Consider the following 57,671-nt stretch of genomic DNA (forward strand, 5'->3'; position numbering starts at 1 on the left):
TCGGCATCGGCACCGGCATCGGCATCGGCATCGGCACCAGCATCCGCGTCCGCATCCGCATCCGCATCCGTATCAGCGTCGGCATCAGCGTCTGCATCTGCATCTGCATCACCATCCGGCGGGGGGGGAGGCGGGGACGGGGGCGGTGGTGGAGGCGGGGGTGGGCCAACGTTGTTGTCATCGTCGTCGTCCGCAATCGCAAACGCGGCCGCCAATCCGAGAGCAACCAGTCCACCTATTGCCCACGGGGAGAGTCCTGCGGCTGCCGTTGCAGCAGGCGCGCCCACTGGAATCACGCCACCGGCGGGACCGCCCACCGTGGAGAAGATGGATCCAGGATCCCCAGACATCGCCATTACCATGGGGCCATCTGGACTATCTAATACCAGTTCGCTGTGGGATCCGTCATCATCAACCTGAAAGAAGTTGGCGATGGTAATTATCTGCCCGGATTCTAGGACGATGACCAAGTCTGCCCCACTCCTCGAGTAGGAAGCTATCTCATCCAGTCCCACAGGAAGACTGACTAATCCCGTCGAAGTCAGATCCAGGCTCTCAAGCGGTAGTTCTCGCACCGAGCCTGTCTGTTTGTCGAAAATTTTTGCGATCATTTTCTACCCACTACTTACAAACAAGTGAAAATAAATCCATCTACACACTTGATGGCAGGTTGATCTCCCATCTGCTAATAGACGATTGGTTCGTGGCGCTAAATCAATCCATGTCGTATATACCCTTCCCTGCATTACAAAAATAACGCACAAATTTTGAGCAGCCTTATTTGGTATGGACTTTTGACTGGAACTTTTCAAGAGAGAAATGACGTCGCCGATGCCAGCTAGTCAATAATATTCATCCAAAGTGGATTTTGACTGGCGCCCAAAAATTGGTTGAAGCGCGGATGTCTATTGCGTGAAAAGTAAGAGTGGTTCGCCCCTGAGCCAGCAAGTAGGGATCCTTTCCAACCAGATTGGTAATCAGTTGCCGGCCGCTATACTGATCGGGTCATCCAGGGAGTGGTATACGAAAGAAAGCAGGACGCCTTCAATGAGCCGTGATGCAAACATCGAAAGCCTTTATAACAGGAAAAGCAGCACCCCATTTGTTGACACTCTAGCGGGACCGATTAGCGGGTCAGTCGACATAGAAACCGGTGTTCATCGATTTCTCGGCATACCCTACGCCCTGCCCCCGATCGGTGAACTGCGCTGGCAACCACCACGACCGGTACCCCCCTGGCAGACTCCCTATTGCGCTGACGACTTCGGCATGCCCGCTGCGCAGAATCCATCCGCATTGATTGAAGTCCGTGGCCCCGACGGCGAAGTGCCGGAAAAGGAAGATTGCCTCTATTTGAACATTTACGCGCCAGCGGGTTCGGTCGGGAAGAAGCTGCCTGTGATGCTCTGGGTGCACGGCGGTTCTTTTTATATGGGCTCCGGCTGCCAGGACATTTACAACGGCCGTTACCTGGCTCAAAGCGGTCGCGCCATCGTTGTGACTTTTAACTATCGCCTCGGTGCCCTGGGATTTCTGCGCCTGCGGGATATCTGTGACATCTCCGCCAGCGGAAATGAGGGTCTTCAGGACCAGATAGCGGCACTGGAATGGGTTCGGAAAAATATCCCGGCATTTGGCGGGAATCCGGACAATATCACCCTGTTCGGCGAATCAGCCGGCGCCATGAGTATCGCCGCGTTGATGGCCGCGCCCAACTGCCGCGGACTCTTTCGGCGCGCCATAGTACAGAGTGGCAGTCCCCTGGCAATACACTCGCGCGATAGGGCCAGCGATCTGGCCCAGGCATATGTTGAACACCTGGATCAGATCAGCGGCGGCGAACCGCTGCGCAATGCCAGTACCCAGTCCCTGCTTCAGGCGCAGAAGGCCGTGCTTTCCGATCCGCGTATGGAAAAACGCTGGGGCCAACTACCCTTCAAGCCGGTACTCGACGGCGAGCTGTTGCAGATTGAACCCATGGCGGCGCTGCGGGGAGGTAATGGCAGCGAAGTTTCGCTACTGCTCGGTAACAACCTGGACGAATGGAACCTGTTCAGCGCCATCAATCCGGAGAGTTTCACCCTGGACAACCAGCAGATTCGCAAACGCCTGGAGTGGTTGCTGCCGCACCAGGTGCTCGATCCGCTTCTGGAACACTACTACCAGCTGGCCAGATCCATGGCCGGCAACCCCTGGCCGGAGTGGAGCCGCACCTGGAACCTGCTGTTGACCGATATGGTATTCACCCTGCCCGGCCTGCGCCTGCTGCAGACCCACAGTGGCCAGCGCTTCCACTACCATTTTGCACAGCCGCTGGCGGCACAACCGCTGCTCGGCGCCTGCCACGCGGTGGAATTGGGCTATGTGTTCGGTACCCACGGAGAGGAATCCCTGCAGTCGCTCTACGGCGGGGAGACAGATGCACACAGGCTGAGCAGTGCCATGCGCGACGCCTGGCTGAGCTTCGCCGAGTGTGGCGACCCGGGAAATGGCTGGCCCGAGTTTGAGAAGGGGCACAGCCGCCGCTTTGGCGATCACCCGGGCGCGCGCCCCTTCGATACGACAGAACTCGCCGCCCTGTGGCAAGATATTCCGGACGATTTGCTGAACGGTTATCTCTAGCAGTGACAAGAATACTATTGGTCCGCCACGGCGAGGCATCCAAGGGTCCGGAAGCGCCTGATCCGGAACTCACGGACCTCGGGCATAGGCAGGCACAGGCGCTGGCACGGCAGTTTGCCAATGTAAAACCCATTTCCCTGATCAGCAGCCCCAAAGCCCGCGCCCGGCAGACGGCGCAACCTCTGGCGGAGCTCTGGCAGCGCTCCGTTACCCTGGAGCAGGCGGTAACTGAAATTCCCCCTCCTGAAGGCGTAGCACTCAGCGAGCGCGGCCAGTGGATTCGCAGGCTGCTGGACAGCGACTGGGACGCGGAAGACAGAGCCCAACAGGAATGGCGCCGGGGTATCCTGGGTTTTCTGCTCAGCCTGCGGGAAGATGCCGCAATCTTTTGTCATTTTATGGTGATCAATTCGGTGGTGGCGCAGGTCCGCGGCGACCGGCGGGTGCAGCAATTCCGGCCGGATTATACGTCGGTGACGGAATTGAATTCAGGGGGAGGCCGCCTGGAGATTGTCCAGTTGGGAGAGGAACGGCAGAGTCGTATTCTCTGACCGTATTCGGTGCGCCGGCGCACATCGACGTAGGGTGCGCCGTGCGCACCGATCTATGTGGGAGCGCGCGCCGCGATAGATCCGGCCAACCGGAATCGCGGCCATGGGCGAGTGGCCGCCCCGCCGCTCCTACAGTCTCGATCAAACCAGGCTCTTGCTGACCACCTCGTAGAGGTCCGCAGACAGTTTGCCGGAATCCATCACCGACTGAAGCGCGGTTTTCATCTTCTCGCCCAGGTCACCACCGTATTTCTTCCAGCGGGTGATGGGCAATACCAGGCGCGCGGCAATTTGCGGGTTGAGTTTATCAAGGGCGATCGTCTGTTCGGCGACAAATTTAAAGCCGCTGCCGTCGACGCGGTGGAACTGGGTAAAGTTGCGATTGGCAAAGCCGCCGATCACTGCGCGCACCTTGTTGGGGTTTTTCAGTTCGAAAGCCGGGTGCTGCATCAGCGCGCGCACATTTTCCAGGGTGCCGCGTTTGGCGCTACTGCTCTGCAATCCGAACCACAGCTCCACTACCTGGGTATCCTGCTGCCAGCGCTGGTAAAAACTCTCCAACGCCGCATCTGCGCTGGCGGTGTCGCCATGATTGACCAGAGCACTCAGTGCGGCGGCGCTATCGGTCATATTGGCGGCGCTGTCGAACTGGACCTGCGCCAGTGCCAGGGCATCATCCTCTTCAGTCACACACAGATAAGCCAGGCAGGCGTTTTTCAGGCTGCGCTCGGCAATGTCGGCGGCCTCGGGGCTGTAGGGTTTGTCGGTGTGCAGGCGCTGGTAACAGGCCAGCAGGTCACCCTTCAGCGCCTCGGCCAGCGCCGCGCGGGCGAATCTGCGCGCGGCGATAATGGCCTCGGCATCTATCTTTTCCGCTTCTTCCGCCAGAGTCTGCTCGCTCGGCAGTGCCAGCATCTTCGCCACCAGGGCCGGATCCAGGTCGCGGTTCTGTAACACGCTGCGGTAGGCCTCCACCAGCTGCGGCTGCAATTTCAGCGTCTCTTCACGGCGGTATGCCTGTTGCAACTGCTCCAGCGCCATAAATGCCAGGCGCTGGCCGGCATCCCAGCGATTGAACTCATCGGCATCGTTGCGCATCAGGAACAGCAGCTGCTCGGTGCTGTAGCCGTAGCGCACCTTGACCGGCGCCGAGAAGCCGCGCAGCAGCGACGGCAGCGGCTTTTCCAGCAGGCCGGAAAAATTGAAGGTCTGCTCCGCCTCGGTTACCTGCAGAACCACCTGCCTGGTACCGGAGGTATCCAGCGGCAGGTCGCCGCCGTCGGCGCCCAGCAGGCCGATGGCCAGCGGGATATGGAACGGCAGTTTCTCCTCCTGGCCAGGTGTCGGGGGGCAGGACTGCTTGACCGTCAGCGCGTAGTTGCCATTGACCTCGTCGTAGGCATCGGTCACCTCCAGCACCGGGGTGCCCGCCTGGCTGTACCAGCGGCGGAACTGGGTCAGGTCGACGCCGTTGGCGTCCTCCATCGCCACCACGAAATCCTCGCAGGTCACTGCCTGGCCGTCGTGGCGCTCGAAGTAGAGATCGCTGCCCTTGCGGAACCCCTCGGTGCCGAGCAACGTGTGAATCATGCGCACCACTTCCGCGCCCTTCTCGTAGACAGTCAGGGTGTAGAAGTTGGAGATCTCCATATAGGAATCCGGGCGCACCGGGTGGGACATGGGGCCGGCGTCCTCGGCGAACTGGGCCGTGCGCAGCATGGAGACATCCTCGATGCGCTTGACCGCGCGGGAGTTCATGTCCGCGGAGAACTCGGCGTCGCGGAAAACGGTAAAGCCCTCTTTCAGGCTCAGTTGGAACCAGTCGCGGCAGGTGACCCGGTTGCCAGACCAGTTGTGGAAGTACTCGTGGCCAACGATGGATTCGATACGCTGGAAACTGCTGTCGGTGGCCGTCTCCGGGCTCGCCAATACACAGGCTGAGTTGAAGATATTCAGGCCCTTGTTTTCCATCGCGCCCATATTGAAGTGATCCACCGCCACGACCATAAAGATATCCAGGTCGTACTCGCGGCCGTAGACGGCTTCGTCCCAGCGCATGGCCTTTTTCAGCGAGCGCATGGCGTGGTCGCATTTCCCGATATTTTTTGCCTCGGTGAAAATCTGCAGTTTCACCTTGCGCCCGCTGCTGGTGGTGTAGCTGTCCTCCACATGCTGCAGGTCACCGCCCACCAGGGCGAACAGGTAGGCGGGCTTGGCGAAGGGATCCTCCCAGGTAACAAACTGGCGCCCGTCCTCGGTAGCGCCGCGCTCTATCTCATTGCCGTTGGACAGCAGCACCGGATACTGCCTGGGCGCCACTATGGTGGTGGTGAACTTCGACATCACGTCCGGTCGATCCGGGTAGTAGGTGATCTTGCGGAAGCCCTCCGCCTCGCACTGGGTGCAGTACATGCCGTTGGACAGGTAGAGCCCCTCCAGGGAGGTGTTGTCCTCGGGGTTGATGCGGTTGTGGATTTCCAGCACAAACGCCGGCTTATCCACCGGGATCGACAACCCCTCCGGCAACTCCCTGTAGCGGCTGGCCGGTACCAGCTGCCCGTCAATGGAGACGGACAGCAGCTCCAGCTCCACGCCATCCAGCAATAGTGGCGGCAACCCTTCCCCTGCATCCGGATTGCGTCGGATCTTCAGCTGCGACTTGACCAGGGTGGCCTTGGGCTGCAGCTCGAAGTGCAGATGGGTGCTGTCGACCAGATAGTCCGGTACCCGGTAGTCCTTGAGGTAAACGGTGCTGGGCTGGGCGTCTTTCATATTCCTTAACATCCTCTACTGGGGAAATCGCGCCTTATTCCTTCGGGAAATGAGACACGGCGCACAACTTATCACTCCCGGCGAAATTCACAAGTCAATGTCATCGAATCGCACTACACCTGTCATTTGACAACGTCAAACTGGTATAGACCAGACCGTGATTTCCCCCTCCTATTCAACCAGATAAAAAGGGAGTTTCCATGAAGAACCTAATGATTCCCAGCCTGCTGGCCGCTGCACTGCTGGCGTCGCCGGCGCAGGCCTTCCAGCAGATCACCCACAAGCGCATCGCCATGGATGCCGTGGCCTATATGCGCAACAACCCGGAAACCACCGAGTACGCGAGGCTCAAGGCCTGGGTCAACGCCGCCGGCTATACCCTGGACCAGTTCGCCGAGGTGCTCGGTCAGGGCGCCTACGACGTGGACGATTTCCAGGACACTTACCTGTGCGGCGCCGTGACCGGCGACTGTGTTTACGCGCCGGTATTCAATGCCGGCGCCTCCCTGGTCAACTACACCAGTTACTGGCATTTCCAGAATCACACCCGCGGGTCCGATGTACACGGCAATGACCTGGGCGGCTACAACTACGACCTGCTCACCGTCTGGGGCGATATCGACAATCTGGCGGCCACCTGGCTGGTAGGCGATTACCTGGATGACGGCAACGGCGGCATGACAGGCTGGTTCTGGTCTGACGATTCCGAATACAACAGCTACGGCATCACCGAGGCCAACTACCGCCAGGGCAGCCATTCCTCCAAGTCCATGTACGACGATTTCGAGGAGATCCCCTTCCAGCCCCTCGATAACCTGGGCCAGTACTGGTACAGCCAGTTTCTCGCCCAACCCACCGCCCAGACCCTGGGCTTCGTGATGCACACCACTGACCTGCTGCAACCCCACCATGTGTGGACCACCTCGGCGCTGAATCACAGCGGCTGGGAGGGCTGGGTTGCCGACTACTACGACGGCGAAAACCTGAACGACAGCGGCCTGGTGACCCAGGCCATGGATAACTTCAACCCCGTTGCCAGCGGCAGCAGCGATATCCGCCCGCTGCTGACCGAGGGCGGCGCCCTCGCCTACGGTAACGGCGGTATAGTGCTGTCCAGCACCGATCACAACGACCGGGTACAGGTGGCCAGGGTGGTGGTTCCCCACGCGATTGCCATGGTGGTGCATATCCTGAACCACGCAGCGCAGCAGGTGAGCCACTAGGGCCTGTTGACACTAACTACGCCGCCGGCACCCGGTGCCGGCGGATCGGGAAATAGACAATGCGCAGGAAATGGCCGTGGGTGCTGGCGTTGATAGTAGTCGCCGGCACCCTTGTTGCAATACAACACGTCTGGCCACTGCCGGATCATGTGGCCGCGCGCGTCGATAGCGAGGAGATCACTGTCGAGGCGCTGGATGTGTTTGTGGCTGCGGCGCGCCGGCGGCAGGAGGACGCAGACAGGGAGTCCGTACTGAAAGGCCTGCTGGAAAACCGGCTGTTGGCCGACGCCGACATGCCAAAGGCCGAGCAAGAAACACCGTCGCGGGTCGGTTACGACCGCAATACACGACTGGAGCAGCAGCTGTTCCGCCTGATTCGCAGCGCCTACACTGAGCCTCTCAACCGGGCAATGCGCGACAGCGGCGCCATCGACAGCCTGGCGTTCCTGACCGCGCCGATGGCCCTGGACAGAAATCTTCTGGCGCCGATGCTGCTGCTCGACCAGAAGCTGTACAGCACCATGACGCAGCAGCAAAAGGATGCCGCGCAGCAATTTGTGCTGGCGCGCTACCGCTTCCGCGGAAGCCAGGAGGAACAGGCATTGACCCTATGGGATCTCTACCGGCGGCAGAATATGCAGCTGAAGGTACAGATGCACAGCCTGAACCTGGACTTTATCCGCGAGGCGGTAAAGCAGCAGTTGACCACCGCCTTTGTACTCGACTGGTTTGAACACAGTTCGGGATTGAGCGACGAGTCCCGCCAAATTGTCAGGCGCTGTGTCGAGGACGCACTGCTGCGGGAAGCGCGCCTGCAGGAGATGGGGCTGTTGCAGGATATCCACGACGACAACCCGCAGCTGCGCGCGCTGGCGGATCGGGTCACCGCCGACGAAGTGGCAGCCTACTATCTCGCCCACAGGGAGGAATTCACCCGTGTGGAAAAGGTGCATGCCTACCACATCCGCCTGGATAGCCAGAAGGAGGCCGACAAGGTCTACGCCGAGATAGCCGCGGGCCTGCCCTTTGCGGATGCTGTAGAGCGCTATTCCCGGGCCGGGGACAGAAACCATGGCGGCGCCCTGGGCTGGATCGACCGCCACGGGCGCCAGGATCACTGGAGCCGCGCGCTGGCTTTTGTGCAGCCGCCAAATAGGGTATCGCGCCCCTTCCGCAGCCCCCAAACCAGCGATATTGTGTACTGGGAAATACTGCTGGTGGACGCGCGGGAAACCGGTTACCAGCCGGTGGAAAGTGAATCCGTGCGCTACCGCGCGTCCAATGCCATAGCGCGGCAGAAACTCCAGGAGCGATTCCACAAACTTCTGGAGGGAAGGCGTAAAGTGGCGGCAATCCGTATTAACCGGAGACAGATTCAATGCGAGTCCTGTTAATTTTCGCGCCCCTCACCATTGCGGCGCTGGTTGCCGTGGTGACGGCCGGCGAGACTGCAGAACCCGAACAACCTGAGGCTGTAGCCGAGCCACAGGCAATTTCAGCCAAGGCAGAGCCATCTGCCGTCGGTGCCGTGACGGAAAAGAAAAGTGAAGATGAAACTGCAGCGGTTGCCGTACAGACGGAAACGCCCCCGACCCCGCGATCATCCGCGGTGGCAGCACTGAGACAGGGCATGGAGGCCGGCGACCCGCGCATGCCGCCGCTGGCACCCAGGGCGGAAGAGAGGGAAATGCCCAGCGCAGAGGAGCTGGCGGACCCGGATTTGTACCGGGCCTACGAGGCGCGTCAGAAGCAGGAGATCTACGCCTCCTTCGCCGCGGCCGCGTCGAAGAAAATTTCCGCCCTGGAAGAAATGATCGCCCTTGGCGGTCGCGGCGGGGTCACCGCCGAGCAGCTGCAGGAGGCAAAGAACAAGGTGGAAAAACTACGCGAGCAGCGGGAGCTGTTGCTGCAACAGCACCCGGAGCTGCAAGAGCATCAATAGCCTGCGGCGTGGCCGTCCTTGCGGCTTTCCGAGGCACCCCAGTAGACGCCCGTGTTATCGCGCATGATGCCCTGGTAGCCACCGTAAGGGCCGCTCTCAAAGCGCAGCTGGTGTCCCATCTGCACCAGCGCGCGGCGGGTCTCCATTGGAAAGCCATCCTCCAGGCTGATATGGCCGCCATCGACCATTACCTCGTCCGTGGGCTGGCTGGAGCCGCTGTGCAGTATGCGCGGCGCATCGCCGGCCTCCTGCACATTGAGGCCGAAATCCACCATATTGATCACTATCTGCGCGTGCATCTGCGGCTGGGTCGCACCGCCCATCACGCCGAAGCTCATATAGGCATTGCCATCCTTGGTAATGAATGCGGGAATGATCGTGTGGAATGGGCGCTTGCCCGGCTGGTACTGGTTGTAGTGCCCCTCCCTGAGGCTGAACATCTCGCCGCGATCCTGCAGGATAAAACCCAGGTCGCCGGGTGTCATACCGGAGCCCATACCGCGGTAGTTGCTCTGGATCAGTGACACCATATTGCCGTCTTTGTCTGCCACCGTCAGGTAGATGGTATCGCCGTGACGCAGGGCCGCATTGCCGGCGTCGTAACGCTTGGCCGCCTTTTCCCGATCGATCAGCTTACGCCGCTCGGCGGCGTACTTTTTCGAAATCAGTTCTGCAACCGGAATCCTGTTGAATGCGGGATCCGCGTAATACCTGGCCCTGTCCTCGAAGGCGAGCTTCTTCGCCTCGGCAAACAGGTGCACATACTCGGGGCTGGTTCGGCCGAGCTTGGCCAGGTCGTAACCCTCGAGAATATTCAGTATCTGCAGCGCCGCAATACCCTGGCCGTTGGGCGGCAATTCCCAGACGTCGTAACCGCGGTAGTTGGTGGAGACAGGTTCCACCCATTCGGACTTGTGCGATACCAGATCCTCGTAGGAGAGGAAACCGCCATTGTCTTTCATATAGGCGGCAATCTTCTTCGCGATTTCGCCCTTGTAAAAGGCATCCCGCCCTCCCTCCGCTATCCGGCGGTAGGTCTCCGCCAGGCGTGGATTGCGGAACAACTCTCCCTCCCGGGGCGCCCTGCCGCCGGGCATATAGGTCTCGCGAAAGCCCGGATATTTCTGCAATAGCGGTACCGAGCGGTTCCAGTAGTAGGCCACCAGCTGGGTCACGGGGAAACCCTTCTCCGCATAGTCGATCGCCGGTGCCAATACTTCTTCCATTGGCAGGCGGCCGAATTTGCCGTGCAACTCGAACCAGCCATCCACGGCGCCGGGTACGGACACCGGCAGGGGGCCGTGGGATGGAATCTTTTTCAGGTCGTTCTGGGCAAAGTATGCAAACGGCAGGGATTTGGGCGAGCGGCCACTGGCGTTGAGGCCGTAGAGCCTGCCCTCCTCACCTCCCTTGCCTGCGCTCCACACAATCGCAAACAGGTCGCCGCCGATACCGTTGCCGGTAGGCTCCATCAGCCCCTGGGCCGCGTTGGCCGCTATAGCGGCATCGACGGCGCTGCCGCCGCGTTTGAGGATATCCAGCGCTATCTGTGTGGCCAGTGGTTGGCTGGTGGCTGCCATACCCTGTGTCGCCAGTACAGGCGAACGGCTGGCAAGGCCCTCACCGGTGACTCGATCGTAAGCCAAAGCTGCTCCCGCGCCCATCAGGGCAATGAACACTAGTGCGACAAAGCGTAGAATGTGGATGGCCGGTTTCACGAAAGGTGCCTCTCTTATTATTGTTCCTGGACGGTTACACTGAAAGCGAGAAAGACAGTTTCCATATAAAATCCACCACCGCAAGTAAGTTCCGAGAGTGTTGAGAGGTCCAGAGTGCAAAAAACCCGCCTGATCACAGTCACGGCAGCCCTGCTGGCCGTCGCAGCCGGCTGTTGGGCCTGGTGGGAAAGGGACAGGGTAGCGCCAAAATTGATCAACGCCCTGCTGCAGGGCAGCCGCATCGAGGAACTTCGCGGCCTGGAACTGGGCCCGGGCGTTATCGCCGCCAAGCGTCTGGTACTGGCTATCGAAAGTGGGGCACACCTGCAACTGGACAATGTGCAACTGCTCAGGCCCTTCAGTCTGCTTTTCGCGTCGCAACAGAATCGCGCTGAACTTGCGGTTGCAAAGTTGAGTTACGCTTCTGGTGTTGCCCGGAACCGGGAACCTCAAGCGCCGAATGAAACCCAGGGTCTCGATACAGCGGGTGTCGAGCTCAGCGAGTCGATAAAATTGCTGAAGTACCTGCCGGAAACAATTCAGATCGGCAATTTAGCCTGGCAGGGTCAAACGGCACAGCTGAATCTACGCAGGGATTACGGCGAAGATACCATTCACGCCGAGTTGTCGAGCGGCGGGAAGCTACTTTCACTGCAATTGCGTCCTCAGGTAAATCAACTCCAATTCACTGTACAGTTGGCAGAAGGCAAGCAGAGCCCGGCCCTTTCAGTACATGGAAACCTGGTGCAGAAGGAAACCGGGCAGTGGCAGGCCACCGCACAATTGGAGTCCGAACTACAGCGGGTCACCGGCCTGCCCCTGTCCGTGGAACTCAATAAAATTGCCGCTAGCGCCTCGGGGAAACTCACCGCCAACATTGAAGTTCAATTGCCGGACCAGTTTCTGCAATTGCAGGATTACACCGGTATCACCGCAAAAATACAGAGCGAGTCGGTCCTGCTTGTCCTGCCCGAGGCGCTGTTGGGGGCAGCAGCGGAACTTTCCCTGTCGACCCGGAGCCCGCTTGTCATCAAACTCGATTCCATGCAGCCGCTGCGACCCGAACAGATTTCTGGCAGCGGCTCTTTTGCGCTGACGCCTGGGAAACAGCAGCAGCCTCTCATTCAAGCTGAATTCGACACAGGCACCACCGAGGGGCGACCATCGTTCACCATCGCCGGCCATTTCAACCTGGAGTCGGCCAGTCCACTTCTTGAGTCCCCGCATTGGCAGCAAAAGTTGAAGTCCCTGTCAATGGATTCCGCGGCCGGGAGAATCGAGTTTCACGGTGAGGCAAGACTGAAACAATTCGGGGAAATAGGAAGCAGCGATCTGGGTGGATTGAGCGATATAAAACTATCCCTGCTTGCGGGCAGCAAGGCCAGTGTCAATATCGCCGCAGCAAAAGAAAAGGACAGCTTGGCCACACAGATTGGCTGGCGCAGGGGAAAGGTTTCCGTACAACTGCCAAAAGCGTTGACCATCGGGGCCGATCAATGGCCCGGCAATATCCGGATTACTGGCGAGACAGTGGCATTGCGGGCAGAGGAGAAAAGCGACGGCCTGTCACTGGATTCGCAACTGCGCAGTATCGAATGCAATTTTGCACAGGAAGTCGATTGCTCACTGACACTCAATGCAAGCGCTCCGCAGCTATCGATGGAGGCTCACAACCTGATCGTCGAAAAACCCACTATCAGTACACAGCTCAAGTTGCTGCGCGACGGTGATCACCAGCGTCTGCAACTCCGACAGCTGGCATTCTCGGCCGAGGAAATTGGCGGGGGTGCGGTGGAATTTGAACTGCTGTCACTGAACTCGCCTCAGCTCGAGTGCACGATCATGAGGGGCACGACAGAATGCACCAGCACCGTGCTGACGAACAGCTTCTCTACCATGGGAGCCGCGGAACTGGAGGCCTCCGGCTCGATAAGAATGAGCGCGTTCCGATTCAAGCAGGAAAATGGACAGCTTCTGCTCAGCACGAGCTATCGTTCAGATGACCTCCGCCTGCAGGCGCAGGGTGGCTACAGGTTGGACGCTGAATTGAAGGGCCAACTGGGACTGGATGGCGACACACTGAGCGGTGAGAGCGAAGTCCGGGCTGGCGCCATGCAACTGCAGAGCCGCTGGAAGCACAACCTGGGTACCAGTCAGGGGCAAGCGGATATTACCCTGGCCGAAACGACGTTCAGCCAACAGAAACCACTCAGCCAATCGGTAAAAGGGCTGCCGCTGGATATAGTCGCGGGCACCCTTTCCGCCAGTGGGCAGCTTTCCTGGCCGCCGACACAACAGGATAGGGTCGACTTGCGCTTCGATGAGGTTGCAGCAGTTTTCGGAGAATCTTTCGCCGCGGGCGCCAGGGGCCAGCTGTCCCTGCGCAGACAGGGAGAACACTGGGTGAGCGGCGAGCCGCAGGCGATCCGACTGGACACCCTGGACCCGGGGCTGCCGATACGGAACATCCGCTTCTCACTGGCGCTGGATCAGAATCGGGATCTGACGTTGGGGAATATCAGCGCAGAACTGCTCGGCGGCAGGCTGCAGTCGCAGAGCCTGGTCTGGAACCTGGCCGGTGAAGAGCGCAATAGCCAGGTAAGTATCAGCGAAGTTTCCCTCAGGGAACTGGCCAGGGAAATGGAGGCCGAAAATTTTGCCGCCACCGGTATCCTCGACTTGCAGATCCCCCTGGTGACCGGCCCCAAAGGGGTAACCGTGAAGAGAGGCGGGGTAAAGGCGCGGCCACCTGGAGGGCGCTTGCGCTACTATGGCGCCTTCTCTGCAGCCATGCTGGCTGGAAATCCGCAGCTGAAACTGCTCGCCGGCGCCCTGGAGGACTACAACTACCGTGAGTTGAGCGGTACCCTGGAATATCCACCCAGCGGCGATATGCAGTTGCAGCTGAAGCTGGTCGGACGCAGCGCGTCAGTGGCCGCGGACCGGGATCTGATCATCAACCTGAACCTGGAGAACAATATTCCCGATATGCTGCGCTCTCTGCAGGCCACCCGGGACCTGACAGAAGCCCTGGAAAAGCAGGTTCAGTGACATGAATTCAAACAAGTTGATTCAGATTGGGTTAAGCTAGCGCGATTACAATATCCTTGCTTTGACTTGAGGAGCATCCGATGAGCACCACCCGATTGCGTCCGCTACTGCTGGCTGCCGCCCTGGTCGCTGCGGGCTGTACGCCGACAGTAGCGGTACAGGCACCCAGCGAGCCTATTACCGTGAACCTGAATGTGAAAATCGAACACGAGATTCGTGTCAGGGTCGACCGTGAGCTGGACGACCTGTTCGAGGACAAAGAAGGTATTTTCTAAGGAGGCGAATCATGAAGATTGTAAAGACTGCCCTGCTCTTCCTGAGCCTGGTTATCGCACTGCCGGCCATGGCAATCACCCTGAATGAAGCCAAGGGCCAGGGGCTCGTCGGAGAAGCCAATAGCGGCTATATCGCCGTGGTGAGCCAGAGTTCAGCGGAACTCGAAAAACTGGTGGCGAATGTCAACGCAAAGCGCAAGGCGGAGTATGCCCGGATCGCCAAGCGCAACAATATCGATATTGCCCAGGTCGCCGCGCGCGCAGCGGAAAAACTGGAAGCCCGCCTGGCTCCCGGGGAGTACTACCAGGACAATCGCGGCCGCTGGGCCCAGAAATAGCGCGCCATATGGCAACAGCGGGGAGTCCGAACAAGCCGCTCCCTGCTTATGGCAATAAAAAGCCCGCGGAGAGGCTCCTCTTCGCCGGCTTTTGTTTTTTTTTTTAGTTCTACAGGGTGCCAAACAGCGATTGGCCATCGAGCCCCTGTTTTTCCATCACTTCGCGCAGGCGTTTGAGTGCATCTACCTGAATCTGGCGGACGCGCTCGCGAGTCAGACCAATCTCGCGCCCCACTTCCTCCAGGGTGCTGGCCTCAAATCCGCGCAGGCCGAAACGTCTGGAAACCACTTCACACTGTTTGTCCGGCAACTCGCCGAGCCAGCGGTTGATGCTGTCGAACAGGTCACTGTCCTGCAGCAATTCCGCGGGATCCGACTCGTGCTGATCCGGGATCGTATCGACCAGGGTTTTTTCCGATGAAGGGCCGATGGGCGTATCCACCGAAGTGACCCGCTCGTTCAACCCCAGCATACGCTCGACATCTTCAACCGGCTTTTCCAGCAGATTGGCGATTTCTTCCGCCGAGGGTTCGTGGTCGAGCTTCTGTGCCAGCTCCCGAGATGCACGCAGGTAGACATTCAACTCCTTGACCACGTGAATCGGCAGGCGAATGGTGCGGGTCTGGTTCATGATGGCCCGCTCGATCGTCTGGCGTATCCACCAGGTCGCATAGGTCGAAAACCGGAAACCGCGCTCGGGATCGAATTTTTCCACCGCGCGGATAAGGCCCAGGTTGCCTTCCTCAATCAGGTCAAGCAGGGCCAGGCCCCGGCTGACATAGCGGCGGGCAATCTTTACCACCAGACGCAGGTTACTTTCGATCATGCGCTTTCTCGATGCCGCATCACCACGCAGTGCCTTGCGTGCGTAGTAGACCTCTTCTTCTGCGGTCAACAGCGGAGAAAAGCCGATCTCATTGAGATATAACTGGGTAGCATCGAGGTTTTTCTGCAAATGGCTATCGGTGTCCAGTTTGCGCGCTCGAGCCTTCAGGGGGGTGGGTTCGGAGTTTTTCTTTGCCGCGGGTCTCCGGGTGCGGCCGTTGGTTTTGCCCTCGTTCTGCTTTATTTGCTGCTCGCTCTGATCTACTGCCAACTCAGGAGGAAGATCATCTGCGTTGCCAGTCGTTAACTGGGCTTGCCGTTGTGCTTCCATTTCCCCTACTCCTTGTACTTTGCCAAAATCAGCCGCACTGCAACCCGCTTGAGCCATGACTGGCTAAAACCAGCTGCTACCTTCTGTGCGACAGCCACCGGACCGGCAGACCTTGCGATCGTCACGAATCCAGTGACTACCTCAAGTGGTACAAATTAAAAATCCATTTTTATGCGCAGCGCTTCCGGCCCTCACCCGAGTTATGGCCTTGGTTAAGGCAAGTGCGCCATTGGGTCCACTGGCTGACCGTTCCGGCGAATTTCAAAGTGGAGCTTGTTGCGGTCGGTACCACTCGAACCCAATTCCGCTATCCTCTGTCCCGCCTTGACTTCGCTGCCCTCATTCACAAGTAACTTGTGGTTGTGGGCATAAGCACTCAGGTATTCCTCACTGTGCTTTACGATCAACAGTTTTCCGTAGCCTCTCAGCGCACTCCCCGCGTAGATCACGGTGCCATTGGCTGCTGCGAGTACAGATTCTCCCTTTTCCCCGGCGATATCAACTCCCTTCCGCAACGGGTCTTTTGCCCTGAAGCGACTGATCACTTTCCCTTTCGCCGGCCAGCGCCACTGAATCGAAGACCCGGCGACGCGGGAAACCGACTGGCGCGATTTACTCGTCGTTAAAGATTTTGTGCTTTTGGCAGTTGGCCGTTTCTGGGGCTGGGGCTTGGGTCTTGGGGGCGGAGCAGGCCTCCTGACCTCCCGCGAAACGGTGGCGACAGCGGGGCCGCCCGCCAGTTGCAGGCGCTGCCCCGGATAGATCTGGTAGGGCGCAGATATCCCGTTAACGGCTGCAAGATCGCGAAAATCCTTACCATAGCGCCAGGCAATGGAATAGAGTGTCTCGCCTTGACTAACCGTATGGTGCTTGATTTTTGCGCTTGGGGGCTGCGCCAGCGAACTGGTGGGGGCGCGGTGACCGGCACAGGAGCACAGAAGCAGGAGCAGCAATGCCCTGCTTAATATTTTGAACACTGATATGAAAACCTGACCAAAACAATGGCAATTGTTCCGCCAGAATCGGTATTCATTATGTTGAAAGAGGCGACATTCCATTATTCTCTTTTTACATCAGACAGACACATTTATGGAAAAAGTGTCTAAAAAAATGTTCCGAAAAATTGCCAAAAACCTTCAGAAAAAGCTGCCATTCCGACCTCTGGCAGATGTTACTGCGGCGGGACACCCGGTTCGCCCTTCCGACGGGCAGTCCCAAACGCATCCACCAACAGCACCAGCGCAGCAGCGACAATAGCGGCGGTGACCGCGGCGCCCAGGTAGGCTTTGTCACCGGTCTGCGCGGCGAAAGTGGACGGCGACGTATTGGACATCAGCGGCGCCAGTTTATCCCCCGCATCAACGACACCGGTCAGTGGCAGTTTCCAGGGCCAGATAATCTTCAGGCTACCCAGGAGTATACCGGCGAGAAAAGCCAGGGTACGGGCGATATATCGGTGCATCAACCAGGAAAGCAGGCGGCTGAATAGCAACAGTCCGGTCGCCGCCCCGGCAGCAAAACAGACCAGGTTGAAAAGCTGAAGTTGGTGCACGGCGTCCAGCACCCGCGGGTAGATCCCGATCAAAAGCAGGATAAAGGCACCGGAAATGCCCGGCAGTATCATGGCGCAGATCGCCAGCGACCCTGAGAGGAAGAGCGTCAGGGGTGTGGCGGGGATCTGCCCCGGGCGCAGCTCACTGATCAACACGGCGGTGGCTATGCCGACCAACAGGAACAATACGACCGACAGGGACCAACGCGGGATGCCCCGCAACACCGGTACTGCGGATGCCAGCACCAACCCGAAAAAGAATGCCCAGACCACAATCGGATAATCGTGCAATAAATAGCCAATCAGCCTCGCCAGGCTGAAGATGCTGATCAGCACGCCGGCGAAAAGCGCGAGCAGGAAACTGCCATTGATATATTGCCAGGTAGCAGCGATGCCCTGGCGCCGCAGTAGGGTCAAACAGTGTGGACCTATGCGGCTCAGGGAATCGAGCAGTTCCTGGTAGATTCCGGTGATAAATGCGATGGTGCCGCCGGAAACACCGGGCACCACATCCGCAGCGCCCATTGCCATACCGCGCGCAGCCACTCCCAGATAACGGCTACTGAACAGTCTGGGCAGACTCATCGAACGACACCGCTGAGCAACGGCACAAAGCGCACGGCTTCGAGTTTCTCCACGTCGAACTTGTCGCTGTCTTCGCGACGGCTGACAATCGTCAGGTACTGGCGCTCGCTGCCGACGGGAATGACCAGCACACCATTGGGACCCAGTTGTTCCTTTAGCTCCGCCGGGACGGATGCGGGGGCCGCAGCGGCCAGTATCGCGTCGTAGGGGCCCTTTTCCGGCCAGCCGAAGCCGCCGTTGCTGAGCTTGAATTCCACATTGCGCAGCGCCAGCTCCCGCAGCCGGCGACGCGCCTGGTCCAGCAGGGGTTCGATGCGTTCCACCGAATAGAGTTGATCGACGAGACGGGCGAGAATGGCGGTCTGGTAACCGGAGCCGGTACCCACTTCGAGCACCCGGTGCAGGGATTTGGCGCGACTGAGCAGCAGTTCGGTCATGCGCGCGACAATATAAGGTTGGGAGATGGTCTGGCCGTAGCCGATAGGCAACGAAGTATCCTCGTAGGCACGAATGGCCAGCGCTTCGTCGAGAAACAGGTGGCGCGGTGTGGATGCCATCACATCCAGCACTTCCTCATTGCCAATACCCTCGTCCCGCAGCCGCTGTATCAGGCGATTGCGGGTACGCTGGGAGGTCATCCCCAAACCTTCATGTTTCAAGTGATCCATATTCTTCTTATTCCAACTTCTCCGGTGCGCGACCGCCATGGATGGCGGAAGTGCAGAAAATGCAGGAGCAATTTTTTGTCACGGCGCACCCTACTCAATGCGGCTGGCTCTCCATACGCTCCCGCAGGGTGCGCCGCGCGCACCACTCAAGTCCCAGATTCTATGTGGCGCCGGATACATTGACCAGCTCCGCCACCTCCCTTAGAAGAGCAGTAGCAAAGGCACCCACCGGCAGCGCAAACTCCAGTAACAGGTCACTATCTGACCACTCGTAGGAAAATGCCTCGGGCCGCAGCACCAATGGGCGCCGTTCCTGCTTCAGCCCACAGTGTTCCAGCCAGTTACACCAGGCCTGCCAGGGTTCGAGGACGCGCTGCTCCAGCTCGGCGAGTTCTTCTGTCGCAGGGTTTCTACCGCGCCCCCACAGGGGGCCCGTGGACTCCGATTCAGGCTCGCCGGGCATCGGCTGCTGCCAGGTGCCAGCGCTCAACCTCTCAGCCAGCACCTGGTTGAACAGCCAGCTGCGCGCCGCGGACATGGCAAATGCCTTTTCACTCTTTCGGCAACGGCCATTTTCCTCCGCCAACCGGCGCGCCAGGTCCAGGTTGCCGCCGTCGCGGCCGAAACGCTGCTCGCCGAAGTAATTGGGCACTCCGCCGGCAACCCCTGCCAGCACTTGTTCGGCCTGCTCCCGATCGCCTGCGATATTGCGCAGGCGAATGCGGAATCGGTTGCCGCCGTGCTCGCCGCGGCGCAGTTTGCGCGGGCCGCGGTGATTCTGCAGCAGGGTTATTTCGTCACTATTTAACTGGGCCCAATCTGCCTCGGGCCTCTGCCCCAACCAGACGCTGAACCACTGGGTGGTGACGGCGTGGCGATCCTTGAGACCGTAGTAACCGATATCCTGGGTGCGCACGCCGGCCAGCCTCGCGAGCTGCTGTGCCACCCAAACGGTGTTGGCGCCACGCTTCTGAACCAGCAGGTAGACATGCTCGCCGCCGTCGATCACCGGCGGCGAAGCCAATTCGTCCACGACAAAGTCTTCCGGGATCGTCCGGAAATCACCCCTGATTGCAGCACCACCCAGCGCCCGCGGCCAGGCCAGATTCCATAACTCAGTCATTGGCGCGCTCGAGAAGGACCGTCGCCTGGGCGGCAATGCCCTCGCCGCGGCCGGTAAAACCGAGCTTCTCACTGGTGGTGGCCTTGACACTGATCTCGCCGGGATCCACCCCACAGTCTGCGGCGATATTGGCTCTCATGGATTCTATATGCGGCGCCATCCTGGGCGCCTGGGCGATCAGGGTGCAATCGGCGTTGACCAGGCGATAGCCGCGCTCCTGAATCAAACCCATCACGTGACGCAGCAGCAGGCGACTGTCGGCACCGGCGTAGCTGGCGTCGGTATCGGGAAAATGGTGGCCGATGTCCCCCAACGCCAGCGCCCCCAGCAGGGCATCCGCCAGCGCGTGCAACAATACATCGCCATCGGAATGCGCTTTGAGTCCGCGCTCGTAGGGAATTTTTACCCCGCCCAGAACTACATGGTCGCCAGAGCCGAATGCATGCACATCGAAGCCCTGGCCTATTCGAAAACTCACTATCGTTTGTCCTCTGTGGGCGCATAGCGCAGGCGCAATATGGTTTCCGCCAGCACTATATCCGAGGGATGGGTAACTTTGAGATTGTCGCGCCGGCCCGGCACCAACTGCGGGCTGTGGCCAAACAGTTCCAGCGCACTGGCCTCATCGGTAATGGCTGCGCCCTGTTCCAGTCCGCGGCGCAGGCAGGAGTGCAGCAGGCCAAGCGGCGCGCGCTGGGGTGTCTGCGCCAGCCAGATACGGTTGCGATCCAGGGTCCTGTCGACGACCGCCCTGTCTCCATCTGCACGACTCGACTTTACCGTGTCACTGGCGGGCTGGGCCAACAGGGAAACCGGATCCGCACGCAACAGCGCCTCGATATCTTCCAACGCGATACAGGGGCGCGCGGCATCGTGCACCAACACCGGGGTTTCCCCGGACTCCCGCGTGGCGAGAAAATTGAGTGCGGCCAGCACTGAATCCGCGCGCTCGACGCCACCGGTGACCCGGTGCACCTGCGGATGTTTGGCTTCCGCCAGGTGGGGAAAGTAGGCATCGTCTTCGGAAACTGCGACGACCACACCGGCCAGCCCGGGCCAGGTGAGGATATTGCGCAGGGTCAGGGACAGTAGCGGCCGCCCCAGCAGTGGCAGGTACTGCTTGGGCCTGTCTGCACCCATGCGCTTGCCAACGCCGGCGGCAGGCACCACAACCCAATAACCACTAGTCACTGGGTACTGTCTTCCGGATCGAGAAAAATAAACAGGGTTTCGCCCTCCTTGATCAGGCCCAGGTCGTAGCGCGCTTTGGCCTCGACGCCATCGGTGCCCTCCTTGAGACTGCGCACTTCACGCAACAGGTGGCGATTCTCCCGCGCCAGGGCGGCGTTTTTTTCCTGCTGCTGGGCCAGCTGGCGTTTCAGGCGCGCCACTTCCGCCAGGCTGCCCTCACCTACCCAGAGGCGAAACTGGGAGGTGAGCAGGAGCAACACGAGAATTGCCAGCAGCCAGCGCATCGGGCGTTGCCCTAGAAATGCGGAATGAGAAATGCGAAAAGCGGAATTTCGCATGCCGCACCAGTGAAGACACACTCATTCCGCATTCCGCATTCCGCATTCCGCATTTATTTAAACTCTGCGCGGCCGTGGTACGGAGCAGAACCGTTCAGCTCGGCTTCGATACGCAGCAGGCGGTTGTACTTGGCCACGCGGTCGGAACGGCTCAGTGAGCCGGTCTTGATCTGGCCAGCGGCAGTGGCTACAGCGAGGTCGGCGATGGTGGTGTCTTCGGTCTCGCCGGAGCGGTGGGAAATCACCGCGGTGTAGCCTGCATCCTTGGCCAATTTGATCGCATCCAGGGTTTCGGACAGGGAGCCGATCTGGTTGAACTTGATCAGGATGGAGTTGCCGACCCCCTTCTCGATACCCTCTTGCAGTATCTTGGTGTTAGTCACGAACAGGTCGTCACCCACCAGCTGCACCTTGTCACCGATCTTGTCGGTCAGCACCTTCCAGCCGTCCCAGTCGCTCTCATCCATGCCGTCTTCGATGGACAGGATCGGGTAGTTGGCGGACAGCTCGGCCAGGTAATTGGCGAAACCTTCGCTATCGAACTGCTTGCCTTCGCCCGACAGGTCGTAAGTACCATCCTTGTAGAATTCAGAGGAGGCGCAGTCCAGGGCCAGGGTGATGTCGTCGCCCAGGGTGTAGCCAGCTTTTTCCACTGCCTCGGCGATCACTTTCAGGGCCGCCTCATTGGAGGGCAGGTCCGGTGCGAAGCCGCCTTCGTCGCCCACGGCGGTGTTGAGGCCGCTGGAGGACAGCACTTTTTTCAGGGCGTGGAAGATTTCCGCACCCTGTCGCAGGGCTTCGGCAAAGCTCTCGGCCTTGACCGGCTGGATCATGAATTCCTGGATATCCACATTATTGTCGGCGTGCTCGCCACCGTTGAGGATATTCATCATGGGTACCGGCATGGAGTACTGGCCGGCAGTGCCGTTCACTTCGGCGATATGCTGGTACAGCGGGATTTTCTTGGAAACTGCCGCCGCCTTGGCCGCGGCCAGGGAGACCGCCAGTATGGCATTGGCGCCCAGCACGGACTTGTTGTCGGTACCGTCGGCATCGATCATCGCCTTGTCCAGGGCGCGCTGGTCGGTTGCGTCCATGCCTTTCAGCAGGTCGGCGATGGTGGTATTGATGTTCTCAACCGCTTTCAGTACGCCCTTGCCCAGGTAGCGGCTCTTGTCACCGTCGCGCAGCTCCAGCGCTTCGCGGGAACCGGTGGAGGCGCCGGAAGGGGCGCAGGCGGAACCGATGGCACCGTCTTCCAGAATTACGTCGGCCTCAACGGTGGGGTTACCGCGGGAATCCAGCACTTCGTAGGCCTTTACGGCGACAATCTTGCTCATTAACGAGGGCTCCATGTTTTGTAAGTGAGATGAATGGCTAATTCAATTATTCCAAGTCCGGGTTCAAATCCTACACCCTGGCGGCCCTGCTACCGGGAGCCTTTTGCGAGACACGCCGTATATACATCCCTGTAGGCTTGTCGGCCGGGTCCCTCCGGCCGACAGTCTCGCAAAAGGCTCCCGCCAGCAGGACCTTCGCATAACGCACATTGCGCAATTCAGATTCGAGAATCTGATTTATTCTGTATCCAGCGGCGCGAAGCCTTTGACCAGGTCATCCACCGCTTTCATCTGCGCCAGGAAAGGCTCCAGCTTATCCAGCGGCAGTGCACTGGGGCCATCGCACAGGGCCTTGTCCGGATCCGGGTGGGCTTCCAGGAACAGGCCGGCGATGCCGATAGCCAGGCCAGCGCGGCCCAGTTCGGTAACCTGGGCGCGGCGGCCGCCGGAGGCAGCGCCGGACGGATCGCGCATCTGCAGCGAGTGCGTCACGTCGAAGATCAGCGGTGCGCCGCCGGAGGCGTCGATCATGGTGCGGAAGCCGAGCATATCGACCACCAGATTGTCATAACCGAAGCAGGCGCCGCGCTCGCACAGGATGATTTTGTCATTGCCGCACTCGGCAAACTTCTCCACCACATTCTTCACCTGCGGCGGGCTCATAAATTGCGGCTTCTTCACATTGATCACCGCACCGGTCTTGGCCATGGCCGCCACCAGGTCGGTCTGGCGCGCGAGGAAGGCCGGCAGCTGGATAATATCCACCACTTCCGCGACCGGGGCGGCCTGCTCCGGCTCGTGCACATCGGTGATCAGCGGCACATTGAAGGTCTTCTTGACCTCCTCGAAGATCTTCAGGCCCTCATCCATACCCGGACCACGGTAGGAGTGGATGGAAGAGCGGTTGGCCTTGTCGAAGGACGCCTTGAATACGTAGGGGATGCCGAGCTTTTCGGTGACCTTGACGTAGTGCTCGGCCACCTGCATGGCCATATCGCGGGATTCCAGTACGTTCATGCCGCCGAACAGCGTAAACGGCTTATCGTTGGCAACCTGGACTTTTCCGACTTGGATACTTTTCACTTCTTTCCCTCTCCCCCAGCCCCTCTCCCGCAAGCGGGAGAGGGGAGCGGTTTGTGCCAGCCCTCTCCCGGGTGCAGGAGAGGTTGATCAATTTCGCCTGTGGACAGGCATCCTATACGGTTAGCCCTGCTTGTCGTGCTGATTCATCGCCGCAGCGACAAAACTCTCGAACAGCGGGTGGCCGTCGCGCGGCGTGGAGGTGAACTCCGGGTGGAACTGGCAGGCCACGAACCAGGGGTGCTGCGGCAGTTCCACCATTTCCACCAGCGTGTCGTCCGCGGACCAGCCACCAATCTTGAGGCCGGCCTGCTGCAGGCGATCGACATAGTTGTTGTTCACTTCGTAGCGGTGGCGGTGGCGCTCGACGATGACGTCGGAGCCGTAGATGTCCCGCGCCTTGCTGTCTTTGGCCAGGCGGCACTCCTGGCCACCGAGGCGCATGGTGCCGCCCAGGTCTGATTGCTCATCGCGCTTCTCGACCTTACCCTCGCTATCGATCCATTCGGTGATCAGGCCGATGACCGGGTGCGCCGTATTGATGTCGAACTCGGTGCTGTTGGCATCCTTCAGGCCCAGCACGTTGCGTGCGTATTCGATGACCACTGACTGCAGGCCCAGACAGATACCGAGGAACGGAATATTGTTCTCGCGCGCATAGCGCACCGCTTCCAACTTGCCTTCCAGGCCGCGTTCGCCGAAACCGCCGGGCACCAGTATCGCATCGGCATCCCTGATCAACTCGATGCCGTTTTCGCCCTCGACGTCTTCCGCGTTGATAAAGTCGATATCCACCTTGCAGCGGTGCTTGATGCCGGCATGGGTCAGGGATTCGATCAGGGACTTGTAGGCGTCCAGCAGTTCCATGTACTTGCCGACCATGGCAATTTTCACCTGGTGCTGCGGATTTAGCTTGCCGTCCACGACCTGGTCCCACTCGGACAGGTCCGGGACATCGCACTCCAGCTGCAGTTTGTCGACGACGATATCGTCGAGACCGTAGCTGTGCAGCAGGCGCGGCACACTGTAGATGGTCTTGGCATCCGGCAACGGCACCACTGCGCGCTCTTCCACATTGGTGAACAGCGCTATCTTGCGGCGGGAATCTTCGTCAATCTCGCGCTCTGAGCGGCACAACAGGATGTCCGGTTGCAGGCCGATGGAGCGCAGTTCCTTGACCGAGTGCTGGGTCGGCTTGGTTTTGGTCTCGCCGGCAGTGGCGATATAGGGCACATAGCTCAGGTGAATCAGCAGGGCGCGGTTCAGCCCCATCTCCACGCGCAGCTGGCGCACGGACTCCAGGAACGGCTGGGACTCGATATCGCCCACGGTACCGCCGATCTCGACGATGGCCACATCCACGTCGCGACCGCCCTCAATTACGCGGCGCTTGATCTCGTCGGTGATATGCGGGATTACCTGTACTGTGCCACCCAGGTAGTCGCCGCGGCGCTCCTTGCGCAGCACGGTTTCGTAGACACGGCCGGTGGTGAAGTTGTTGCGCTTGGACATACGCGTGCGGATAAAGCGCTCGTAGTGGCCCAGGTCCAGATCCGTCTCGGCGCCATCTTCGGTCACATAGACCTCGCCGTGCTGGAAGGGACTCATGGTACCCGGGTCCACATTGATATAGGGATCCAGCTTCAGGATGGTGACCTTGAGGCCACGGGCCTCGAGAATGGCGGCCAGGGAGGCGGAGGCGATACCTTTCCCCAATGAGGAAACCACGCCACCAGTGACAAAAATATAGCGCGTCATGCAAAACCTTGGTCAGTTGAATGCCCGATGGAATCGGGTGCGGGGCTGGCCCGGGCGGACTCTCCTGATACACAGCCTGGAGGCTGCTCCTGCCCGTCCCGGTGCCTTTGAGATGGGACACCAGACTACCAGAAAGGCGCCTCCTGCTCAATCGAAAATCCGCCCCGGGACTTACACGCCAATCACTCGCAGGCCCCGCCATAGCGCCATTTGAGCGATCCTGCAAGCCCCTCCCGACACTGAAACAAATCGCCCACAGAGACCAGCTGCTCGCCCTGGTACACCAGCGGCACCCGGTCGCGGAGCCAGGGCTCCAGGGCGGCCTCCTGCAGCAGTTTTTTCAGCGTCTGCGAGCGGCTCCGCCCCACCGGCTTAGCGCGCTCACCGCCGCGGCGGAACCGGACCCGGTAGCGCCCTTCCGGCCAACCGGGTCCGGCACAGAGTTCCCAGCTCCCGGGCAGCTGCAGGCAGCCGCTCCCACCCCAGTGCCACTCTCCCCTCTCCGGTTGCGCCGGCAAGGGCGGTGTCAGGAAGAGACGCTCGCGAAAGCGGCGCGCCACCATGCCGCCGAGCGCGACAGCCATACGCCTGTCGCCTGCAGCCTGCAGCGCCTGGGCCAGGGCCTGCTGCAGGTGCGCCGCCTCGGGCATATCGCCGCCGCAGCCCGCCAACCAGCGGCGTATCAGGTTCTTCTGCCTGCGCTCAGGCAAATGCCGCAGCGAGCCGAGATCGATACTCTCGCCGAAGCGCTCGCGGCGCCTGCCGCACGATATCAGGTCTGCCTCACCCAAATCCCCGAGCAGCTCGGCGGCCTCGCGCAGGTTAGCTGACGCCCGCACCACCCGCTCGCGCAGCGGCCAGCGCTCGCTCAGCAGAGGCAACACAGTCGCGCGCAGGTAATTGCGGTCCAGGGACTGGTCCGCATTGCTCTCGTCGTCGATCCAGGTCAGCCTGTGTTCGCGCGCATAACCCTCCAACTGAGTGCGGCCGACGCCGAGCAGCGGCCGCAACACCGTCGCGCCACCTATCGGGCGGGCATCCGCCATGGCCGCCAACCCCAGGGCTCCGGCGCCGCGCAACAGGCGCAGAAAGAAGGTTTCCACCTGGTCGTCGCCATGCTGGGCCAGCAGCAGCTGGTCCCCCGACTGCAGCAAATCCTCGAACACACTGTAACGGGCCGCGCGCGCGGCCTGCTCCAGGCCGCTGCCATCGCTCTGCACCTGCACATTTCGGGTACAAAAGGGCACCCCCAGGGATTCGGCCACGGCGGCGCAGTGCGCCTGCCAGGCATCGGCATTGGCAGACAGGCCGTGGTGGACATGGACGGCCCGCAGCTCAACACCCTGCCCGCACAACAGGTGCAACAGCACGGTGGAGTCGAGACCGCCGCTGTACCCCAGCCAGCGTACGCCATTACAGGAACGGCGCGAAACCGCTTCGCCGACTCTGGCTATCCAATCGTTCACTATTTTCTCTTTAAAAAGGTGTCGGTTTTGTTTAACGGGTACGGATCGCGAATCCGCGCAGCTAATACATTTGTACCATTTTGCTCTGTCGCCCCCAGATGCCAGGTGATAAATTTGCCGCCCCGAAATTGACCCAATTCAAAGTTGTACAAAATAAGAGCACTCAATGGTCCAGTTAATTGTAGATTCCGGATGTGACCTGCCGGATGATTTCCTGCGCAAATTTGCCATTCCCGTACTTCCGCACGCTGTCGCTGTCGGCGATGACGCCTTCGGCGATCAGCGCAATCCGGCCAAGATGAACCACTTCTACTCCATGTCCCTGGTCGACCGCTCGCGCCAGATAGTCACAGGGCCGGCGCCCACGGACGAGATAGGCTCCATCCTGAGGGGCCTGGTCGCCAAGGGCTGCAAAGACATAGTGGTACAGACCATCAACGGTACCAACAGCCCCACCTACAAAAATGCCCGCACCGCCGCGCGGGTGCTGCGCAACAGCGACGACGTCGGTGACGATGTGACGATACACACCGTCGATTCGCGCACGCTTTTCTCCGGCCAGGGCCTGCTAGCACTCTACTCGCTGATGCTGATCCGCAGGGGGCTGAGCGGCACCGAAGTGGCGGACAAGGCGGAAGACTTCAGCCGCTGGATTCACGGCTATGCCGCAATCAAGGACGTCTATTATGTGCGCGAGCGGGCGCGCAGCAAGAATGAAAACAGCATCAGCTGGTTCAAGGCCACCGCCGCCCGCCACCTGGACCTGCACCCGATACTGTCGATGCACCGCGATGGCAGCACCGTAACCGATACGGTGCGTGGCTACGACAACTGCACCGAGGCACTGTTCAAGCTGGCGATCGACAGGATCCGTGCCGGGGGACTCAGGGTGCCGATGGTGGTGGTGAGTATTGCCGGCAAGCTGGAGGATCTGCCGAAGGCGCCGGGCTTTGCGGAACTGGAACAGGTGGCCGGGGAGCACAATGTGAAGGTCTACCGCTCGGTGATGAGCCTGTCTGGCGGTATCAATCTGGGGCCGGGGACTGTAGCGCTGGCGTTCGCCTCGAAGGCGTAGAGCGGAAGCCCTGGGGGGCGGACACCTGGTTCGCCCCTGACAGTAGAGGCCGGAAGGATGCGCCCTGCGCACCGCCGAGCCCGAATGGTGCGCACTGCGCACCCTACGACAGCCCCTCCCGAGTCCCCTTTATCAGGAAGCGATATTGCCGTAACTCATCAGGCGCTGATAACGCTTCTCCAGCAGCTCGTCGATGGGCACATTGCGCAGCTGGTCCAGCTGCTCGCTGAGGCGCTCCTGCAGGCGTGCGGCCATGGTGTCCGGATCGCGGTGGGCGCCGCCGAGCGGTTCCTCGATGGTCTCGTCGACGATACCCAGCTCCTCCAGCACACTGGAGGTCACCCCCATGGCCTCGGCTGCCAGCGGTGCCTTTTCCACGGTTTTCCAGATAATGTTGGCGCAGCCTTCAGGGGAAATCACGAAGTAGGTGGAGTACTGCAGCATATTCAGCTGGTCACCGACGCCAATGGCCAGCGCGCCGCCGGAGGAACCCTCACCGATCACGGTGCAGATGATCGGTGTACGCAGGCGCGACATCACCGCCAGGTTCTGGGCGATGGCTTCACTGATACCGCGCTCCTCGCTGTCGATACCCGGATAGGCCCCGGGCGTGTCGATCAGGGTCAGCACCGGCATCTTGAAGCGCTCGGCCATCTCCATGATGCGCAGGGCCTTGCGGTAGCCCTCCGGCTTGGGCATGCCGAAGTTGCGCGCCACCTTCTCATTCACGGAGCGGCCCTTCTCCTCGCCGATCACCGCCACCGGTTTGCCGTCCAGGCGCGCAATCCCGGAAATAATGGCCTTGTCGTCACCGAAGTGGCGATCGCCGTGCAGCTCGTCCCAGTCGGTGAAGATGCGTTCGATATAGTCCTTGGAATAGGGGCGCTGCGGGTGGCGCGCCACCTGCACCACCTGCCAGGGGGTCAGGTTGGAATAGATGGATTCGGTCAGGCTCTGGCTCTTTTCCCGCAGGCGGGCGACTTCGTCGGCGATATTCAGGTCGACATCGTCACCCACATGCTGCAGCTCTTTTATCTTGCCTTCCAGTTCAGCAATCGGCTGTTCAAACTCGAGAAAATTGAAATTCATGAAATCCGCGCCTTGAAAAACTTATCGGGACCCGGGAGCGCTGAGCCTTGGATGGAGCACTGAAGGCCCCGGCTGCAGCTCGCAGGCCCCCGGCCCGCCCCGTCAACTGTCGATTTAAAATGGCGGCTAGCTTACCTATATAGAACTGGCTAGTCGAGCCTGCCTTTACCTATTCCGCTCAGTGTAGTTGAGCGTTACCCGCTCTCTGCCGAGCAGTTCACGCAATGACTGCACAAGCTGGTCGTTCGGCTCCACCTTCCACTCGGGCGGCAGCTTATAGGTACCGCGGGCATCGCTGCGCAGCACTTCCAGGCTGACGCCGCAGTTACCCCCGGTATAGGGCTGCAGGCAGGCGGCCAGGCGCCTGGCCAGTCCCGGCGTCGCCGCGGCGCTGTCCAGTTGCAGCCGCACTCCGGTCACGCTGCCCTGGCGCAGGTCGTCCAGGGTGGAGACGCCGTTGACGGTCATCTTCAGGCCACCGCTGTAATCGTCGTGGGCAACCGGGCCGTCCAGTACCAGCAGTGAATCCTTTGCCAGCTTCTCGCGGTGTTCACCGAAGGCCTCGCTGAACACCGCCGCCTCAATGCGGCCGCTGCGGTCGTCCAGGGTGACGATCGCCATGGTATCGCCGCGCTTGGTTTTCATCACCCGCATGGCCACAACCAGGCCGGCCACCTTCTGGGATTCGCGCCCGGGTTTCAGGTCGGCGATGCGCGCCTTCACCAGATGCTTGAGCTCATCCTCATACTCGTCGATCGGATGACCGGTGAGATACAGGCCGAGGGTGTTCTTCTCGCCCTCCAATCGCTCGCGGATACTCCAGGGACGGGCGCGGCGGAAATCCGCGTAGACGTCGCCGTCGGCTGCCCGGGGCACCACCTCGCCGAAAAGATCCATCATGCCGGCGCTGGCATTGGCGGCCTGCTGCTCGGCGGCCTTCACTGCCTCATCCAGGGCGTTGAACATGACAGCACGGGAGTAGTTGAGACCATCGGCGCCCTCGGCACCGGGACCAATGCTATCCAGGGCGCCGGAGCGCACCAGCGCCTCCAGGGCGCGCTTGTTGACCTTGCGCGGATCTATCCTGGAGCAGAAATCGAACAGATCGGTGAAGGGGCCGCTGTCCCGGCGCACCGCAATGATATTCTCGATCGGTCCCTCGCCCAGCCCCTTGATAGCGCCGAGGCCGTAGATGATGCGCTTGTCCACATCCACCGAGAACTGGTAACTGCCCAGGTTTACGTCCGGGGGCACCAGGTCCAGCTCCATGGCCCGGCACTCTTCGATAAAGGTCACCACCTTGTCGGTCTTGTCCATGTCCGAGGACATGGTGGCGGCCATAAACTGTGCCGGGTAGTGCGCCTTGAGCCAGGCGGTCTGATAGGACACCAGGGCGTAGGCGGCGGAGTGGGATTTGTTGAAGCCGTAGCCGGCGAACTTCTCCACCAGGTCGAAGATCTTGATCGCCAGTTCCGGGTCAACGCCCTGCTCTTTCGCGCCCTGCTCGAAGGTGCTGCGCTGCTTGGCCATCTCCTCCGGCTTTTTCTTACCCATGGCCCGGCGCAGCATATCCGCACCGCCGAGGGTGTAGCCGGCCAGCTCCTGGGCGATCTGCATCACCTGTTCCTGGTAGACGATCACCCCGTAGGTGGGCTCCAGGATCGGCTTCAATTTCTCGTGCTGGTACTTGGCATCCGGATAGGCCACCTGGGCGCGGCCGTGCTTGCGGTTGATAAAGTCGTCCACCATGCCCGACTGCAGCGGGCCCGGGCGGAACAGGGCCACCAGGGCGATCATGTCCTCGAGGTTGTCCGGCTGCAGGCGCTTGATCAGGTCCTTCATACCGCGGGATTCCAGCTGGAACACCGCGGTGGTCTCGGCCCGCTTGATCATCTTGAAGGTTTCGCCATCGTCCAGCGGCAGCGCCTCGATGACCAGCGGCTCCACGCCCTCGCGCGCGCGCTGCTCGTCCACCATGACCTTGGCCCAGTCGATGATGGTCAGGGTGCGCAGGCCGAGGAAGTCGAACTTCACCAGGCCCGCGTCTTCCACGTCGTTCTTGTCGAACTGGGTCACCAGGCCCGCGCCCGTCTCGTCGCAGTACAGCGGCGCGAAGTCGGTCAATTTGGTCGGCGCTATCACCACGCCACCGGCGTGCTTGCCGACGTTGCGCGATACGCCCTCGAGCTGCTGGGCCATCTCCCAGATTTCCTGGCCCTCCTCGTCAGTCTCGAGGAATTCCCGCAGCACCTCCTCCTGTTCGAAGGCCTTCTCCAGGGTCATGCCCGGGTCCGGCGGAATCATTTTGGAGAGCTTGTCGGCCAGGCCATAGGACTTGCCCTGCACCCGCGCCACGTCGCGCACCACTGCCTTGGCGGCCATGGTGCCGAAGGTGATGATCTGGCTCACCGCCTGGCGGCCGTAGTTGTCGGCCACATAGCCGATCACCCGGTCGCGCTTCTCCATGCAGAAGTCGACGTCGAAGTCGGGCATGGAGACCCGCTCCGGGTTCAGGAAGCGCTCGAACAGCAGGTCGTACTGCAGCGGATCCAGGTCGGTAATATCCAGCGAGTAAGCCACCAGGGAGCCGGCACCGGAACCCCGCCCCGGCCCCACCGGGATATCGTGGTCCTTGGCCCACTGGATAAAGTCCATCACGATCAGGAAGTAACCGGGGAAGCCCATCTGGCAGATGATATCCAGCTCGAAACGCAGGCGATCCTCGTAGACCTTGCGCCGCTCGGCGTAATCCGGCGCGGCCTTGTCGAGGATTTTATCCAGGCGGCGCTCCAGGCCCTCGAAGGAGACCTTCTCGAAGAACTGGTCCTCGGTCATGCCCTCGGGGATCGGGTACTCCGGCAGGAAGTACTTGCCCAGCTGGATGGGGGCCGAACAGCGCTTCGCTATCTCTACGGTGTTGTGCAGGGCTTCGGGAATGTCCGCGAACAGCTCCCACATTTCTTCCGGTGTGCGGAAATACTGCTCCGGCGAATAGCGCCGCTCGCGGCGGGGGTCATCCAGGGTGCGGCCATCGTGAATACAGACGCGCACCTCGTGGGCCTCGAATTCGCTCTCCTCGAGAAAACGCACATCGTTGGTGGCCACCACCGGCAGTTCCAGTTGCTGGGCCAGGCTGACGGCCCCGTGCAGGTATTCCTCGTCGCCCTGGCGGCCGGTACGCTGCAATTCGAGGTAGTAGCGGCCCGGAAACAGTCGCGCCCAGTCGCTGGCCAGTTCTTCTGCCTGCTGCCTGCGCCCGGCGATCAACGCGCGGCCCACATCGCCGTACTTGGCGCCGGACAGCATCAGCACGCCTTCGCTGTAGTCTTTCAACCACTCGCGCTTCACATAGGCGTTGCCGTGGTACTGCCCTTCCATCCAGGCGCGGGAGATCAGCTCGGTGATATTGCGGTAGCCATCGCCATTCATCGCGAAAAGGGTGATCAGCGTCGGCTTGTCCTCGCCGCCCTCGCTGAGCCAGAAATCCGCGCCGGTGACCGGTTTGATACCGGCGCCGAGACAAGCCTTGTAGAACTTGATCTGGCCGTAGAAGTTGGTCTGGTCGGTGAGTGCCAGCGCCGGCATCTGCAGCTCTTGCGCGCGCGCCACCAGCGGCTTGACGCGCACCAGGCCGTCGATCAGGGAGAATTCCGAGTGGACTCTTAAATGGACAAAGGGTTGGGTCATATTTCTTTTGATTCTTGGCAATCAACCCTGTAGGAGCGGCGGGGCGGCCATCCGCCCATGGTCGCCCCGCCGCTCCTACAAGGTATCCTTGGAAAAATTACCAGATGCGGCCCCTCTGCCGCGCGCGCTCGGTGCATTCTTTCAGGACCGCGCGGCGCTCATCGTTGCTCATGGTGCCCCAGCGGCTGATCTCCATGCCGCTGCGGAAACAGCCCTCGCAGATATCCTGCATATTCAATGCACACACGGAAATGCACGGAGACTTTACCGGCTTTTCGGCCGGTGGATCGACCTTGAGCGCTTTGACTGTCATTGGGGCTCAGCTACCGGTGCCAGCTCTTCGGCAAACCGCTTGCCGTTGGCCGCGTAGTGATCGCTGCTGGCCTTGAGCAGCTCGAAGGTGGATTCGTCGAGGGTCTTGACTACCTTGCCGGGACTGCCGAGCACCATCGAGTAGTCGGGGATCTCGGCATTCTCGGTAACCAGCGCATTGGCGCCGATAATGCAGCACTTGCCGATCTTTGCCCCGTTTAGCACCACCGCATTGATACCGATCAGGCTGTAATCACCGATACTGCAGCCGTGCAGCATCACCTTGTGGCCGACGGTCACACCGGTGCCGATGGTCAGGGGAATACCCGGGTCCGTGTGCAGCACAGCGCTGTCCTGCACATTGCTGTACTCGCCGATGGTGATCAGGTCGCAGTCGCCGCGCACCACGGCATTGAACCAGACAGAGCTGTGACTGAGCATTCGCACATTGCCGACCACCTGGGCCCCGGGCGCTATGTAGTGGCCCTCGCCATCGAGTTGCGGCTGTTTGTCGCCCAGTTTGTACAGCATTTGGCCTCCGGCTCTATGTCGATCAGGCGGGCTATTATCCCGGTCGGAGGCGATTGTGGCTAGGTATGAAATGGCGGGGGTTTGGTGTAGGGATTGGGTGTAGGGGGTTGGGTATAGGAGCCTGCAGGCAGGCTCCTGTGAAATTGGGGAGCTACAGCAGTTCAGCCTGTTGCACGAAGCGGGCGCCCTCCAGTGACAGCAGGCGGGCCTTCATGTCCAGTCCGCCGGCGTAGCCGGTCAGGCTGCCGTCGGACCCAATCACCCGGTGACAGGGAATCACCACCGCGATGCGGTTGGCGCCGTTGGCCCGCGCCACAGCGCGGATGGCCTTCAGGTTGCCGAGCGCCTCCGCCTGCTGGCGGTAGCTGCGGGTCTCACCGTAGGGAATGCGCAGTAATGCGTCCCAGACACGGCGCTGGAATTCGGTGCCGCGGGGGGCCAGCGGCAGGTCGAAGTCGCGGCGCTCGCCGGAGAAGTACTCCTGCAATTGCCGCGCGGCCCTGTCGGTCAGCGGCGAACTGCGGCGCTGCCAGTCCGCCTCGATTGGCAGCGGGCGCTCGCGGTGGAACTCCAGCGCCACCAGCCCCTCTTCGCCCGCCGCTATGCCCACCTCGCCGAAGCGGGTCGGGTAGATTTCATAGGTGATCATTTTGTGTCTCCTGCTGTATCTGTGGCCTTGAGCGACTGCCAGAGCAGTAGTGCCCCATAGGCGCGCCAGGGGCGCCAGTGCTCCGCCCGGGCCAGGGCCTGTTTCGGTTTCGCCTTCTCGCCGTTAGTGCCCAGGGCCTGCAAAATACCCAGGTCCGACGCCGGAAACGCATCCGGCATCGACAGGCCGCGCATGGCGATATATTGCGCCGTCCAGTCGCCGATACCGGGCAGCGCCGTTACCTGCCGGCACCAGTCTTCCAGCTGCGGCTCGGCGAAGTCCACCCGCTCCTCCAGCGTCGCGGTAACAAATTCACGCAGCGTCTGCGCCCGCGCCCGGGTCAGGCCCAGGCCGTCAAACCCTGCGCCGGCGAGCTGCCCGGCGGTCGGGAACAGATGGTGCGTCTCGCCCTCGTCGTCCACGAAAGATTCGCCATGGCGGGCCACCAGGCGCCCGGCGATGGTGGTGGCTGCGGCGACAGAGATCTGCTGGCCGAGGATGGCGCGCAGTGCGTATTCGAACGGATCCCAGGCGCCGGGCAGGCGCACACCCGGTGACACCTGCAGCTGCTCCGCCAGCAGCGGGTCCCGCGCCAGCACGGCCGAGATCTCCTCGGTATCCGCATCTAGGTCGAACAGGCGCCGCAGGCGCTGGTTCAGCAGGTACAGGGCCGCACCGCCGCCCTCGCCACTCACTTCCACCACCAGGCGATTCCTGGCGCCCTGGTCGTACACCCGCATTACACCGCGGAATCCCTCCAGCGCGAAACTGCGCCGGTAGACCTCGCCCTCCACCTGTTCCACGCCCTTCAGCGCCCGCGCGCGGAAGAAATCGAGCAGCCGGGACCAGTCCAGTGGCGGCCGGTAATCCAGGTACAACCGGGTCACTGGCCCCCGGGCAGACGCCGCCACGCCCTCCCGTTTCTCGCGGCGGACCTCTTCCCGGCGCGATTTTTCCCGACGTACTGCCGACGGCGTGCGCTGGTAGATCTGCTTGAATACCCCGTTGAAGCGCCGCAGGCTGTTGAAACCGGCCTCGTAGGCGATATCCGCTACCGGCAGCGCCGTGTCCCGCAGCAGCCTGAAAGCGAACAGCGCCCGCTCCGTCTGCCACACGGCCAGCGGACTGACCCCGAGATGCTCGGCGAACAGCCGTCTCAGATAGCGGCTGCTGACACCCAGGCGCTCCGCCAGCGTCTCCACGGACTGGGCCTCGCGCTCGCTGCGCATCAGCGTCAGTGCCCGCTGCACGGTGGTGGACACCAGCCCCCAGGCCGGGCTGCCCGGCGCCGCGTCCGGCCGGCAGCGCAGGCAGGGACGATAGCCCGCATTCGCCGCCTCGGCCGCAGTCGCGTAATAAATCACATTCTGCTCCAGCGGCGGCCGCGCGGGGCAGATGGGCCGGCAGAAGATGCCGGTCGTCTTAACCGCCGTAAAGAAACAGCCATCGAAACGCCGGTCGCGGGCGAGGCGCGCACTGGAACAGATTGCCGGGTCGAGTTGCACAGGTATCTCCTTCTCTCTGCCCGGCAGTGTAGGGGCATGCGATGCCCCAGACTAGTCAATTTCGGAACTGACTGTGATATTCGAAACCCATTTACTATTAGTCACTTCCGGCATTATCGGCGGAAAATCCTGCCACAATAGGACAAATCCGGCGCCATCGTTTAGACAGTTCCCCGGACATCACCTAAACCTCAATCGCGGACCGGCAGGTTCGCGCCGGGATGCCCCCCGGTTTCTCCCGCCTAGCCGGGAGATCCAACACGGCCAGACAGGGAAGTTGGGCTGTGGTTTACGTGTACATCAGCTGTTTCTGCACCATACCGGCCGGCAAAGCAATCCACTGCTCCGGTCTGGTCGCAGACGTACTGCCAAACCATACCCTCCACATATCCCTGGGTCGCCAAAGAAATCAACGCGCAAAAGAGCTTGTGCCTGGGAGATGTGGTCGATGCACCGATTACTCATTTTATTTTTTGCCCTGGCGATGGCAGTCCTTACGGGCTGTGGCGCCGACGGCAAATCAAACAGAGCGACGGCAGCTGTCGTGGACTCGGATGGAGATACCATCCCCGATTCCAGCGACAACTGCCCGAATACCCCCAACCCCAACCAGAGAGATGTCGACGGCGACGGCGACGGCGACCTCTGCGACAGCGACGACGACGGCGATGGCGTCCTCGACGGCTTCGACAACTGCCACTTCACCCCCAATCCCGATCAGGAGGATTCGGACGGTGATGGCAGGGGCGATGCCTGCGACAACACCAATAACAACGACGATGACGGCGATGGCGTCGACGACGACGAGGACAATTGCCCCAACACCCCCAACCCCGGTCAGGAGGACGAGGATGGCGACGGTGTGGGCGATGCCTGCGACAACGACAGCGACAACGACGGCGTCGACGACGGCGACGACAACTGTCCGGAGACACCCAACGCCGGCCAGGAAGACCAGGACGGCGACGGCATAGGCGATGCCTGTGACGACGACGTGGACGGTGACGGTGTCGACAACGACAGCGACAATTGCCCGCTGGTCGCCAACAACAGCCAGACGGATACCGACGGCGACGGCATCGGCGACGCCTGCGACAACGACAAGGACGGCGACGGCGTAACCAACAGCGGCGACAACTGCCCGCTGACACCGAACCCCGGCCAGGAAGACGCGGACGGCGATGGCATAGGCGACGCCTGTGACAGCGACCGCGACGGCGACGGCGTCGACAACGGTGCGGACAACTGCCCCGACACCGCCAACCCGGACCAGATGGATACCGACGGCGACGGCCTCGGCAACGTCTGTGACAGTGACGACGACGGCGACGGCGTCGATGACGGCAGCGACAACTGTCCGCTGGTGGCCAATGCCGACCAGACCGACACCGACGGAGACGGCATCGGCGACGCCTGCGACAACGACGACGACGGCGATGGTGTCAACGACGGCAGCGATAATTGCCCGCTGGTGGCCAACCCCGGCCAGGAAGACCAGGACGGCGACGGTATTGGCGATGCCTGCGACGACAACTCCGACAGCGATGGCGACGGCGTCGACGACGGTATGGACAACTGCCCGAATACGCCCAATCCCGGCCAGGAGGACACTGACGGCGACGGCATCGGCGATGCCTGCGAAAGTGACACCGACGGCGATGGCGTGGATGACGACAACGACAATTGTCCGACCATACCCAATCCACATCAGACCGACATCGACGGTGATGGTATCGGCGATCAGTGTGACAACGACGATGACGGCGACGGTGTTCCCGACGGCTTCGACAACTGTCACTTCACGCCCAACCCCGACCAGGCGGATCTGGACGACGACGGTATCGGCGACGCCTGCGATAACGACGACGACGGCGACGGCGTTGACGACGGCAGCGACAATTGTCCGGTCGATCCCAACCCGAACCAGAACGACCAGGACGGCGACGGCATCGGTGATGTCTGCGATGACGATATCGACGGCGACGGCGTCAACAACGACGTCGACAACTGCCCGACGACCGCCAACGCCGGCCAGGAAGACCTGGACAGTGACGGTATCGGCGATGCCTGCGACACCGACCTCGACGGGGACGGCGTAGACAACGACAACGACAACTGCCCGCTGGTGGCCAACCCCGGCCAGGAAGACCAGGACGGCGACGGCATCGGCGACGCCTGCGATGACGATGTTGACGGCGACGGCGTGAACAACGACGTCGACAACTGTCCGGTGGTTCCCAACCCGAGCCAGACCGACACCGACGGTGACGGCCAGGGAGACGCCTGCGACAGCGACGACGACGATGACGGCATCGATGACGGCAGCGACAATTGCCCGCTGGTCGACAATCCCGGTCAGGAAGACCAGGACAACGACGGTATCGGCGATGCCTGCGACGACGACTCCGACAGCGACGACGACGGTATCGACGACGGTATGGACAACTGCCCGGCAGTGCCCAATCCCGATCAGACCGACACCGACGGCGATGGCATCGGCGACGCCTGCGACAATGACGACGACGGCGACGGCGTCGACGACGGCCCGGACAACTGCCCGCTGGTGGTTAACCCGAGCCAGACCGACACCGACGGCGACGGCATCGGCGACGCCTGCGACGACGATGACGACAACGACGGCGTCGACGACGGTGACGACAACTGTCCGACTACTGCCAACTCCGACCAGGCCGATACCGACGGCGATGGCGTGGGCGATGCCTGCGACAACGACGACGATGGTGACGGCATCGAGGATGGCAACGACAACTGCCCGCTGATCGCGAATCCCGGTCAGGAAGACCTGGACAACGACGGTATCGGCGATGCCTGCGATGGCGACGATGACGGCGACGGCATCGACGACGTTGCCGACAACTGCCCGCAGGTTCCCAACCCGGACCAGGCGGACGCAGATGGCGACGGCATGGGTAATGCCTGCGACAACGACGACGATAACGACGGCGTTGCCGACGGTATGGACAACTGCCCGCTGGTGCCGAATGCCGACCAGGCAGATGCCGACAACGATGGTGTGGGCGACGCCTGCGACACCGACGACGATAACGACGGTGTTGAAGACGGCAACGACAACTGTCCGCTGCAACCCAATGCAGATCAGGCAGACACCGACGGCGACGGCATCGGTGACGTCTGTGACAGCGACGACGATGGCGATGGTGTGGACGACGACAGTGACAACTGTCCGCTGATTCCCAACGCCGACCAGACCGACACCGACGGCGACGGCATCGGCGACGCCTGCGACGGCGACGACGACGGTGACGGCATCGACGACGGCGCAGACAACTGCCCGCTGGTCGCCAATCCCGGTCAGGAAGACCAGGACAATGACGGCATCGGCGACGCCTGCGACGACGACTCCGACACTGACAACGACGGTGTGGACGACGGTATGGATAACTGCCCGGCAGTTGCCAACCCCGGCCAGGAAGACACCGACGGCGACGGTATCGGTGACGCCTGCGACGACGACGATGACGGCGACGGCGTGAACGACGGCGCGGACAACTGCCCGCTGACGCCGAACGCCGACCAGACCGACACCGACGGCGACGGCCAGGGCAACGCCTGTGACAGCGACGACGACGGTGACGGCGTCGACGATGGCGCGGACAACTGCCCGCTGGTTGCCAACGCCGACCAGACCGACACCGACGGCGATGGCGTGGGCGATGCCTGTGACAGCGACGACGACGGTGACGGCGTCGACGATGGCGCGGACAACTGCCCGCTGGTTGCCAACGCCGATCAGACCGACACCGATGGTGACGGCATGGGCGACGCCTGCGACAGCGACGACGACGGTGACGGCGTCGACGATGGCGCCGACAACTGCCCGCTGGTGCCCAACGGCGACCAGACCGACACCGACGGCGACGGCCTGGGCGACGCCTGTGACAGCGACGACGACGGCGACGGTGTGAACGATGGCGCCGACAACTGTCCGCTGGTCGCCAATCCCGGTCAGGAAGACCAGGACGGCGACGGAATCGGCAATGCCTGCGACGACGATGCCGACGGCGATGGCGTCGACAACGGTGCCGACAACTGCCCGCTGACCCCGAATGCCGACCAGGCAGACGCGGATGGCGACGGCATTGGCGACGCCTGTGACGACGACCTGGATGGCGACGGTATCGACAACGACAGTGACAACTGCCCCGTCGATCCCAACCCGGGCCAGGAAGACCTGGACGGCGACGGTATCGGTGATGTCTGCGACGATGACCGCGACGGCGACGGCGTGGACAACGACGTCGACAACTGCCCGGATATCGCCAACGCGGACCAGACCGACACCGACAACGACGGTATCGGCGATGTGTGCGACCCGGACTTCGCGGCCTGCGGACCCGGTGAGCTGTACGAGCCGATCATCCTGCCGAATGCCAGTGTCGACAGCGGTACCAGCGGTATCTGCCTGCTGTGCTCCGTGAGCAACGACGGCAATGTGATCGATGCGAACCTGGATAACGCAGCGCGTATCTCGGTCCCGGTCGGTGTCGGCGGCAGCGGCTTTGTCCGCGTCACCGACACAGACGAGTCCTACACCGGTACCAACCGTGTGGGCTTCGTGGTCGAGAACCCGGATACGCTGCTGGATCTCTCCCTGTTGCAGACCATCACCATCACCACCCTGCTGAACGGCAGCGTGGTGGACAGCGAGACCGGCGGCAGCCTGCTGGCCCTGAGCCTGCTCGGCGGCGGCGATCGCGGACTGGTGGTGTTTGAGACCAGCGGTGAGTTCAACCAGGTGCAGATCAATGTGGGTGCCCTGGCGGACCTGCTGAACCAGACAGACGTCTATTCAGCCTGCGTCTCCCCGGTAACCCCCTGACGGAAAAGAACGGTTTTACCCGGCCCGCTTTCTGAGCGGGCCAACCCCTGGGCCCCGGCATCTGCCGGGGCTTTTTTGTTATATGGGGACAAAAATAACCAGTGAGACAGTAGCCAATCAAAAATCCGTCATTTTTTTGGACGAAATCCACAAACGCAACTAAACCTTCCCTGACCTTCTGCTTTCCCACCGCAATTTACAGCAGGGTCGCACTGGCATCACACAGGGACGTGTAATGACAGCTGTGCACAGGGCTCACCCGGAATATTTTTCCGGAGCGTCTTGTTATGTCTATCTATTCCTGCCTACCCAGTGTTCATTCACCACACTGAACCACCAACGCAACGTCCATAACACCAAGTTGCGCAACAGGGGTAACGCTATGAATCGCCTTTGTATTCTCATACTGGCCGCAGTGCTGGCAGTGACTGCCGGCTGCGGCTCGAGTAACAAGAGCAGCAGTAATAAACCGGCGGCTACGGCCGACAGCGACACCAACAGTTCCCAATCCGGGGGACCGGCAGACAAAGACAAGGACGGTATCGCCGATAAAAAAGACAACTGCCCGGACAAAAAAAACAAAGACCAGGCGGACCAGGACAAGGACGGTGCGGGCAACGCCTGCGACAGCGATATTGACGGCGACGGTATCGACAACGATCACGACAACTGCCCACTGGTATCCAATCACGACCAGAAGGATACCGATGGCGACGGCGAGGGCGACGCCTGCGATAACGATATCGACGGCGACGGGGTTACCAACTCCAAGGACAACTGCCCCAAGACCGCCAATTCCGACCAGAAAGACAGCGACGGTGACGGCACCGGCGACGCCTGCGACGACCACAACGGGAAAGACAGCGACGGCGACGGCGTCGAGGACAGCGAGGACAACTGCCCTAACACCGCCAACCCGGACCAGAAAGACCTGGACGGCGACGGCGCCGGCAATGCCTGCGATTCCGACGACGACGGTGACGGCGTCGACGACACCATGGACAACTGTCCGCTGACCGCCAACAGCGACCAGTCCGACAGTGACGGCGACGGCATCGGCGATGTCTGCGACAGTGATAGCGACAACGACGGTGTCGACGACAGTGAGGACAACTGCCCCCAAGTGGCCAATCCGGGCCAGGAAGACCAGGACCAGGACGGCATCGGCGACGCCTGTGAGAGCGACGGCGATGGCGACGGCATCGACGACAACGACGACAACTGCCCGCAGACACCCAACCCGCACCAGACAGACACCGACGGCGACGGCGTGGGCGATCAGTGCGATAACGACGACGACGGCGACGGTGTCAACGACGGCGCCGACAACTGCCACTTCACCCCCAACCCGAACCAGGAAGACAGCGACGGCGACGGCATCGGCGACGCCTGCGACACTGGTGACGACAGCGACGGCGACGGTGTGGACGACGGTACCGACAACTGCCCGAATGTGGCCAACCCGGACCAGCTGGACACCGACGGCGACGGTGTAGGCGATGCCTGCGACAACGACGACGATGACGACGGCGTGGACGACGGCAGCGACAACTGCCCGCTGGTGGTCAACCCGGGCCAGGGCGACAACGACGGCGATGGCATCGGCGACGCCTGCGACAACGACGACGACAACGACGGCGTGAACGACGGCGATGACAACTGTCCGCTGGTTGCCAACAGCGACCAGACCGATACCGATAACGACGGACTGGGCAACGCCTGCGATGACGACGACGACGGCGACAATGTCAACGACGGCGATGACAACTGCCCACTGACCCCCAACCCGAACCAGGAAGACCAGGACGGTGACGGTATCGGCGACGCCTGTGACAGCGACTCCGACAGCGATGGCGACGGCATCGACGACGGCAATGACAATTGCCCGAACACCTCCAACCCCAATCAGGAGGACCAGGACGGTGACGGCATCGGCGACGCCTGTGACAACGACATCGACGGCGACGGCGTGGACAACGGCGATGACAATTGCCCGCTGACACCCAACTCGAACCAGGACGACGCCGACAACGATGGTATCGGCGACGCCTGTGACGACGACCTGGACGGAGACGGTGTCGACGACGTCAACGACAACTGCCCGCTGACACCAAACCCGGACCAACTGGACCGTGACGGCGACGGCATCGGCGATGTCTGCGACGACGATCGCGACGGCGACGGCGTCAATAACGACGAGGACAACTGCCCGGATACCGCCAATCCCGGCCAGGAGGACAGCGACGGTGACGGTGTGGGCGATATCTGCGACCCGGACTTCGTGGCCTGTGGTCCCGGCGAGCTGTACGAGCCGATCATCGAACCCAATGCCACCGTGCTCGACGGCGATACCGGTATCTGCCTGTTCTGCACCGTCAACAACGAGGGCAATGTAATCGATGCCAACCTGAACAACGCCGCGCGTATCAGCATTCCGGCCGGCGTATTGGGAGGCAGTGCCTATATCCGCGTGACCGATACAGACACCCTCTATAGCGGCAATCACCGCGCCGGCTTTGTGGTGGAAAACCCGGACACCCTGCTGGACCTGGCCCTGCTGCAGACGATCACCATCAGCACCCTGCTGAACGACGCCGCGGCGGAGAGTGATACCGGTGCGAGCCTGCTTACCTTCAGCCTGCTGAACGGCGGCAATCGCACACTGGTGTCCTTCGATACCAGCCAGGACTTCAATCAGGTGCAGATAAGCCTCGGCGGCCTCGCCAGCCTGTTGAACCAGCTGGATGTCTACTCGGCCTGCGTGGCATCACCCAGCCCCTGACAGATCACCAAGCGGTAATATCCGGCCCGCGAAATTTGCGGGCCAATTCCTGGCCCCGGCATCCGTCGGGGCCTTTTTTATCAGGGGGCCGAAAGTACTGAGAAAGGGCCTGCCGCTCCTTTCCTGCTTACGCAGAATTTCCCGTCTATTTCTTAGACACAAACGAAAACCGCAGCTAAATATAACTATCCAAAGGTAATTCCCAGAATTAACTACCGTTGGTATTTCGGCACACACAGGGACGCGTGTTGACCGCGATACACAGGCTGTGATCCACAGCCAATAAATATTGCAACTCTGCCCTGCTTCTAGGTGCCCTCCGCTATACAGTTTTTTTGATGCAATGCCTCAGGGCACGATTGCACACTCGGGGTAACTCCATGAATCGACTCTTCTCTGCTTTCCTTGTCCTGCTGATTTTTGCCATTGCCGGCTGCGAAGCCGATGTCAAAAAGAACAATTGGCAAAGCAGTCCGGAACAGACGGACAACGGCAACGCGAAAGACGGAACATCGAATAGTGATCGCGACGGGGACGGCGTCGACAACAATGACGACAACTGCCCTGATAACGCCAATGCGGATCAGGCCGACCAGGACAGTGATGGCAGCGGCAATGCGTGCGACGAGGATGCGGACGGAGACAGCGTCGCCAACAGCAATGACAACTGCCAGCTGAGCGCCAACAGTGAACAGGTCGACAGTGATGGCGACGGTGAGGGCGATGCCTGCGACAACGATACCGACGGCGACCAGGTCACCGACTCCCAGGACAACTGCCCCGGAGTTGCCAATGCGCAACAGGAAGACTCGGACAACAACGGCATCGGGGATGCATGCGAACCCGGCGGCGACGCCGATGGCGACGGTGTCGAAGACCACCTCGACAACTGTCCGGACACGCACAATCCGGATCAATTGGACCTGGACTCTGACGGCGCCGGCGACGCCTGCGACAGCGACGACGATGGCGACGGCATAGCCGACGATACGGACAACTGCCCGCGCCAGGCCAACAGCGACCAGACCGACAGCAACGGCGACGGTATCGGCAACGCCTGCAGCAACGACGAAGATGGGGACGGCAGCGAAGACAGGCGCGACAACTGCCCCGCGATTCCCAACCCACTTCAGCACGATACAGACAGCGACGGCGCGGGCGACCTCTGCGATCAGGACGACGATGGCGACGGCGTCGACGACGGGTTTGACAACTGTCAGTTTGCACCCAACCCCGGCCAGGCGGACCAGGACAACAACGGGTTCGGCGATGCCTGCGACGGCGACGCCGATGGCGATGGGGTCGCCGACACAAGCGACAACTGCCCACTGAAACCGAATGCCGATCAACTGGACCTGGATGGCGATAATATCGGCGATGCCTGCAACGGCGATGTGGACAGCGACGGTATCCCCGACACCAGTGACAACTGCCCTTCAATGCAGAATCCAGGCCAGGCCGACGGGGATGGCGATGGCAGTGGCGACGCCTGCGATGAAAACCTGGTGTCCTGCGGCCCCGGGGAGATGTTCGAACCGATACTGCTGCCCCAGGCGAGTGCCAGCAGCAGCGCCATTGCCGAATGCCACTTCTGCTCGGTGGCCGGCGAGGGCAAGCTGATCGACGACAATCCAGCCAACGCCGCGCGTATCACGGCGCCGCTGGGCGCGGCAGGCAGCGCATATGTGCGCATCACCGACATGGACTCGGTGTACAGCGGCGACCACCTGGCCGGCTTTATCGTGGAAAGCCCGCACTCCATATTGGGCCAGCTGGTCATTCAGAGTATCCGTGTGAGCGCCCTGTTGAACGGCCAGGTGGTGGATAGCCTTGCAGGCCAGGATCTGCAGAGTTTCGGTCTGGTGGATGGCAGTCAACGCCGGCTGCTGGCACTCGGGACCAGCGTGGAGTTCAATGAACTGCAGATAGAGCTGGGTGGCCTGGCCCAGATGTTGAATCAGCTGGATGTCTACCAGGCCTGTGTGGCACCGCAGTAGTCAACTTCTGTGGATACTGGAATACTGATCGCGGCCATGGGCCGCTCCTACAGGGAATGGATGTATTCGCCAACCCGGTGTGGCGACGGCAACTTGTAGGAGCGGCGGGGCGGCCATCCGCCCATGACCGCGATCGGATTCAAATAGATCCCCAAAACAGGAACCCCGGCAAAAGCCGGGGTTCCTGTTTTTCTGTAGCTAACGCAAAACCTATTTCAGACCCAAGACTTCCTTGCCCTGAATAAAGGTCACATCCACCGGGATATCCGCTTCCGCGAGACGATCCAGGTCGGCCTGCAGTTCGGCACCGACCACGCCCTTGCCTTCCAGCAGCGACCGGGATTTCTCGTAGTCGCCGTCACCCTGGATAGTCAGAATCAGGTTGGACAATTTGGTCATGGCCTCCTGCATTTTTTCGAAGTCCACGCTGTACTGTCCGGTTTTCGGGTCCCGGCTAAAGGCGCCCTGCTCCTTGAAGAAATTGAAGCGCATCATGTTGGCCTTGCCGTGGGCGCTGGCCGCGCCGAAGCGTACACTGCGGAAGATGCTGGCGAGGAAGGTGACATAGTTGTCCATCAGCTCACCCTCTTCCAGTTCACCCTTCTCGTGCAGCTCGGTGACCATATACAGGCCGAGGATATCCGCCTTGCCCTCTTCCAGCGCGGAGGAGGTCTCCTTCAGTGCCTGGCGCACGTTGCTGCCGTCGGTGACTGTCTTCTTGATACCGAGGCCGTGGGCCACTTCGTGGAACATGGTGTTGGCGAAGAAGGCCGGGAAGGTGATGTGCTCGCGCTGGTCTTCCGCGATCAGCAGGTCACTGATAGGCACCAGTATCTTGTCGAACTTGGCGCGCATCGCATTTTTCAGCTGCAGGCGTCGGGTACCCTTGGCCAGTTGCACTTCCTCGTCGTTCGGCAGGTTGATGGCGATGGTCTTGGAACCGGCATTGCTGTGACCGGCGTAGAAGAGAACATCGTAGGCATTCAGGTCGGAATCGGTGCCCGGCACTTCGGACTTGTACTTGTCATCTACGGGCAACCCCTTCTGCAGTTCGGGCAGGAAGGCGGCAAACTTGGCCAGCTTCTCGCTCCACTCCTTGTCCTTCAGCAACACGTAGGACTCGTAGGCGGTACGGTAGGCGAACAGCTGATCTTCGTAGTTCTCGATGGGACCAATCACTACATCGATCTCGTTGTTCTTCATGTCCATCCAGGCCATATCGCTGGGACGGAAATCGTCACTGACCAGGGCGTCGGCGCGCATACGCAGATAGCCGCCGAACTCCTCGTCCTCGGCCAGCCTGGAGGCCCGGCGCAGGATTTCCGCAGCCTTGCTCAGTTCTTCCTTGTAGGCCTGGCTGTAGGGGAGCAGTTCCAGTTTACCCTCGTCGTTGCGGCGCACCAGGGAGTAGAGGCCGTCCTTGCCCGGCTGATCCCAGGCCTCGAACTCGGCCTTGGTCATGTCGGCCGGATAGAAGTTGGCGCCCAGGGGCTTGGGGCCGTAGCCTTCGACAAAGGGTTCGTTGTTGTCGAGACGGTCCCAGGGACCGTAATTGATCTCGGCGAACTTGCGCTCGCGGGCGTCCTCGATACCGGACAGCAGTTCCTCCGCCGGGCCGTAGGACTGCAGCCAGAAGAGGCGATCCATGATCTGGCTGGCGTCGATCAGCAGGCCGATCATCTGGCGTTGGTTATCGGAGAGATCGGACAGGTCCGCGTTCAGGGCCACCGGCGCATAGATATCAAATCGCTTGTTGGCGTCTTCCAGCGGCTGGTCAGCTGGAGCCGGTACTGTCTCCGACTCGACGATCTGCGCCTCGGCCTCTGCCTGTTCGGTTTTCTCTTCCTGCTTGTCGCGGGGTGAGCAGGCACTCACCAGGGTCAGCGCCAGCAGCGCGGCAATGATCTTGATGGATTTAATAGGGGTCGTCATAGGTGGTTCTGCCTATCGTTATCTTTTGTCCGGCGCCACATTAGTCCGGTGCAGGGTAATTATCAAGGCGCCGGGCCCCGGCTCGACTCTGGGGCCGCGGGCTGGCACCGGCCTAGGCGGCCGCTTCCTGGCGTCGTTCCTGCTGTTGCAGACGCCAGAGCGTCGCGTAATGGCCATTCTGTTCCAGCAACTCCCCGTGACTGCCCTGCTCTACGATACGCCCCTGTTCCATCACCAGGATCACATCCGCATCCACGACGGTCGACAAACGGTGGGCGATCACCAGGGTGGTCTGCTCGCGGGCTATCTCCCGCAGCGACTGCAGAATGCCCTGTTCAGACCTGCTGTCCAGGGACGAGGTCGCCTCATCGAACACCATGATCGGCGGCCTCTTGAGCAGTGCGCGCGCTATGGCCACCCGCTGCTTTTCCCCACCGGAGAGTTTCAGGCCGCGCTCGCCCACCATGGTGTCCACGCCCTCCGGCAACTGCTGCACAAAATCGTACAACTGCGCGTGGCGGATGGCTTCCATCACTTCCTCGTCACTGGCGTCCACGCGACCATAGCGCACATTCTCCAGAATCGACTGGTTGAACAGCACCGCGTCCTGGGGCACCACGCCAACGGCGCGGCGCAAGGAGTCCTGGCTGACAGAGCGGATATCCTGGCCGTCGACCAGGATGCGGCCGCCGTCGACATCGTAGAAACGGAACAGCAGCTTGAACAGTGTCGACTTGCCGGCGCCACTGGCGCCCACTATGGCGACTTTCTGTTGCGGCTCGACGGTGAAACTGACTCCCCTGAGGATTTCGCGGTTCTCGCGGTAGCCGAAGCGCACTGCGTCAAACTCGATGCGTCCCTCCAGTACCTGCAGCTCCGCGGCATCCTCCGCATCCTCCACCGCCGGTTTCACCGTCAACAGTGAAAACATTTTCTCGATATTCGCCAGGGCACCCTTCATTTCCCGATAGACGAAGCCGAGGAAATTCAGCGGGATAAATATCTGCATCATAAAGGCGTTGATCAGCACGAAGTCACCGATGGTCATCACGCCTTGCGTGACATTGACCGCGGCCAGGACCATGGCACCGCACATGGCGCTGGCAATGATCAGCGCCTGGCCCACATTCAGGCCGAACAGCGACAATCGGTTCTTGCGCCGCGCCCGCTCCCAGAAAGCCAGCTCGCGGTCGTAGTGGCCGGCCTCATAGTTTTCGTTACCGAAATATTTCACCGTCTCGTAATTCAGTAGGCTGTCCACCGCGCGGCTGCTGCTCTGTGACTCCGCCTGGTTCAGCTCGCGCACAAAGCGCGTGCGCCACTCGGTGGCGACCACGGAAAAGCCGATATAAACGATCACCGCGCCCAGCACCAGCAACGCGAAAGCCACGCTGTAATTCCACCACAGTATCCCCGCGACCATCGCTATCTCCACCAGCGTCGGCACAATGTTGAAGACCATAAAGCGCATCAGGAAACCGATACCGGAATTGCCGCGCTCTATATCCCGCGACAGGCCGCCGGTGCGGCGGTCGAGATGAAAATCCATATCCAGGCGGTGCAGGTGCCGGAAAACCTCCAGGCCGACACGGCGCTGCGCGCGCTCGGTCACGCGACCGAAAATCGTGTCGCGCAGCTCGCCAAATAATGTGCTGGAGAAGCGCACTGCACCGTAGGCCAGCAGCAGTCCCAATGGCAGCGCTATGGCCTGGATCGCACCACCGGCGGCGTCCAGGTCGTCGACAATATGTTTGAGGATAAACGGCAGGCCGACACCGGCCAGCTTGGCGCCCACCAGGCACAGCAGCGCGAGAATGACCGCGCGTTTGAATTCCAGCAGGTAGGGAAACAGGGTCTTCAGTGCGCCCCAGTGGATTTCGTCCAGGGCAACGGTGGATTTGGGTCTCGGCATGGCTCAATTCACAGGTTAATCGGTGTGGATTATACGCGCCGGCTGGCGGGAAGCGGTGAAGATAGAGCCTCAAGTTAGCTTGAGGTCAATGGTCTGTGGCGGCATAGGGATTCGGCCGTAGGGGCGAACCTTGTGTTCGCCCAAATCGTTTGGGCGAAGCGCTATGCCGATGCGAAGGCCCTGATGCCGGTGGCATTTTGCGGGACTGTTGGCGAGAGGGACCTCGCCGACAAGCCTCCAGGGATGGATCCACGGCGTGTCCCGCAAAATGCCACCGGTAGCAGGGCCGTCACAAAACCGGCTACAGGGCGCCTCGTAAATCGCAGTTGGGCGAACACAAGGCTCGCTCCTGCACGTCGGGAGTTTGGAACCGCCCTCGCTCAGCTCAGCGCCCGCAGCGGTACATCGTCGCGGTGGCCTATGCGCGCGCCGAGAATCTTGACCAGGAATTCGGTCAGCACACCCGCGGTAAAGCCCCAGATCTCGTAGCCGCGGTAGAGGTAGGCGGGCAGGTCTATGGCGCGCTGGTCGATGGTGACGCGATCGGTGCGGATACGCGGGTCGGCGAGGAAAAAGGACAGGGGTACGCGGAAGATGGCATCCAGCTCGCCGGGATTCGGCGTCAATTTTGCCTGCGGGGAGATCACTCCCAACCAGGGGGTCACGTGCACCTGCCAGCGTGTGCTGCGCGTCCACAGCGGGCCCAACACACGTACCTGGTCCGCGGCCAGGCCTATCTCCTCCTCCGCCTCACGCAGCGCAGTGTACTCCAGCGACGGATCCGTATCGTCCCAGCGGCCGCCGGGCAGGGATACCTCTCCGGAATGGGTGGACAGGTTGGCGGAGCGCTTGGTCAGCACCACCTGCGGATCCGACTCATCGGTCAGGGCCAGCAACACCGCCGCATGTCCCTTCAGGTCGGGCCCTGAGGGCACCCTGGCCTGCAAATCGTCATGCAGTTGGGAAAATCTCTCTTCAATACTCGCCAGCATAAAAACCTGTCTTAATGCCCCGTAATTGCGCACACGGCACAGATTCCATCATACACAATCTGGGCGTCCGCACCGATAGATCATTTTTTGACCAATCAAAACCTTTTCGCCCAATGGCATTTTTCACGGCTGCTCGGCCGATTCCAACGCCGGCTTGTGGCCACCCTTCACCTTCTCCCGCACCGCCTGCACCAGCGCGTAATAAACCGGCACCAGCAACGTCGCCAGGAGGCTCGATGCCAGCATGCCGCCAAACACCGCCAGCCCCAGGGATACCCGGCTCACCGCGCCGGCGCCGGTGGCTACCAACAGTGGTATCACTCCGAGAATAAACGACATGGCCGTCATCAACACCGCGCGGAAGCGCAGGTGGGTGGCGCTGACCGCAGCCTCGACGATGGGCTTGCCCTTGTCCCGCTCCAGGGTGGCGAACTCGGTGATCAGGATGGCGCTCTTGGCCGCCATGCCGATCAGCAACACCAAACCAATCTGCGTATACAGATTGTTGATCGACCCGGTAACCCAGACTGCAAACATCGCGCCACCTATGGCGATGGGTACACACAGGATCACCGCCAGCGGAATACTCCAGCTTTCGTACTGCGCCACCAGGAACAGGTAGACGAACACCACCGCCAGGGTAAAGAGGATCGGCGCCATGTTGCCGGAGCTGATTTCCTGCAGGCTGGATCCGGTCCACTCGTAGCCGTAGCCCTCCGGCAGCTGTCCCGCCAGCCGCTCCATGGTGTTCATTGCCTGGCCGCTGGAATAGCCCGGCGCGGGTGCGCCGTTGATGGTGACGCTGTTGTACATGTTGTAGCGGGTGATGTTCTGCGGCGCGACCATCGGCTCTATCTCCGCCACCGAGGTGACCGGCACCAGGCCACCGCTCTTGGCGCGCACGTAGAAGCCGGCCAGGTCCTCCTCCTTGTCGCGAAACTGGGCGTCCGCCTGCACCATCACCTTGAACACCTTGCCATAGAGGTTGAAATCGTTGATGTAGTATCCGCCGAGCAGCGTCTGCAGGGTGGAATAGACCTCCGGCAGTGGCACACCGAGGACATGGGCCTTGTCCTTGTTCAGGACCAGTTGCAGCTGCGGGGTGCTGGCCTGGAAACTGGTAAACGCCTGGGCGATCTCCGGGCTCTGGTTGGCCGCGCCCAGCAGGCCATACATCACCTGCGCCAGTTCGGCGGCGCTGCGCCCCTGCAGGTCCTCGAGAATAAACTCGAAGCCGCCCACAGTGCCGACACCCGGCAGCGGCGGTATCGCGAAGGCCATCACCTGCGCATTGGGAATCCCGGCGAATTTTTTCTGCACCCGCCCCATGATCGCAAACTGGGTATCTTCCTTGGCGGTGCGCTCCTCCCAGGGTTTGAGGACAGCGAACATCAGCGCCGCATTGGAGGCGGCACTGCTGGTGAGCATGTTGTAGCCCGGCACCCCGACCACATGGGCCATGCCCTTTTCCGCCAACAGAATATCGGTTACCTGATTGACGACCGGCCCGGTTCTCTCCAGCGAGGAGCCGTCCGGCAACTGCACATGCAACATGAAAGTGCCCTGGTCCTCGTCGGGGATAAACCCCGTGGGCACATGGGTGAAGAGCCAGTAGCAGAGAGCGAAAAGGCCGGCAATGGAGGCGATACCCAGCAGCGGTATGCCGACCCAGGTGCGCACCATGCCCATATACAGTGTTGTCGCCCGGTGCAGTATCTTGTTGAAAATACCGAAGACACCGGTTTCCTTGACGCCAGCCACCTGGTCTGCCGGTACCGCTTTCAACACGCTGGCGCAGAGCGCCGGGCTCAGGGTCAGCGCATTGATAGAGGAAATAATGACGGCAAAGGAAATGGTCATCGCAAACTGCTGGTACATCTTGCCGGTCAGACCGGGCATCAGCATGACCGGCACAAAGACCGCCAGCAGCACCAGGGTGGTGGCGATCACCGGGCCGGTGACCTCGCGCATGGATTCCAGCGCCGCCTCCTTGGGCGCCAACCCCTCGCTCATCAGCCGCTGGGTGTTCTCCACCACGATAATGGCGTCATCGACAACGATACCGATGGCCAGGATCAGGGCGAACAGGGTGATCGTATTGATGGTCATGCCCAGCGCAAGCATCAGCGCGAAGGTGCCGATCAGGGAAACCGGTATCGCAATGGCCGGAATCAATGTCGAGCGCCAGTCCTGCAGGAAGATGAATACCACCGCTATCACCAGGATCAGCGCGATAAAGAGTGTCTCTGTCACCTCCTTCATCGACGCCTCAACAAACAGCGTAATATCGTAGAGAACGCCCGCGTCAAGATCGTCGGGGAAGCGCTTGGAGAGTTCCGCCACCTTGGCCTTGATACCATTGGCCACCGACAGGGCATTGGCGTCCGGCAACTGGTAGATACCGATCACCGCCGACGGCTTGTTGTCGAGCTGGCCGTAGGAGGCGTAGGACTGGCTGCCCAGTTCCACCCGCGCCACATCCCTGACCTTCACCATGCCGCCATCCGGCTTGGCGCGAATGGTGATATCGCCGAACTCTTCCGCGCTGACCAGGCGCCCCTGGGCGATGATGTTGTACTGGAACTGCTGCTCCTTCTTGATCGGCGGCGAGCCCAGCTGGCCAGCGGCCACCTGGATATTCTGCGCCTGTACCGCGTTGATCACGTCGCTGGTGGTGACATCCAGGGACGCCATGCGATCCGGGTTCAGCCAGAGTCGCATGGCGTAGGTACTGGAACCGAAAATCGTCACGTTGCTGACCCCGGGAACCCGCGCCAGCTCGTCTTTCAGGTAAACCTCGCCGTAGTTGTTCAGGAAAAGCTGGTCGAAAGTGCCATCGGGAGAAAACAGGTTGACCACCAGCAGCAGGGTATTGGCCTGCTTGGTCACGGTAATGCCATTGCGCTTGACGTCCTCCGGCAACTGCGGCATCGCCTGTTCCACCCGGTTCTGCACATTGACCTGGGCAATGTCGTCATCGATGCCCGACTTGAAGGTGACTGTCAGGCTATAGGAGCCGTCGTTGCCGCTGGTGGAGGACATATATGCCATGCCCTCCACGCCGTTGACCTGCGACTCTATGGGCACGGCCACACTGTCGCGCATCACCTCGGCGCTGGCACCGGAATAACTGGTGGTCACATTGATCGTGGCCGGCGTGATTTCCGGGAACTGCGCTACCGGTAGCAGCGGCATGGCCAACAGTCCCGCCAGGGTGATCAGTATCGAGATAACAAAGGCGAAGCGCGGCCGCCGTATACAGAAGGCACTGATCATAAAGCGGGCGGATGCTTACCCAGTCGGGCGTTCCCGGGTGGCGGCGCACTACTTGCTGTCATCGTATCCCCCTGTGTCGGGCCGCTCGATGCGCTCCGGTTCCCTGCTTTCTGATTCGATGCTTTCTGATTTGATGCTTCGAGGCTCGCCGCTGTCACCGGTCGCCGGCCCGGTTCCACCCGCACTCGGCGGCAGTTCCCCCTGCCCGGGCGGCGGCGGTTGCGGCGGCGCCTCCTGGGCGGAGGGGTTGCGCGGCGGGGTCTGGGGCGTGGCCCGCTTGTCCGCCACGGCGCGCTGCAGGCCGTTGACGATCACCGACTCCCCGGCCGCCAGCCCCTTTTCCACCGCCCAGAGTTCGCCCTCGCGCTGTCCCAGTTCCAAGTAGCGCTTCTCCGCCACATTGCCCTCACCCACCACATAGACATAGCGCCCCTGCATGTCCTCCATCACCGCCGACTGGGGCACCAACGGCTTGATGGATTCCCTGCCGGTAAATACCAGTATCGACACCCGCGCGTACTGCCCCTGTACCAGCAGCTGCTCGGGATTCGGGAAGCGCGCGCGCACGGCGACGGAGCCGGTATTCGGGTCTATCTGATTGTCGACAAAGACGATGGTGCCGCGGTGTGGGTAGTAGGTGCCATCCGGCTGCTCTATACGGATTTCCCGCTGTACTGGCGCCATACCGCGCTGGCGACGTCGCTCCTGCTCAATCTGCACAGAGAAGAGCCGGTCTTCCGGCACCTCAAACAATACGTAGATGGGGTCCATCTTGACGATGGTGGTCAGGGGATCTGACTCGGGACCAACCAGCGAACCCTCGGTGTATTCGGTGCGGCCGATGCGCCCGGTCAGCGGTGCGTAGATTTCCGTATAGGACAGATCGAGCTCGGCTTTGTCCACGTCTGCCTGCACGGCCTCCACCTGGGACTGCGTTTCCTCGAACTTGCCGGTGAGTTCGTCCATCTGCACCTGGCTGATGGCACCCTCGCCCACCAGCTGCCGGCCGCGGCGGTAGTTGCGCTCCGCCACCCGCAGCGCCGACTGGGCCTGGGCAAACTTGGCATTCTGGTTTTCAAGGGCGGCGATAAAGGGCTTGGGATCTATCTCAAACAGCAGCTGGCCTTTCTGGACAGTGTCGCCCTCGGTGAAGTGCCGGCTCAGGATGTAGCCCTCTACCCGCGGGCGCACCTTGTACTCGTCGGTGGCTTCCACCCGCCCGACATATTCATAGCGCGGAATTACCGGCTGCTCGCGCACGGACAATACCTCCACCGGTGGAGGAGGCGGCGCCTCCTGCTCCTCTTTTTTGGCACAGGAGCCGAGGAGCAACAGCGACAGTCCGAACAGAAAAAATCGCGCCATGGAAGCTCAACCATCGCCTTTCGCATAACAACACTTCTAAAACTATAGGCGTCCGTCCCACGGCGAGCTGGCGCCGGCAATCACCACGGGTATACTGGCGCCATGAAATTCTGCAGTCACTGCGGCAGCGATGCCGTCACTTTCTCCATTCCCCAAGGCGACGACCGCCCCCGCCACCTGTGCGGCGGCTGTGGCGCCATTCACTACATCAACCCGCGCGTGATCGTCGGCACCCTGCCCTATCTGGAGGATCGGGTACTGCTGTGCAAGCGCGCCATAGAGCCGCGCCTGGGCCTCTGGACCCTGCCAGCCGGTTTTATGGAGAACGGGGAAACCAGCGAGGAGGGCGCGCTGCGGGAATCCTGGGAGGAGGCGCGGGCCAATGTGCGCGTCGACGACCTCTACACCATTTACGACATTCCCCATATCAACCAGGTCTACCTGATGTACCGGGGCGAGCTGTCCGATACCAATTTCGGTGCCGGGCCCGAGTCTTTGGAGGTGGCGCTGTTTCGCGAGGATGAAATCCCCTGGGAGGAAATCGCCTTCCCGATCATGCGCGAGACACTGGAGCACTATTTCGCGGACTGCAGGAAAGGCAGCTTTGCGCTACACCGGGGGATTATCCAGCGCAAACTGTGATCGATAGCCAGCGCGAAAAAGGAAAGAAGAGAAAGGAGTATTGATGAAAACCACCTACATGCTGGCCGTCCTGTTGCTGGTCGGCATCGGCCTGCCAATGCTGCTGCCCGGGCCCGACGGCGAACCCATCATGTCCCCGCGGGACTGGCTGCCGAGCCAGGAGACGCTGGACAGCGCCCAGCGACAGACGGAACGGGCCTGGCAGACGGCCAGGTCGACGACGCAGAAATCCGGTGAACTGCTGCAGTACCTGGCCGGTGCGCCCGGCACTGCTCAGCCGGGAGAATCCGCGCAGCCAGGCAGCAATGCGGTCTATAAATGGCAGGATAGCGACGGCAACTGGCATTTCTCTGACAAGGCGCCCGAGGATTTGGGCGCAGTGGTGCAGAGCCACGAAATCAAACAGCTCAATACCCTGCCTGCAGTGCAGGTTCAGCCGGCCGAAACAGAGGAGGTCGAGCAGCCGTCCGAAATGGCACTGCCGTCGCCGACGACTATCTCGCCCAAACAGATATCCCAGTTGATAGAGGACGCCAAAGCGCTGCAGCAGAAAGCGAAGGCGCGGCAGCAGGCCCTCGACGAATTGTAACGGTCGATTTATTTACCCGGGCTGCAGCGCTCGTCCAGCCGCCACAGGTCGAAGACCGGTTCCTCATAGGGGTGGGCGCCGCGCAGCGCCGCCAGCGCCGCATCCACCCGCTCGTCCTCGCACACCATCTCCACGCGGTATTCCGCCACCTGTTCCACCTCGCCTGTCCGACCGATAAACGGCCGGCTGCCGTCCAGCGGGCGGAACTGGCCGCTGCCCTTCAGTTGAAAACAGCAGGAGTCGTAGTCGCCGATGCGGCCGGCGCCGGCGGCGAATAGCGCGCTCTTGACCTGCTCCAGGTGGGATTCGGGAATATAGATGCAGAGTTTGTACATGACTTCCCCGCGCCCCTTGTGGAGCGACCTTGCCGCGAAGGTTGATCGATATTGGCAATGATTGATCGCGGCCACCGGCGGATGGCCGCCCCGCCGCTCCTACAGAGAATTTTCGTCATTCCGGCGCAGGCCGGAATCCAGGTGCCTCGAAACTGGATACCGGCCTGCGTCGGTATGACGAGACGATAAACGCCGACCAAAGGAGATCGGACTAAAAAAGCAGCGTCATCAGCTTGCGCTGATACTGGGTCGCCACCGGGTCACCGGCGCCGAGGCTCTTGACGATGTCCAGGTAGGCCTGTTTGGCGGCGCCGTCGGCAAAGCCCATATCTGCACGCAATATATCCAGCAACAGCTCCAGCGCCTCCTGGTGGCGGCTGTTCTGGCTGTATTGCACCGCCAGCTGGTAGGCGGCCTCCCTATCCTGGGGGTTTTGCGCCAGGGTCTGCTGCAGGGCCTTGATCTCCGGCGAGTCCGCCGCCTGCTGTTTCAGCTCCAGTTGTGCCATCAGCTGCTGGTAGTCGCTGTCCTGGTCCGCCAGCAATATCTTGCCCAGCACCGCTTCCGCCTCGGGCACGCGATTCAGTTCCAGCAGCACCGCCGCCAGCTGCTTGGCGATATCGGCGCGCTCGGAAGACTCTGTATAGACCTGGCGCAGCAGCGGCAGAGCCTCGTCCAGCTTGCCCTCGCCCACCAACTGCTGGGCCTGCTGGAACTGCAGTTCCCAGGCCTTGGGCAGGTACTTGTCCAGCATCTCGCGGATCTGCTGTTCCGACTGCGCCCCGGCGAAGCCATCCACCGGCTGCCCCTCCTTCAGCACCATCACCGTAGGCAGGCTGCGCACGCCCAGCTGGCCGGCGAGCATCTGCTCGGTGTCGGCATTCACCTTGGCCAGCAGGAACTGCCCGGCGTACTCATTGGCCAGCTTCTCCAGCACCGGCATCAGCTGCTTGCACGGCTCGCACCAGTCGGCCCAGAAGTCCACCACCACCGGGCGCTTCATGGATTCCTCGATCAGTACCTGCTGGGCGTTCTGCGCCGTTACATCGACAATAAATTCGTTCACAACCTCTCCTGAACCAGATAGAACTAGCGGTATATAGTATCAGCACCATACCCCAATTCGAGCGCCTCGCGCTCCACCTTGCGCAACCCCTTGACGATCAGCCCGTAGGACCTGTCTACCATCCGCTCTATCTCATAGTCAGGCACACTGCCGTCCAGCAGCACCGTATTCCAGTGCCGCTTGTTCATATGGTAGCCGGGCAGGACTCCGGGAAAGATATCGCGCAGTGCCTCGGCCTCGTCCGGGTCACACTTCAGGTTGATACTGTCCACGCCCTCGCGGTTGCCCAGCAGGGCGAACATCTTGCCCTTGACCTTGAACACCG

At 61.3% G+C, this 57,671-nt stretch carries 43 protein-coding genes (1 of these 43 running past the window's edge); 14 read left to right on the forward strand and 29 right to left on the reverse strand.

The window, feature by feature from the left end; translation table 11 throughout:
* A partial coding sequence (locus IG627_RS21310; RefSeq protein ID WP_193193198.1) for a BapA/Bap/LapF family prefix-like domain-containing protein occupies positions 1-611 on the reverse strand: 611 nt, incomplete at its 3' end.
* Positions 612-1,047: 436 nt separating this feature from the next.
* Between IG627_RS21310 and IG627_RS15005 the strand changes: the two genes are divergently transcribed.
* Together IG627_RS15005 and IG627_RS15010 are read left to right on the forward strand one after the other, a co-directional pair.
* Positions 1,048-2,622: a carboxylesterase/lipase family protein gene (locus IG627_RS15005; RefSeq protein ID WP_193193199.1), complete on the forward strand. Its 1,575-nt coding sequence runs from the start codon at positions 1,048-1,050 to the stop codon at positions 2,620-2,622.
* Positions 2,623-2,624: 2 nt separating this feature from the next.
* A complete protein-coding gene (locus IG627_RS15010; protein WP_193193200.1) occupies positions 2,625-3,173 on the forward strand; it encodes a histidine phosphatase family protein in 549 nt (182 codons plus the stop codon).
* Between the two features lie 141 nt (positions 3,174-3,314).
* Here the strand turns inward: IG627_RS15010 and pepN are convergent, their stop codons facing one another.
* Positions 3,315-5,945: an aminopeptidase N gene (gene pepN / locus IG627_RS15015; RefSeq protein WP_193193201.1), complete on the reverse strand. Its 2,631-nt coding sequence runs from the start codon at positions 5,943-5,945 to the stop codon at positions 3,315-3,317.
* Between the two features lie 200 nt (positions 5,946-6,145).
* Between pepN and IG627_RS15020 the strand changes: the two genes are divergently transcribed.
* The 3 genes from IG627_RS15020 to IG627_RS15030 are packed head-to-tail and all read left to right on the forward strand — an operon-like array spanning position 6,146 to position 9,110.
* Complete coding sequence (locus IG627_RS15020; protein ID WP_193193202.1) at positions 6,146-7,168, forward strand: phospholipase C/P1 nuclease family protein; 1,023 nt, start codon at positions 6,146-6,148, stop codon at positions 7,166-7,168.
* 59 nt (positions 7,169-7,227) lie between these two features.
* Positions 7,228-8,562 carry a peptidylprolyl isomerase gene (locus IG627_RS15025; protein WP_193193203.1) on the forward strand — a complete coding sequence of 445 codons (1,335 nt, stop codon included), beginning with the start codon at positions 7,228-7,230 and terminating at the stop codon, positions 8,560-8,562.
* A complete protein-coding gene (locus IG627_RS15030) occupies positions 8,547-9,110 on the forward strand; it encodes a hypothetical protein (RefSeq protein ID WP_193193204.1) in 564 nt (187 codons plus the stop codon). The genes IG627_RS15025 and IG627_RS15030 overlap by 16 nt, the downstream gene beginning before the upstream one ends.
* Here IG627_RS15030 and ggt read toward each other — a convergent pair.
* Positions 9,104-10,756: a gamma-glutamyltransferase gene (ggt, locus tag IG627_RS15035; protein WP_226865211.1), complete on the reverse strand. Its 1,653-nt coding sequence runs from the start codon at positions 10,754-10,756 to the stop codon at positions 9,104-9,106. The genes IG627_RS15030 and ggt overlap by 7 nt on opposite strands.
* A 186-nt stretch (positions 10,757-10,942) precedes the next feature.
* Here ggt and IG627_RS21200 point away from each other — a divergent pair, with 186 nt between their 5' ends.
* The 3 genes from IG627_RS21200 (at position 10,943) to IG627_RS15050 (ending at position 14,492) form a co-directional block, all read left to right on the forward strand.
* Complete coding sequence (locus IG627_RS21200; RefSeq protein WP_193193205.1) at positions 10,943-13,879, forward strand: intermembrane phospholipid transport protein YdbH family protein; 2,937 nt, start codon at positions 10,943-10,945, stop codon at positions 13,877-13,879.
* An 80-nt stretch (positions 13,880-13,959) separates the two neighbouring features.
* Positions 13,960-14,154: a YnbE family lipoprotein gene (locus tag IG627_RS15045; protein ID WP_193193206.1), complete on the forward strand. Its 195-nt coding sequence runs from the start codon at positions 13,960-13,962 to the stop codon at positions 14,152-14,154.
* 11 nt (positions 14,155-14,165) lie between these two features.
* Positions 14,166-14,492: a YdbL family protein gene (locus tag IG627_RS15050; RefSeq protein WP_193193207.1), complete on the forward strand. Its 327-nt coding sequence runs from the start codon at positions 14,166-14,168 to the stop codon at positions 14,490-14,492.
* Between the two features lie 109 nt (positions 14,493-14,601).
* On the opposite strand, the gene rpoS is transcribed toward IG627_RS15050, so the two are convergent.
* The 12 genes from rpoS to tilS form a co-directional block, all read right to left on the reverse strand.
* A complete protein-coding gene (rpoS, locus tag IG627_RS15055) occupies positions 14,602-15,648 on the reverse strand; it encodes an RNA polymerase sigma factor RpoS (RefSeq protein WP_226865213.1) in 1,047 nt (348 codons plus the stop codon).
* Between the two features lie 212 nt (positions 15,649-15,860).
* Complete coding sequence (locus tag IG627_RS15060) at positions 15,861-16,706, reverse strand: peptidoglycan DD-metalloendopeptidase family protein (protein ID WP_193193208.1); 846 nt, start codon at positions 16,704-16,706, stop codon at positions 15,861-15,863.
* Between the two features lie 113 nt (positions 16,707-16,819).
* Positions 16,820-17,785, reverse strand: a complete 966-nt coding sequence (locus IG627_RS15065; RefSeq protein WP_193193210.1) for a DUF368 domain-containing protein — start codon at positions 17,783-17,785, stop codon at positions 16,820-16,822.
* Entirely contained in the window at positions 17,782-18,453 is a 672-nt protein-coding gene (locus IG627_RS15070) for a protein-L-isoaspartate(D-aspartate) O-methyltransferase (RefSeq protein ID WP_193193211.1), read from the reverse strand. Before IG627_RS15070 ends, IG627_RS15065 begins: the two co-directional genes overlap by 4 nt.
* A 160-nt stretch (positions 18,454-18,613) precedes the next feature.
* A complete protein-coding gene (gene truD / locus IG627_RS15075) occupies positions 18,614-19,576 on the reverse strand; it encodes a tRNA pseudouridine(13) synthase TruD (protein ID WP_193193212.1) in 963 nt (320 codons plus the stop codon).
* Positions 19,569-20,054 carry a 2-C-methyl-D-erythritol 2,4-cyclodiphosphate synthase gene (ispF, locus tag IG627_RS15080; protein WP_193193214.1) on the reverse strand — a complete coding sequence of 162 codons (486 nt, stop codon included), beginning with the start codon at positions 20,052-20,054 and terminating at the stop codon, positions 19,569-19,571. Before ispF ends, truD begins: the two co-directional genes overlap by 8 nt.
* Positions 20,054-20,767, reverse strand: a complete 714-nt coding sequence (gene ispD / locus IG627_RS15085) for a 2-C-methyl-D-erythritol 4-phosphate cytidylyltransferase (RefSeq protein WP_193193215.1) — start codon at positions 20,765-20,767, stop codon at positions 20,054-20,056. The genes ispF and ispD overlap by 1 nt, the downstream gene beginning before the upstream one ends.
* Positions 20,764-21,051, reverse strand: a complete 288-nt coding sequence (locus tag IG627_RS15090; protein WP_193193217.1) for an FtsB family cell division protein — start codon at positions 21,049-21,051, stop codon at positions 20,764-20,766. Before IG627_RS15090 ends, ispD begins: the two co-directional genes overlap by 4 nt.
* Positions 21,052-21,158: 107 nt before the next feature.
* Positions 21,159-22,445: a phosphopyruvate hydratase gene (eno, locus tag IG627_RS15095; RefSeq protein WP_193193219.1), complete on the reverse strand. Its 1,287-nt coding sequence runs from the start codon at positions 22,443-22,445 to the stop codon at positions 21,159-21,161.
* A gap of 237 nt (positions 22,446-22,682) precedes the next feature.
* Positions 22,683-23,528 carry a 3-deoxy-8-phosphooctulonate synthase gene (gene kdsA, locus IG627_RS15100; protein WP_193193221.1) on the reverse strand — a complete coding sequence of 282 codons (846 nt, stop codon included), beginning with the start codon at positions 23,526-23,528 and terminating at the stop codon, positions 22,683-22,685.
* A 120-nt stretch (positions 23,529-23,648) separates the two neighbouring features.
* On the reverse strand, positions 23,649-25,283 hold the full coding sequence (locus IG627_RS15105) for a CTP synthase (RefSeq protein ID WP_193193222.1): 1,635 nt from the start codon (positions 25,281-25,283) through the stop codon (positions 23,649-23,651).
* 182 nt (positions 25,284-25,465) lie between these two features.
* Positions 25,466-26,749: a tRNA lysidine(34) synthetase TilS gene (tilS, locus tag IG627_RS15110; protein ID WP_319024581.1), complete on the reverse strand. Its 1,284-nt coding sequence runs from the start codon at positions 26,747-26,749 to the stop codon at positions 25,466-25,468.
* A gap of 166 nt (positions 26,750-26,915) precedes the next feature.
* Between tilS and IG627_RS15115 the strand changes: the two genes are divergently transcribed.
* Positions 26,916-27,824 carry a DegV family protein gene (locus IG627_RS15115; protein WP_193193223.1) on the forward strand — a complete coding sequence of 303 codons (909 nt, stop codon included), beginning with the start codon at positions 26,916-26,918 and terminating at the stop codon, positions 27,822-27,824.
* 132 nt (positions 27,825-27,956) lie between these two features.
* On the opposite strand, the gene IG627_RS15120 is transcribed toward IG627_RS15115, so the two are convergent.
* The 6 genes from IG627_RS15120 to IG627_RS15145 form a co-directional block, all read right to left on the reverse strand.
* Positions 27,957-28,913, reverse strand: coding sequence for an acetyl-CoA carboxylase carboxyltransferase subunit alpha (locus tag IG627_RS15120; protein WP_193193224.1), 957 nt, complete (start codon positions 28,911-28,913; stop codon positions 27,957-27,959).
* Between the two features lie 165 nt (positions 28,914-29,078).
* Positions 29,079-32,600, reverse strand: coding sequence for a DNA polymerase III subunit alpha (gene dnaE, locus IG627_RS15125; protein ID WP_193193225.1), 3,522 nt, complete (start codon positions 32,598-32,600; stop codon positions 29,079-29,081).
* 97 nt (positions 32,601-32,697) lie between these two features.
* Complete coding sequence (locus tag IG627_RS15130; protein ID WP_193193226.1) at positions 32,698-32,913, reverse strand: DUF1289 domain-containing protein; 216 nt, start codon at positions 32,911-32,913, stop codon at positions 32,698-32,700.
* The gene (locus tag IG627_RS15135) at positions 32,910-33,443 is read right to left on the reverse strand and encodes a gamma carbonic anhydrase family protein (RefSeq protein ID WP_193193227.1); all 534 of its coding nucleotides are present in this window, start codon (positions 33,441-33,443) and stop codon (positions 32,910-32,912) included. The genes IG627_RS15130 and IG627_RS15135 overlap by 4 nt, the downstream gene beginning before the upstream one ends.
* A 151-nt stretch (positions 33,444-33,594) precedes the next feature.
* On the reverse strand, positions 33,595-34,092 hold the full coding sequence (locus tag IG627_RS15140; RefSeq protein ID WP_193193228.1) for a methylated-DNA--[protein]-cysteine S-methyltransferase: 498 nt from the start codon (positions 34,090-34,092) through the stop codon (positions 33,595-33,597).
* Positions 34,089-35,597 carry an AlkA N-terminal domain-containing protein gene (locus IG627_RS15145; protein ID WP_193193229.1) on the reverse strand — a complete coding sequence of 503 codons (1,509 nt, stop codon included), beginning with the start codon at positions 35,595-35,597 and terminating at the stop codon, positions 34,089-34,091. Before IG627_RS15145 ends, IG627_RS15140 begins: the two co-directional genes overlap by 4 nt.
* A 484-nt stretch (positions 35,598-36,081) precedes the next feature.
* Here IG627_RS15145 and IG627_RS15150 point away from each other — a divergent pair, with 484 nt between their 5' ends.
* The 3 genes from IG627_RS15150 to IG627_RS15160 all read left to right on the forward strand — a co-directional run bounded on the left by IG627_RS15150 (position 36,082) and on the right by IG627_RS15160 (position 45,237).
* Positions 36,082-40,458 (forward strand): thrombospondin type 3 repeat-containing protein, encoded by a 4,377-nt coding sequence (locus IG627_RS15150; RefSeq protein WP_193193251.1) that lies wholly within the window; start codon positions 36,082-36,084, stop codon positions 40,456-40,458.
* 382 nt (positions 40,459-40,840) lie between these two features.
* Complete coding sequence (locus IG627_RS15155) at positions 40,841-43,240, forward strand: thrombospondin type 3 repeat-containing protein (protein WP_226865217.1); 2,400 nt, start codon at positions 40,841-40,843, stop codon at positions 43,238-43,240.
* 380 nt (positions 43,241-43,620) lie between these two features.
* On the forward strand, positions 43,621-45,237 hold the full coding sequence (locus IG627_RS15160; RefSeq protein ID WP_193193231.1) for a thrombospondin type 3 repeat-containing protein: 1,617 nt from the start codon (positions 43,621-43,623) through the stop codon (positions 45,235-45,237).
* Positions 45,238-45,447: 210 nt separating this feature from the next.
* Here IG627_RS15160 and IG627_RS15165 read toward each other — a convergent pair whose 3' ends face one another.
* The 5 genes from IG627_RS15165 to IG627_RS15185 form a co-directional block, all read right to left on the reverse strand.
* Positions 45,448-47,169 (reverse strand): dipeptidyl-peptidase 3 family protein, encoded by a 1,722-nt coding sequence (locus IG627_RS15165; protein WP_193193232.1) that lies wholly within the window; start codon positions 47,167-47,169, stop codon positions 45,448-45,450.
* Between the two features lie 112 nt (positions 47,170-47,281).
* The gene (locus IG627_RS15170; protein WP_193193233.1) at positions 47,282-49,081 is read right to left on the reverse strand and encodes an ABCB family ABC transporter ATP-binding protein/permease; all 1,800 of its coding nucleotides are present in this window, start codon (positions 49,079-49,081) and stop codon (positions 47,282-47,284) included.
* Between the two features lie 380 nt (positions 49,082-49,461).
* Positions 49,462-50,073 carry an NUDIX hydrolase gene (locus IG627_RS15175; RefSeq protein ID WP_193193234.1) on the reverse strand — a complete coding sequence of 204 codons (612 nt, stop codon included), beginning with the start codon at positions 50,071-50,073 and terminating at the stop codon, positions 49,462-49,464.
* Between the two features lie 123 nt (positions 50,074-50,196).
* Positions 50,197-53,349 carry an efflux RND transporter permease subunit gene (locus IG627_RS15180; RefSeq protein ID WP_193193235.1) on the reverse strand — a complete coding sequence of 1,051 codons (3,153 nt, stop codon included), beginning with the start codon at positions 53,347-53,349 and terminating at the stop codon, positions 50,197-50,199.
* 48 nt (positions 53,350-53,397) lie between these two features.
* Positions 53,398-54,714, reverse strand: coding sequence for an efflux RND transporter periplasmic adaptor subunit (locus IG627_RS15185; RefSeq protein WP_193193236.1), 1,317 nt, complete (start codon positions 54,712-54,714; stop codon positions 53,398-53,400).
* A gap of 102 nt (positions 54,715-54,816) precedes the next feature.
* Between IG627_RS15185 and IG627_RS15190 the strand changes: the two genes are divergently transcribed.
* Together IG627_RS15190 and IG627_RS15195 are read left to right on the forward strand one after the other, a co-directional pair.
* Positions 54,817-55,356, forward strand: coding sequence for an NUDIX hydrolase (locus IG627_RS15190; RefSeq protein WP_193193237.1), 540 nt, complete (start codon positions 54,817-54,819; stop codon positions 55,354-55,356).
* Positions 55,357-55,399: 43 nt separating this feature from the next.
* Complete coding sequence (locus tag IG627_RS15195) at positions 55,400-55,945, forward strand: DUF4124 domain-containing protein (protein ID WP_193193238.1); 546 nt, start codon at positions 55,400-55,402, stop codon at positions 55,943-55,945.
* 8 nt (positions 55,946-55,953) lie between these two features.
* Here IG627_RS15195 and IG627_RS15200 read toward each other — a convergent pair whose 3' ends face one another.
* The 3 genes from IG627_RS15200 to IG627_RS15210 form a co-directional block, all read right to left on the reverse strand.
* Positions 55,954-56,280: a Nif3-like dinuclear metal center hexameric protein gene (locus IG627_RS15200; RefSeq protein ID WP_193193239.1), complete on the reverse strand. Its 327-nt coding sequence runs from the start codon at positions 56,278-56,280 to the stop codon at positions 55,954-55,956.
* A gap of 211 nt (positions 56,281-56,491) precedes the next feature.
* On the reverse strand, positions 56,492-57,346 hold the full coding sequence (gene trxA / locus IG627_RS15205; RefSeq protein ID WP_193193240.1) for a thioredoxin: 855 nt from the start codon (positions 57,344-57,346) through the stop codon (positions 56,492-56,494).
* Positions 57,347-57,369: 23 nt separating this feature from the next.
* On the reverse strand, positions 57,370-57,671 hold the 3' portion of the coding sequence (locus IG627_RS15210; RefSeq protein WP_193193241.1) for an MmcQ/YjbR family DNA-binding protein. Its footprint extends 79 nt past the window's final position; only the last 302 of its 381 coding nucleotides appear in the window; its start codon lies beyond the right edge, outside the window; the stop codon is at positions 57,370-57,372.

The organism is Microbulbifer taiwanensis, assembly GCF_014904815.1.
GTDB classification, from domain to species: Bacteria; Pseudomonadota; Gammaproteobacteria; order Pseudomonadales; family Cellvibrionaceae; genus Microbulbifer; species Microbulbifer taiwanensis.

Excerpts from the sequence above, each read along its gene's own strand:
- IG627_RS15005 (WP_193193199.1), top strand. The coding sequence starts at position 1,048 with ATGAGCCGTGATGCAAACATCGAAAGCCTTTATAACAGGAAAAGCAGC.
- pepN (WP_193193201.1), bottom strand. The coding sequence starts at position 5,945 with ATGAAAGACGCCCAGCCCAGCACCGTTTACCTCAAGGACTACCGGGTA.
- IG627_RS15020 (WP_193193202.1), top strand. The coding sequence starts at position 6,146 with ATGAAGAACCTAATGATTCCCAGCCTGCTGGCCGCTGCACTGCTGGCG.
- IG627_RS15025 (WP_193193203.1), top strand. The coding sequence starts at position 7,228 with ATGCGCAGGAAATGGCCGTGGGTGCTGGCGTTGATAGTAGTCGCCGGC.
- IG627_RS15030 (WP_193193204.1), top strand. The coding sequence starts at position 8,547 with ATGCGAGTCCTGTTAATTTTCGCGCCCCTCACCATTGCGGCGCTGGTT.
- IG627_RS15045 (WP_193193206.1), top strand. The coding sequence starts at position 13,960 with ATGAGCACCACCCGATTGCGTCCGCTACTGCTGGCTGCCGCCCTGGTC.
- IG627_RS15050 (WP_193193207.1), top strand. The coding sequence starts at position 14,166 with ATGAAGATTGTAAAGACTGCCCTGCTCTTCCTGAGCCTGGTTATCGCA.
- rpoS (WP_226865213.1), bottom strand. The coding sequence starts at position 15,648 with ATGGAAGCACAACGGCAAGCCCAGTTAACGACTGGCAACGCAGATGAT.
- IG627_RS15060 (WP_193193208.1), bottom strand. The coding sequence starts at position 16,706 with ATGGAATGTCGCCTCTTTCAACATAATGAATACCGATTCTGGCGGAAC.
- IG627_RS15065 (WP_193193210.1), bottom strand. The coding sequence starts at position 17,785 with ATGAGTCTGCCCAGACTGTTCAGTAGCCGTTATCTGGGAGTGGCTGCG.
- IG627_RS15070 (WP_193193211.1), bottom strand. The coding sequence starts at position 18,453 with ATGGATCACTTGAAACATGAAGGTTTGGGGATGACCTCCCAGCGTACC.
- truD (WP_193193212.1), bottom strand. The coding sequence starts at position 19,576 with ATGACTGAGTTATGGAATCTGGCCTGGCCGCGGGCGCTGGGTGGTGCT.
- IG627_RS15090 (WP_193193217.1), bottom strand. The coding sequence starts at position 21,051 with ATGCGCTGGCTGCTGGCAATTCTCGTGTTGCTCCTGCTCACCTCCCAG.
- eno (WP_193193219.1), bottom strand. The coding sequence starts at position 22,445 with ATGAGCAAGATTGTCGCCGTAAAGGCCTACGAAGTGCTGGATTCCCGC.
- IG627_RS15105 (WP_193193222.1), bottom strand. The coding sequence starts at position 25,283 with ATGACGCGCTATATTTTTGTCACTGGTGGCGTGGTTTCCTCATTGGGG.
- IG627_RS15115 (WP_193193223.1), top strand. The coding sequence starts at position 26,916 with ATGGTCCAGTTAATTGTAGATTCCGGATGTGACCTGCCGGATGATTTC.
- IG627_RS15120 (WP_193193224.1), bottom strand. The coding sequence starts at position 28,913 with ATGAATTTCAATTTTCTCGAGTTTGAACAGCCGATTGCTGAACTGGAA.
- dnaE (WP_193193225.1), bottom strand. The coding sequence starts at position 32,600 with ATGACCCAACCCTTTGTCCATTTAAGAGTCCACTCGGAATTCTCCCTG.
- IG627_RS15130 (WP_193193226.1), bottom strand. The coding sequence starts at position 32,913 with ATGACAGTCAAAGCGCTCAAGGTCGATCCACCGGCCGAAAAGCCGGTA.
- IG627_RS15135 (WP_193193227.1), bottom strand. The coding sequence starts at position 33,443 with ATGCTGTACAAACTGGGCGACAAACAGCCGCAACTCGATGGCGAGGGC.
- IG627_RS15140 (WP_193193228.1), bottom strand. The coding sequence starts at position 34,092 with ATGATCACCTATGAAATCTACCCGACCCGCTTCGGCGAGGTGGGCATA.
- IG627_RS15150 (WP_193193251.1), top strand. The coding sequence starts at position 36,082 with ATGGCAGTCCTTACGGGCTGTGGCGCCGACGGCAAATCAAACAGAGCG.
- IG627_RS15155 (WP_226865217.1), top strand. The coding sequence starts at position 40,841 with ATGAATCGCCTTTGTATTCTCATACTGGCCGCAGTGCTGGCAGTGACT.
- IG627_RS15160 (WP_193193231.1), top strand. The coding sequence starts at position 43,621 with ATGAATCGACTCTTCTCTGCTTTCCTTGTCCTGCTGATTTTTGCCATT.
- IG627_RS15165 (WP_193193232.1), bottom strand. The coding sequence starts at position 47,169 with ATGACGACCCCTATTAAATCCATCAAGATCATTGCCGCGCTGCTGGCG.
- IG627_RS15170 (WP_193193233.1), bottom strand. The coding sequence starts at position 49,081 with ATGCCGAGACCCAAATCCACCGTTGCCCTGGACGAAATCCACTGGGGC.
- IG627_RS15175 (WP_193193234.1), bottom strand. The coding sequence starts at position 50,073 with ATGCTGGCGAGTATTGAAGAGAGATTTTCCCAACTGCATGACGATTTG.
- IG627_RS15180 (WP_193193235.1), bottom strand. The coding sequence starts at position 53,349 with ATGATCAGTGCCTTCTGTATACGGCGGCCGCGCTTCGCCTTTGTTATC.
- IG627_RS15185 (WP_193193236.1), bottom strand. The coding sequence starts at position 54,714 with ATGGCGCGATTTTTTCTGTTCGGACTGTCGCTGTTGCTCCTCGGCTCC.
- IG627_RS15190 (WP_193193237.1), top strand. The coding sequence starts at position 54,817 with ATGAAATTCTGCAGTCACTGCGGCAGCGATGCCGTCACTTTCTCCATT.
- IG627_RS15195 (WP_193193238.1), top strand. The coding sequence starts at position 55,400 with ATGAAAACCACCTACATGCTGGCCGTCCTGTTGCTGGTCGGCATCGGC.
- IG627_RS15200 (WP_193193239.1), bottom strand. The coding sequence starts at position 56,280 with ATGTACAAACTCTGCATCTATATTCCCGAATCCCACCTGGAGCAGGTC.